Here is a 44,160-nt window from a genome sequence, read left to right as displayed (position 1 = left end):
GTGAAACGCAGCTGCGCCGATGGTAGTGTGGCTCAAGCCATGCGAGAGTAGGTCATCGCCAGGGTTTATACCCAAAACCCCGCTGCTCACGCAGCGGGGTTTTTCTTTATGCGTTTCAGCAGCCGATGTTTCAGCCGGCGCTGCCGTGTCCCAGGAACGGCTGGATCAGTGCCGCGATCTGGGCGGGCGCTTCCATATGCAGGTGATGGTTGCCCGGAAACACGGCCAGGCGCCCGTCGCGCAGGTGCTGCAGTCGCTCGCTGCGCATCGGCTCGGGATAGTACGACTGCGCGGGAGTCGCGTAGATCACCTGCGTAGGGCAGGCGATGGCCTGCAGCAGGTTGTCGATCTGGCCCTCGCTGAGCCGGATGGCGGTGGGCAGCATCAAGCGCGGATCGCTGCACCAGCGATAGCCGCCCTCCACAGGCTCGACCCCGCGCTCGACCAGCAGGCGCGCGCAGCCTTCGCTGAGCTGGTTGGTCATCATCCGCGCGCGGATTGGCGCGGCAAGATCGGGGAAGACCCTAAGCTGCTTGCGCGATAGCGCGCGCGTGGCAGTCACATGCTCACGCAGCCGATCCGCGGTGTCCTCTTCCGGTCCCCGCAGGCCGCCCAGCGCTTCGATGGCGACCAGGCGTTCAATGCGGTCACTGACCGCCGCCGTCAGGCTGGCGATGCCCGCACCCATCGAATGGCCGAGCAGGCTGAAGTGCTCCCAGCCCAGCGCGTCGGCCACGTCAAGGACGTGGCAGATCGCGGCAGCGGTGGTGTAGCTGGCGCCGGCCGGGAGATGGGCGCTGTGGCCATGGCCAGGCAGGTCGATGGCCACCAGATCCAGATGGGGCAGATGCGGCGCGAGTGGCACGAAGCTGGCGGCGTTATCCAACCACCCATGCAGGGCCAGCACACGCGGGCCCTCCCCGTGATTGCGCAGGCCGGCCACGCGCGCGCCGCCGACCTCGAGTTCGAACCCCTGCAGGCTCATGCCAGCGAGGCCACGGCCAGCCGTGCCAAGGCACGCGCGTGCTCGGATCCATCGTTGAGGCAGGGGATGTAACGCATCCGTGCGCCGCGTTCGGCGAGGGTTTCAGTGAATCCCATCTCGACTTCTTCCAGCGTTTCCAGGCAGTCGGTGGCAAAGCCGGGACAGACCACGTCGATCTGCTTCACGCCGGCCTCGGCCAGCGCCCACAGGCTGGGTTCGGCATACGGCTGCAACCAGCGCTCGCGCCCGAAACGCGACTGGTAGCCGAGCTGCCACTCGCTCCGTTCCAGGCCCAGCGCATTGGCGATCGCCTGCGCACTGGCCTCGCAGCGCTGCGGATAGGGATCACCGCCATCGGCCAGGCGCTGTGGAATGCCGTGGAAGGAGAACATCAACATCTGGCCACGGCCATGCGCCTGCCAGTAGCGCTGGATGGAGGCTGCCACGGCTGCGACCCAGTCCGGGTCGACCGAGTAGTCCTGTACCAGGCTGACCGTGATGCCCGGATTCCTGCGCTGCCAGGCATCGACACGATCCTCCACCGATGCGGTGGTGGTGGTCGAATACTGGGGATAGAGCGGCAGCACGACGATGCGCCGCACGCCTTCCGCCGCCAGCCGGTCCAGTTCCGCGGTCAATGCGGGTTCGCCATAGCGCATCGCATGGCGCACGCGCAGGGTCGGCAGCAGAGCTTGCATCGCCTGCGCCAGCCGCCGGGTATGGACCATCAGCGGCGAGCCCTCGGGCAGCCAGACCTGGGCGTACTTGGCGGCCGAGCGGCCGCTGCGCAATGGCAGGATCAGGCCGCGCAGCAGCGGCTGCCACAGCAGCGCCGGAATCGACACCACGCGCGGGTCGGACAGGAACTCAGCCAGGTAACGGCGTACGGCGGGGGCCGTCGGCGTCTCGGGCGTGCCTAGGTTGACCGCCAGCACGGCGGTATCGGGTGCGTCGAGCATGGGTCTCATTGTCGCCGATCTGCCGCTGTATCGGGATGCAGGATCTGCATCGCAGGCATAGTCATCTCCGATGCGGGACCGATGACGCTCATTGCCGATTCATCACAACACTACTAATTTCAGTCACTTGCTATATCTTCCTATGGACTGACTTCTGGAGCCTGCCATGCGTCGCCCGATCCAAGCCCTGCTGATCGCCGCCAGCCTGCTGTCCAGCCAGGCCATGGCCGGGCCGCAGGAAGACCAGCGCGCCCGCAACGCGGTGCGTGTGCTGGCTGAAATCCAGGAAATCCCTGAACAGGGGATTCCGGACAAACTGCTCGACGAAGGCCGCGCGGTCATCGTCATTCCCGACACGATCAAGGCAGGCCTGGTCATTGGTGGCCGCCGTGGCCATGGCCTGATGTCGGTCCGCATGCCGAACGGCGCTTGGTCCAACCCGGTCTTCGTCAAGCTCACCGGCGGCAGCATTGGCTTCCAGGCCGGCGTGCAGTCGTCGGACGTGGTGCTGGTGTTCCGCAACGACCGCAGCCTGGACAACCTGGTCAACGGCAAGTTCACCCTGGGCGCCGATGCCGGTGTGGCGGCCGGTCCGGTCGGCCGCAATGCGGCCGCGGCCACCGACGGCCAGCTCAAGGCCGAAATCTGGTCGTGGTCGCGTGCGCGTGGCCTGTTCGCCGGCGTCGCCCTGGACGGTGCGGTGCTGCAGATCGACGATGCCGCCAACCTTGACGCCTATGGCAGCAACACCACGCCGCGGATGATCTTCGAGGGCCGGGCAGCAGGTGCGCCGTCGATGGATGTGGTCGCCTTCCGTGATCGCCTGGAGGAGGCGACCTATGCCGCGCGCAACAACCGCGGTGGCAATGGTGGCACGGCCTCGCGCCCGGCTCCGGCGCCGACGGTCGCACCGCCGCCTGTTCAGGCAGCCCCGGCGGTCCCGGCGGAAGCCACCACCGCGCCCCTGCAGAACGTGCCGCAGAACCCGCCGCCACAGCAGCAGGGCTTCCAGCCGGTCAATGAAGGCGAAATCCGCACGGAGACGCTGGGCGGGAACTGACTTTCGTCACGCGCGCCGGCTAACGGCCGGTGCGCTATGCTCGACAGCCTGATCACTAACGTAACGAGCGTCTTTATGGGCAGTTTCAGCATCTGGCATTGGTTGGTCGTGCTGGCCATCGTCCTGCTGGTGTTCGGCACCAAGCGTCTGACCAGCGGCGCCAAGGACCTCGGTTCGGCGGTCAAGGAATTCAAGAAGGGCATGCGCGACGAGGACAAGCCGAACGCGCAGCTGGGCGATGAGACGCGCAGCCAGGACGCCTCGCGCACCGCGCAGGACGAGCACGACCGCAACGCACGCTGATCCGGAGCGGTCGCGGTGTTTGATATCGGCTTCAGCGAACTGCTGGTCATTGCGGTGGTCGCCCTGGTGGTGCTCGGTCCCGAGCGTCTGCCCAAGGCGGCCCGTTTTGCCGGCCTGTGGGTCCGTCGTGCCCGCAATCAGTGGGACTCGGTGAAACAGGAACTGGAGCGCGAACTGCAGGCCGAAGAGATCAAGCGGCAGATGCAGGACGTGCGGCAGGGCATGCAGGACACCGAGAACCAGTTGCGTGCCAGCGGCGAGGCGATCCGTCGCGAAGCCGCGCAGGCACAGCAGCAGGGTGATGCGCTGGCGCAGGAGACGCGGGCACCGGCGCCGGCGGACCTGCCGCCGCATGTCAGCCAGGCACAGCAGGCTGCACCTCCCGCGTCCATGGGCGACGGCACTGCGGCCGATGCCGGCGGGGCGTCCGCTGCATCCGCAGCGGATGTAGACGACACCCGTCCGGTGCCAGCGTCGCAGAGCGAGGAGCGCGGCCGATGAGCGAACAGGATTTCGGCGAGAGCTCGCTGGTTGAGCATCTGGTGGAGCTTCGCGGCCGCCTGGTGCGTGCGCTGCTGGGCCTGGGCGTGGTGCTGCTGGCACTGCTGCCCTTTACCCAGAAGTTGTACAACGCGCTGGCCGAACCGCTGGTCTCGCAGCTGCCGAACGGCCAGACGATGATCGCCACCAACCCGGCCGGCGCCTTCTTCGCTCCGTTGAAGCTGACCTTCTTCGTCGCGCTGTTCGTGGCGGTGCCGTGGCTGCTGTACCAGTTGTGGGCCTTCGTCGCGCCGGGACTGTATGCCCGCGAAAAACGCCTGGCGGTGCCCCTGCTGGTGTCGTCGGTGCTGCTTTTCTACACCGGTTGCGCCTTCGCGTATTTCCTGGTGTTGCCGGCGGTGTTCCACTTCCTCACCACCTTCAGCCCCGATGTGATCGCGATCACTCCGGATGCCAACGCCTACCTGGATTTCGTGCTGGCGATCTTCTTCGCCTTCGGTGGCAGCTTCGAGCTGCCGGTGGCGATGGTGATCCTGGTACTGCTGGGATGGGTGACGCCGCAGCAGTTCAAGGAGGGCCGTGGCTACGCGATCGTGGGCATCTTCGTGGTGGCGGCCGTGCTGACGCCGCCTGACGTGGTCTCGCAGCTGATGCTGGCGATCCCGATGTGCCTGCTGTACGAACTGGGCATCCATGCCGCGCGATGGCTGGTGCCGTCCTCGGTGGTGAAGAAGCCCGCCGCGTGATGCGGCAGCGCCGGGCATGGCCCGGCGCTACCGTTGGGCGTGCTCAGGCGTGGAAGACGTCGTTCGCCGGCGGCGTGGCCGGAACCGGCGGAGCGCCACGGCTGCCACGGTGCACGAACATCTGCTTCCAGGCGGCATACACCGCGCCGACGTACAGCGGCATCACCACGGTGGTCAGCAGCAGCTGTGCGATGAACACAGCCACCATCTGCCCCCCCAGCAGCATCGCGATCTGGATCACGATCACGAACAGGATGTAGCCGCAGAAGGCGGCGATCACGCCGAGCACAGCGAACACCGCCATCGCCGCGATGTTCTCGATGCAGCCCTGCAGGCTCAGGCGCAGCGCGTGCATGCCGCTCTGCTTGTCGAACACCACCAGCGCTGGCTGGGTGAACATCGCCAGGGTCAGGGCGATGGCGGTCACGAACACCAGCAGCATCCACAGTGCGATGCGCGTGGCCGGCAGCTGGGCGACCAGTTCGGCGGCGGCTTCGGGGCTGACCTGCTGGTTGCTGCGGGCGATCTCTTCCATCCGTGCCATGACGTCGCTGAAGGCGGCGAAGCCTTCGCGACCGATCATCAGGTACAGCAGCACGCCCAGCAGCAGGACCACCAGCACCTGGATCGCCAGCGGCACCAGCAGGTGGCTGACGCGGTGGTCACGGATCGGCTGCAGCAGGTGGGTGACCAGGCCGGGCCGGCCATCGTCGATCTCGCCCATGGCGTACAGCATGCCGCCGAACATGATCGGCGAGACGGCCAGGGTCATCAGCTGCACGGCCAGGCCCAGCGCGCCGGGCACCAGGGTGGACAGCAGGGTGACCACCCAGCTGACCAGCATCCAGGTCAGGCCGATCCGCGCCAGCTGCAGCGGTGCACGCCGGTACAGGGAGAACGTATCCAGCAACCACTGGGCGCCCGCCGAGGCCGGCAGCTTGCGAATCTCTTTCATGGACATCCGGAGAGGACAGAAGGGGAGCGGGCAGTACCCGCGCCGCCGATTATCCCTGTTTTGCCGCCGGCTGGGCTGAAGACTGCCGCGCCTGGCGGACGAAACGGCGCAGCAGCTGCCGGGCCAGGGGGGCGGCGCTGACCGCGCGCTCGATGCTGCGGGCGCAGCCACCGTGGCGGCCGATGCAGTCAGCCCGCGCACGCACGTAGCCGCGCATGTGGTGGGTGGCGAACTCGGGATGGAACTGCACGCCCCACGCCTGCCGGCCCCAGCGGAAGGCATGGCAGCCATCCTGCGGCGAGCGTGCCAGCACGGCGGCCCCCTCGGGGGCACGCAGTACGGTCTGCAGATGGGTCGCGTGTGCCGCGAAATGCTGCGGCAGCCCCTGGAACAGGGGGTCCTGTGCTGCCTGCGGCTGCAGCTCCAGTTCAATGGTGCCCGACTCGCGTCCGGCCGGGTTGTAGGCCACTTCGCCGCCCAGCGCATGCGCCAGCAGCTGGTGCCCGTAGCAGATGCCGAACACCGGCACGTCATCGTGGGCGGCCTGCCGCAGCCACGCCGCGCTGCGCTCGCTCCAGTCGGCGTGGTCGGTGACGAAAGCGGCCGAGCCGGTCACCATCACCCCGGCGAACGCGCGCGGGTCGGGCAGGACGCCGCCGTGCTCGACATCGACCACCACCGTCTCGTGTTCTTCCAGGCCGGCGGCGACGCGGATCCAGTGCGGGAAACGCCCATAACGACGCAGCGAGGGCACTGGACGGCCGGTTTCAAGAATCAGGAAGGGCGCTGGGTTCATCCGGGGGCGGCAGGACAGACAGGACTTCCTCGATTGTAGTCAGCCCCTGCGCCACCTTTTCAAGCCCCGCCTGGCGCAGGGTCCGCAGGCCCTCGGCACGGGCGGCACGGCTGAAACCGGCCAGATCCATGTCGGCGCGGATCTGCGCGCGAAGCCGCGAACCCAATGGCAGCAACTCATACAGGCCGATGCGGCCGAGGAAACCGGTGCGCCGGCACTCCAGGCAACCGACCGGCCGACAGGGCGTGGCGGCATCTGGATATGCGGCATGGCTATCAGCCAGTACCGCCCAATCGGCGGCACCGAGCGTATGCGGCTGCTTGCAGTGCGGGCACAGGGTGCGCACCAGGCGCTGGGCGAGGATGCCGTTGACGGTGGAGGCCAGCAGGTAATGCGGCACGCCCAGGTCGAGCAGGCGGGTGATGGCCGAGGGGGCGTCGTTGGTGTGCAGGGTGGACAGCACCAGATGGCCCGTCAGCGACGCCTGTACCGCCATCTGCGCGGTTTCCAGGTCGCGGATCTCGCCAATCATGATGATGTCCGGATCCTGCCGCAGCAGGGTGCGTACGCCGCTGGCGAAGTCCAGGTCGATGTTGGTCTGCACCTGCATCTGGTTGAACTCCGGCGCGATCATCTCGATCGGATCCTCCACCGTGCACACGTTCACGTCCGGGGTGGCCAGGCGCTTGAGCGTGGAGTACAGGGTGGTGGTCTTGCCGGAGCCGGTCGGGCCGGTCACCAGCACGATGCCGTGCGGACGCTCGACCAGGGCGTTCCAGCCGGCAGCCTCCTGCGGGCTGAAACCCAGCTGGTCGATGCTCTTGAACGCCGCATCCGGGTCGAAGATGCGCATCACGCACTTCTCGCCGAACGCTGTGGGCATGGTCGACAGGCGCATTTCCACCTCGCGCCCACCCGGTGACCGGGTCTTGATGCGGCCATCCTGCGGCCGGCGACGCTCGGCCAGGTCCATGCGGCCCAGCACCTTGATGCGGCTGACCACGGCGGTCATCACCGCCGGTGGCACCTCGAACACCTTGTGCAGCACGCCATCGATGCGGAACCGCATGCGGCCCATGTCGCGGCGCGGTTCCAGGTGGATGTCCGACGCACGCTGCTCATAGGCGTACTGCAGCAGCCAGTCGACGATGTGCACGATGTGCTGGTCGTCGGCATTGACGTCGCCGGTGCGGCCGAGCTCGACCAGCTGCTCGAAGCTGGGCAGGGCGGTGTTCACCTCGCCGCGCACGTCGCCGCGCGCGCCACGCACCGAGCGCGTGACGCCGTAGAACTCCATGGTGTAGCGGTGCAGGTCCAGCGGATTGACCACGGCCAGCTCGATGCGGCGGCGGGTCAGGTGCTGCAGGTCGCGGCGCCATTCCTGTACCAGCGGTTCGCTGGTGGCCACCAGCACGCGTTCGGCGTCCACCGCCAGTGGCAGGAAGCGATGGCGGCGCGCATAGGCGTGCGAAACCAGGGCCGTGACCGCCGCCACATCGACGCGGGTCGGGTCGATGCGCAGGTAGCGGGTGCCGGTGCGCCGCGCCAGCCACTCGGTGAGGCGTTCCAGGGTCAGTTCGCCGCCATCGCTGGCGGCAAGCTTGAGGTTGGACAGCAGTACCAGCGGATGGACTTCACTGGCGTTGCGGGCGCCCTGCGCGGAAAACCGCACGCGCTCGCGGTCCTGCCCGGCCACCAGGCCATCGGCCAGCAGTGCGGCCGAGACCTGTTCAAACAGCAGGCGGCCCCACGGCAGCGGTACCGCGCCGGGCTCGCCGGGCGTGCCCGCCGGCAGCCGATGTTCCATCTGCCTGCTCCTCCCGGGTACGGAATGCCCCGCAGGTCGGCCGTTATACTAGCGCACCCCCTTGCCGGCCAAGAATCGTCCGCATGTCCGCGACCCCGACCGTTCCGATCACCTTCCAGGGCCTGATCCAGACCCTGAACCAGTTCTGGGCCCAGCAGGGCTGCGTGCTCATCCAGCCGCTCGACCTGGAGGTGGGCGCCGGTACGTTCCACCCGGCGACCTTCCTGCGTGCGATCGGTCCGGAAGGCTGGAACGCGGCCTACGTGCAGCCCTCGCGCCGTCCCACCGACGGCCGTTACGGCGAGAACCCGAACCGCCTGCAGCGCTATTACCAGTACCAGGTGGCGATGAAGCCGGCGCCGGACAACATCCAGCAGCTGTACCTGGATTCGCTGCAGGCGCTGGGCATCGACCCGCTGGTGCACGACCTGCGCTTCGTCGAGGACAACTGGGAGTCGCCGACCCTGGGTGCCTGGGGCCTGGGCTGGGAGGTCTGGCTCAACGGCATGGAAGTGACCCAGTTCACCTACTTCCAGCAGGCCGGTGGCCTGGAGTGCCGCCCGGTGCTGGGCGAGATCACCTACGGTCTCGAGCGCCTGTGCATGTACCTGCAGAACTGCGACAACGTCTACGACCTGGTGTGGACCTACGGGCCGGACGGGCAGCCGGTGACCTACGGTGACGTCTATCACCAGAACGAGGTGGAGCAGAGCACCTACAACTTCGAGCATGCCGACGTGGAAGAAATGTTCCACCGCTTCGACGCCTGCGAGCGCGAGGCGCAGAAGCTGGTCGAAGTGGGCCTGCCGCTGCCGGCCTACGAGCAGGTGATGAAGGCCAGCCACACGTTCAACCTGCTGGATGCCCGCCGCGCCATCAGCGTGACCGAACGCCAACGCTACATCCTGCGCGTGCGTGCGCTGGCCCAGGCGGTGGCCCGGGCCTACTACGAGCAGCGCGAGAAGCTGGGCTTCCCGGGCGCGAAGAAAACCTGACGGCCGCTCTCCCACCCTGCTTTTCATCACACCCCGGGGCGCCGGACGCGTTGCGCGCTGCGCCCCCCACCACAGGATCGAACCGATGAGCCAATTGTCCCCCCTGCTGATCGAACTGGGCACCGAGGAGTTGCCGGTCAAGGCGCTGCCGGGCCTGGCCCAGGCGTTTTTCGACGGTGTTGTCGAAGGCCTGCGCAAGCGCGGCATTGCGCTGGACACGGGCGATGCACGTCCGCTGTCCACCCCGCGCCGGTTGGCCGTGCTGCTGCCGGGCGTCGGCCTGGAGCAGCCGGAGCAGCACAGCGAAGTGCTGGGCCCGTACCTGAACATCGCGCTGGATGCCGAAGGCCAGCCGACCAAGGCATTGCAGGGCTTCGCCGCCAAGGCCGGCATCGACTGGACCGCGCTGGAGAAGACCACCGACAACAAGGGTGAGCGTTTCGTGCATCGCGCGGTGACGCCGGGCGCGAGCACCGCCGATCTGCTGCCCGAGATCCTGCGCGAGGCCATCGCCGCCATGCCGATCCCCAAGCCGATGCGCTGGGGCGACCACCCGTGGGGCTTCGCGCGGCCGGTGCATTGGCTGGTGCTGCTGCACGGCAAGGACGTGGTCGCGGCCGAGTTGTTCGGCCTCAAGGCCGACCGCATGAGCCGTGGCCATCGCTTCCACCATGACAAGACCGTGTGGCTGACCCAGCCGCAGGACTACGTCGAATCGCTGCGCGCGGCCCATGTGCTGGTCGACCCGGCCGAGCGCCGCGCACGCATCGTCGCCGAGGTCGAAGCCGCCGCCGGCAAGGCTGGCGGCAGTGCGCGTATCACTGAGGACAACCTTGAGCAGGTGGTGAACCTGGTCGAGTGGCCCTCGGCAGTGCTGTGCAGCTTCGAGCGCGCCTTCCTGGCCGTGCCGCAGGAAGCGTTGATCGAAACGATGGAGATCAACCAGAAGTTCTTCCCGGTGCTGGATGACGCGGGCACGCTGACCGAGCAGTTCATCGGCATCGCCAACATCGAGTCGAAGGATGTGGCCGAAGTGGCCAAGGGCTACGAACGCGTGATCCGCCCGCGCTTCGCCGATGCCAAGTTCTTCTTCGATGAAGACCTGAAGCAGGGGCTGGCCGCGATGGGCGAGGGCCTGAAGACCGTGACCTACCAGGCCAAGCTGGGCAGCGTGGCGGACAAGGTCGCGCGCGTGGCGGCGCTGGCCGAAGCGGTTGCCGTGCAGGTGGGTGCCGATCCGGTGCAGGCCCGCCGCAGCGCGGAGCTGGCCAAGAACGACCTGCAGTCGCGCATGGTCAACGAGTTCCCGGAACTGCAGGGCATCGCCGGCCGCCATTACGCGGTGGCGGGCGGAGAATCGCCGGACGTGGCGCTGGCCCTCGACGAGGCGTACCAGCCGCGCTTCGGTGGCGATGACATCGCGCTGTCGCCGTTGGGCAAGGTGCTGGCCATCGCCGAGCGTGTGGACACACTGGCCGGCGGGTTCGCGGCGGGCCTGAAGCCGACCGGCAACAAGGATCCCTTTGCCCTGCGCCGCAACGCACTGGGCCTGGCCCGTACGATCATCGAGAGTGGCTTCGAGCTGGACCTGCGCGCGCTGCTGGCCAGCGCCAACCAGGGCCTGGCGGCGCGTGGCGTGCAGGCCGATGTGGGTGAGCTGTACGACTTCATCCTGGATCGCCTGAAGGGCTATTACGCCGACAAGGGCGTGCCGGCCACCCACTTCAACGCGGTTGCCGAACTGAAGCCGGCGTCGCTGTACGACTTCGATCGCCGCCTCGACGCGATCGGCACGTTTGCAGCGCTGCCCGAGGCCGAGGCCCTGGCCGCCGCGAACAAGCGCATCCGCAACATCCTCCGTAAGGCTGAAGGCGACATTCCGGGCCAGATCGACCCGTCGCTGCTGCAGGAGGAGGCCGAGCGTGCGCTGGCCGAAGCCGTCACCGCCGCCATCGACGACACGGGCGCCAGCCTGCATCAGAAGGACTACGTGGCCGTGCTGGCCCGCCTGGCCCGCCTGCGCCCGCAGGTCGATGCATTCTTCGATGGTGTGATGGTCAATGCCGAAGACCCCGCACTTCGCGGCAATCGCCTGGCGCTGCTGACCCTGCTGGGCGAGCGACTGGGCAAGGTCGCCGCGATCGAGCATCTGTCGAGCTGAGTGGTTGCGCCGGGGCGCGCCCGGCGAGTGCGCGGTGTGGTACCGGAAGGAGCCACCGGGCATGGCCCGGCGTTACCGACATCATGCGGATGATGTCGGTAACGCGTATTTTGACCGCCACTTAACAACCGATGCCTGAAGGCGTGATGCATTTCGCATCGTCACGTTGGGTCGGTATGCTGTGCCGCATGCAGCCAAAGAAATACGCCCTGCCGCTGATGGTCCTGTCGCTGGTCGCCACCCCCGTGGCCCACGCGCGCGGCACCATCGACAAGGTGGACATCAAGGGATTGGACAAGGGCGACGACGCCGCGATCATCGAGAACATCCAGGAATCGCTCACGCTGTACGACACGATCGGCAAGGAGCAGGGTGAATCGCGGCTGGAGTACCTGCTGTCACAGGCCGAGCGGCAGACCCGGCAGGCGTTGGAGCCGTTCGGGTACTACAACCCGGTGATCACGGTGGAGGCGCCGCGCCAGGACGAGCATGTGCAGGTGCTGATCCACGTCGACAAGGGCACGCCGGTGACGGTGCGGCGCGAGCACATCGACATCACCGGCCCGGCCATGTACGACCAGTACCTGCAGGATGACCTGACCGCCTTCAAGCCGCGCAAGGGCCAGCGTTTCGAACATACCCAGTACGAAGCCAGCAAGATCACCATCACCCGCCGCCTGGCCGAGCGTGGCTACTTCGATGCCGATTACACCCAGCGCCAGGTACAGATCACCCGCGCCGACAACGCCGCGGACATCGACCTGACCTGGGACAGCGGCCGCCGCTACAACATGGGCCCGGTCCGGTTCGAGCAGGATTACTTCGTCGACAAGCTGTTCGATCCGCTGGTGTACTGGGAACAGGGCAGCTACTACCACGAAGGCAAGCTGGACCGGCTGCGCGAGTCGCTGACCAAGCTCGACTACTTCAGCGTGATCGACATCCAGCCGCGGCCGGACCAGGCCGACGACAATGGTGAGGTGCCGGTCGACGTCAAGCTGACCCGTGCCAAGCGCACGATCTACACCGCGGGCCTGAGCTACGGCAGCGAGAGTGGTCCCGGTGTACGCGGCGGTGTCGAGCGGCGGTTCCTCAACAACCGCGGCCACAAGATGAACACCCAGCTGGACTATGCGCAGAAGCGCAAGAGCCTGGTGACCAGCTACCGGATTCCCGCGTTCGCCTGGCTTGATGGCTGGTATACCTTCGCCGCCAGCGCCTACGACGAGCAGACCGACTACATCGACCTGCGCAACTTCAAGCTGATCGCCAGCCGCAGCGGCGAGATCAACGAATACTGGACCGCGATCGCGTCGGTCAACGCGCTGCGCGAGCGCTGGCGCTATGCATCGGGTACCGAGTTCACCGACGCGGTCTACAACACCTCCACGCTGGTCTATCCGCAGCTGGTGGCCGACTACGTCAATGTCGATGACGAGATGTTCCCGCGCAAAGGCATCAGCGGCACGGCCACCGTGCGCGCGGGCGTTGAAGGCGCCGGTTCCGATACCAGCTTCGTGCAGGCCAATGCCGTGCTTCGCTGGTACGTTCCGGTGGGCGAAAGCAACCGCCTGATCCTGCGTGGCGAGGGGGGCACCACCTGGACCAGCGATCTGGTGGCGATGCCACCCAGCCTGCGCTACTTCGCTGGCGGTGACCGCAGCATCCGTGGCTATGCCTACCGCGAGGTGGGCCCGCGCACGCCCGCGCCGGACAAGTACGCGCTGGGTGCCAAGAACCTGGTGATCGGCTCGGCCGAGTACGAGCACTACTTCAACGGTGGCCCCTGGGGTGCGGCGGTATTCGTCGATACCGGCAGTGCCTTCGACAACACCATCGACCTGCATACCGGTGTGGGCTTCGGCGTGCGCTGGAAGTCGCCGGTGGGCCCGGTGCGCATCGACGTGGCCCACGGCCTGAACAACCCGGATTCGCAGTTCCAGCTGTATCTGAATATCGGAGCGGACCTGTGAGCACGCCCGCACAGACCCCGGGAACACCGCCGCCGCGCGTGCGCTTCTATCGCCGCCGCCGCTTCTGGGCATGGTCCGGCGTGGGCGTGCTGGGTCTGGTCCTGCTCGGCCTGCTGCTGCTGTACTGGCTGCTGCAGACCGTGGCCGGCCGTGACGTGCTGCTGGCGCAGGTGGTCGCGCGCCTGCCGGTGGGTGCCAGCTTCACCTGGGACAAGGTGGAAGGACCGGTGGCCGGCCCGCTGACGCTCCACAACGTCGACTTCCGCTATGACGACATCCACTTCCATGCCGAGCGCGCGTACCTGGAGCCGGACCTGCGCCCGCTGCTGGGCCGCAAACTGCTGCTCGACAGGCTGGAACTGACCAATGCCTCGCTGAACCTGGCCAAGAGCGAGGAGCCGTTCAAGCTGCCGTCGTGGCCGGACTCGCTGCCGCAGATCGAGATGCCGCTGGCCATCCAGGCCGACGCCATCGCCATCGACGGTTTCCGGGTGACCCAGGCCGGTGAACCGGTGATCGACATCAGCCGCGTGCGCGGCGGCGTGGAAATCGCCAACGGCGAATTCCAGGCGCGCGCGCTGGTCGTGGACAGCGATATGGGCAACTTCACCGCCCAGGGCCGCTACATCCCGGCCAAGGACTACGACACCGACGTGACCGTCACCGCGGTGCTGCCGGCGCCGCGTGGGCGCACGGCCGCCACGCTCGGCCTGGTTGCACGGGGCAATCTGGCGCACATGGAAGTGGCCGTGGCCGGGCGCGCGCCCAAACCGCTGCATGCGATGCTGGTGTTTGACGGGCGGACCGATCCGAGCTGGAGCGCGACCGTGCGCAGCGACGAACTGGACCCGGCTCTGCTGTCGCCAGCGCTCGCGGGTTCGGCCATCGCGCCACTCGCGCTGGATTTCAGCGCCACCGGCAAGGGCGGCAACGCCCAGCTGCGCGGCACGGTGAAGCAGGGCGAGCAGGCGCTGGAGCTGGCGCCCTCGGTCATCTCGCTGCAGGACCAGGTGCTGAAGGTCTCGCCGCTGGTGGTGAAGGGACTGGGGGGCGAGGCACGCCTGGAAGGTACCGCTGATTTCAGCCAGGAAGACCAGCAGAAACTCGATTTCTCGGTCATCGCCCATGATCTGACCTGGGTGCCGGCGGAGGATCCGAACACCGTCGGTGGTCCGCCCGTACCGGTGACACTGAAGGAAGCCCGCTTCGGCCTGGCAGGGACGCTGAAGGCATGGGCTGCGATCGGTCGTGCCGACGTGGAGCGTGAGCAGCAGAAGGCGCAGCTGCGTTTCGACGTGCGCGGCAACGACCAGGCGGCCTCGATCCGCGAGCTGCAGGCGCAGACGCCCGGCGGGCAGTTGCAGGTGGAGGGCCAGGTGGCATGGGCCCCGCAGCTGGACTGGGATGCCAAGGCCACATTGAAGGACTTCGATCCGGGCTATTTCGTGCCTGGATGGAATGGCCGGCTGTCGGGCAATTTGGCGTCCAAGGGCCGCCAGCTGCCGCCGCCGGCAAATGCCCCGCCGGGTACTGCCGGCACGCTGGAAGCCACGGTCGATCTGCCGTCGCTGAAGGGCGTGCTGCGTCAGCGCAACCTTGATGCGCAGGGCAAGTTCGCGCTGCAGGGCGAACAGGGCCAGGGCGAGCTGAAGCTGGCCGTCGGCAGCAGCCGGGTCACCGCCTCGGGCAAGGTGGGCGACCGCCTGGACATCGACGCACGTTTCGAACCGCTGCAGCTGAGCGACCTGCTGCCTGGCGCCGATGGCGGCCTGCGCGGGCAGGTACAGGTGACCGGCCCGCGTGACGCACCGGACATCACCGCGGACCTGGTCGGCAACAACCTCAACTGGGACGGCTATGGCGCCGAGAGCCTGAGCATCAAGGGGCGACTGCCGTGGCGTGGCGACAGCGGCACGCTGGCCGTGCAGGGACAGCAGGTCAACGCCGGCATGCTGCTGGAACGGTTGAACATCGATGCGCAGGGCAGCGTGTCGAACCTGCGCCTGGCGGCACAGACCCGCAACGAACTGGGCGCGATCGACCTGCAGGGCAGCCTGCGCCAGCAGGGCCAGCAATGGCGGGGCGAACTGGCTTCGCTGCGTATCGCACCGGTGAAGGGCGATGCCTGGGCGCTGCGCGCGCCGGCCGCCTTCGCCATCAACAATGGCAGCTACACGCTGGCCGAGGCCTGCCTGGCTGCCGCCAGCAGCGGGGCGCTCTGTGCGCAGGCGAACTGGCCGCGCGAGGGCCTGGTGGTGCGCGGCGATGCGTTGCCGCTGGCACTGGTGCAGCCGTGGCTGCCGCCGCAGTCCGGACGTCGCATCTACCTGCGCGGCGAGCTCGGTCTGGATGCGCAGATCCGGCCGCGCGGCAATGCGTGGGAAGGACACGTCGAAGTGCGTTCGCTGGAGGGCGGGGTGCGCCTGGGCGAGAACCGCAACGTCGGTGGCGACAGCACCCGGGGCGAACTGGTGCGTTATGACCAGTTCTCGCTGAAGCTGGACATGACCCCGGCCAGCATCAAGGGCTATCTGGGCATGGGCTTCCAGGGCAACGGCTTCGTCGATGCCAGGATGCAGACCGGCTGGGAAGCCAGCGCGCCGTTGAACGGTGAGCTCTACCTCAACATGTCGCGGCTGTACTGGCTGGAGCTGTTCTCGCCGGACATCGTGCGCCCGACCGGCCTGATCGAGGGCCACGTGAGCCTGCGCGGTACCCGTGGCCAGCCGTCGCTGGGCGGCGACGCGCAGCTGAGCAATTTCAAGGGCGAATTCCCCGCGCTGGGGCTGACGTTCGACCAGGGCAAGGGCAGCTTCGTCGCCCAGCCCGACGGCTCGGCCAAGATCACCGCGCAGGCCAACTCGGGCCAGGGCACGCTGTATGTCGATGGCGGCCTGTCCTGGTTCGGTGATGCGCAGCCGCTGCAGCTGAAGATCCACGGCGAGAACGTGCTGGTGTCCAATACCAGCGAACTGCGCATCGTCGCCAACCCCAATCTAGACTTCACCCTGGCCAAGGCCGCGATGGAGCTGCGTGGCACCGTGCATGTGCCGGAGGCGGACATCGATCTTGAGCGGCTGGATCGCGGGACGTCGGTTTCCGAGGACGTGGTGGTGCTGGACCCGGCCGATCCGGAGGAATCGCGCACCTCGCCGCTGGACATGGACCTGACCGTCAGCCTGGGCGACAAGGTGAAGATGACCGGCTTCGGCCTGAAGGGCGCGCTGACCGGCAAGATGCAGGTCTGGGCCAAGCCCGGTCGCGAGATGACCGCCAATGGCGGGCTGGAGGTTAGTGGCCGCTACAAGGCCTATGGCCAGGACCTGACCATCACCCGCGGCAACCTCAACTGGAACTACAACGCCGTATCCGACCCGCGCATCAACATCCGCGCCGAGCGCCGGATCGGTGATGTCACTGCTGGCATCGACGTGACCGGCCGTGCACAGCAGCCGCGTGCGGACGTGTGGTCCGACCCGGCGATGTCGCAGTCCGAAGCGCTGGCCTATCTGGTGCTGGGCCGCAGCCTCACCGGTGCCAGCAGCGACCAGGCCCAGCAGGTCAATGCAGCCTCGGCCGCACTGTCGGCCGGCAGCGGCCTGCTGGCATCGCAGCTGGGGGCCAAGCTGGGCCTGGACGATGCGGGCGTGAGCCAGTCGCGCGCGCTGGGCGGATCGGTGATCGGCGTGGGCAAGTACATCTCGCCCAAGCTGTATGTGGGCTATGGCGTATCGCTGGTCGGCGCCGGTTCGGTGATCACCCTGAAGTATCTGCTGCGCCGCGGTTTCGACGTGGAAGTGGAGTCGAGCACGGTGGAAAACCGCGGCTCGATCAACTGGCGGCGGGAGAAGTAACCCGCCGCCATCGACCGGTAGCGCCGGGCCGCGCCCGGCCCCCAACCATCGGCCGTTGCCCCTGCCGGCCCCAGCGGCTATGGTCCCGGGCTGTTCTGTCGTACCGGATCGCCTCATGTCGCCACGCAAAACCCTTCCTGCCGCCCTGGCCCTGGGCCTCACCCTCGCTGCGGGCGCCCATGCCGATGAAGGCATGTGGATGCCGACCCAGCTGCCGGAGCTGGCCAAGCCGCTGCGCGCAGCGGGCTTCAAGGGCGATCCGGCCGACCTTGCCAACGTCACCGCACCGCCGCTGAGCGCCGTGGTGCGGGCCGGCGGCGGCACCGGTTCGTTCGTTTCCGCCGACGGACTGCTGCTGACCAACCACCATGTGGCGATGGGCGTGATCCAGTACAACAGTTCGCCCGAGCACAACCTGATCGACAACGGCTTCATCGCCCAGGGGCGCGCCGACGAGCGGCCGGCCAATCCGGACTTCCGCGTGCTGGTCACCGTTGGTTTCGACAAGGTGACCGATCAGGTGCTGGCCAATGCCCGCGGCAAGACCGGCCGTGCGTACTTCGATGCGGTCGATGCGGCCAGCAAGCAGATCGTGGCGGAGTGCGAGAAGGACGGCAGCGTGCGCTGCTCGGTGGCCAACATGTACTACGGCACCGATTTCTACCGCATCGCCCAGCTGGAACTGAGCGATGTGCGCCTGGTCTACGCGCCGCCGCGTGCGATCGGCAACTATGGCGACGAGATCGACAATTTCATGTGGCCGCGCCATACCGGCGATTTCACTCTGCTGCGTGCCTATGTCGGCAAGGATGGCAAGCCGGCCGCGTACAGCAAGGACAACGTGCCCTATCAGCCACCGGCGCACCTGAAGATGTCCGTTGAAGGTCCGAAGGAGGGTGATTACGCGATGCTGGCCGGTTACCCGGGCATCACCTACCGCCACCGAACCGCGGCCGAGTTCGCCAGCCAGGTCGATGCGGTGTTGCCGCGCCGGGTATCGGTGTTCCAGCAGATGATCGACACCATCGAGGTGGCAACTGCCAAGGACGCGCAGGCGCGTACCCGTTACGCTTCGCAGCTGCAGTCGCTGAAGAACAACCGCAAGCGCGCCGCCGGTGAGCTGGAAGGCCTGCTGCGCAGCGATGCCAAGGCGCAGCGCGCTGCCGACGAGTCGGCCATGCTGGCGGCCACCGACCGCCGGTACCGGAGTGACATCCAGGCGTTGCTGGCCAATCTCTCGCAGGGTGCGGCGGTGGGTGAGCGCGACCTGCTGCTGGAGCAGATGGCCAACCAGAGCCAGCTGCTGCGCTCGGCGCTGCTGCTGGAACGCCTGCGCATCGAGTCGGCCAAGCCGGATGCACAGCGCGAAAGCGGTTACCAGCAGCGCGACCAGGCGATGATCGAGGGCGTACTCAAGCAGGTGCAGCGTCGGTATGCAGCGGAGGTCGAAAAGGCGCTGCTGACCACCCTGCTTACGCGATACCAGCAGTTGCCGGACGCGCAGCGCGTGGCCGAGTTCGATGCCGCCTTCGGCCGCACCCCGGCGCAACTGGCGCAGGCGCTGGACACGCTTTACGCCAGCACCCGGCTGGGCGACGAGGCGCAGCGTCTCTCGCGCTTCGCCGCTGCGCGCGAAGGCAAGGCCCTGGCACCCGATCCGCTGATCGCAGTGGCCGCGCCGCTGGTGGCGGCGCAGCTGCGCATCGAGAACGAGAGCAAGACCCGCGAAGGCGAGCAGCTGCGCCTGCGCCCGGCCTACATGCAGGCGCTGTTCGCCTGGCGTGCCAAGCAGGGCCGCGCGGTGTACCCGGATGCCAACCGTACCCTGCGCATCAGCTACGGCAAGGTCGAGGCACTTCACCCGCGTGACGGCGTGACCTACTCGCCGGTGACCACGGTGGCCGGTATCGTCGAGAAGAACAACAACGCCTATCCCTTCGATGCGCCGGCTCCGCTGCTGGCCGCCATCGCCAAGGGTGATTTCGGCAGCACGGCCGATCCGGCCCTGAAGACACAGACCGTCAACTTCCTGACCAACCTCGATACCACCGGCGGCAACTCGGGATCGCCCGTGCTCAATGCCAAGGGTGAACTGATTGGCCTGAACTTCGACAGCAACTGGGAATCGGTCAGTGCCAGCTGGTGGTTCGATCCGCGCTACAAGCGCGCCGTTCACGTGGACATGCGCTATCTGCGCTGGCTGTTGGCCAAGGTCTACCCGGCGCCGGAACTGTTGAAGGAAATGGGCGTTCCGGCCCAGTAAGTCGCCGGCCACGACCCCGGTCGTGGCCCGCACCGCGTAGGCCCCCCACGCCGGTGGGGGGGTGTTGCCCCCAACGAGCCCGTACGTCTGGCCGCCTCTGGCCTACACTGCGGGTTCCTCTGACGGAAACGCGCGCGTGGTCTCCAGCTGGATCCTGCTGCTGGTCTCGGTTGCCTATGCCGCACTGCTGTTCGGCGTGGCATGGTGGGGCGACCGTCGGCCGATGTACCCGGACCGGCCCTGGCTGCGGCCGGTGGTCTACAGCCTGGCGCTGGCCGTGTACTGCTCGTCCTGGACCTTCTATGGCGCGGTGGGCACCGCCGTGCGCAACGGGATCGGCTACCTGCCGATCTACATCGGGCCGCTGCTGCTGCTGCTGTTCGGCTGGCGCATCATCGAGCGCCTGGCCCTGATCGCCCGCAGCCAGAACGTGGTGTCCATCGCCGATTTCATCTCCTCGCGCTTCGGCCGCTCGCGGCGCCTGGCCGCGCTGGTGGCGATCATCGCCCTGATCGGCATCGTTCCCTACCTGGCCCTGCAGTACAAAGCGGTGGCGATGAGCCTGCAGGTGCTGACCGGCAACACCGGCCCGACCGGCTTCTTCAGCGATCCCGCACTGTATGTCGCCCTGCTGATGGCCCTGTTCGCCACGCTGTTCGGCACGCGCCAGGTGGATGCCACCGAGCATCACCACGGCATGATGCTGGCGATCGCGCTGGAATCGGTGATCAAGCTGCTGGCGATGCTCGCCGTTGGCGTATTCGCCTATGTGTGGCTGACCGACCGCACCGATGCGGTGGTCGAGTCGGTGCATACGCTGTTCACCGGATTGCCGCCGGTGGGATTCATTTCGCAGACCCTGCTCAGTTTCCTCGCCATCGTCTGCCTGCCGCGCCAGTTCCATGTCGCGGTGGTGGAATGTGGCGATGTACGCGACGTGCGCCGTGCACGCTGGATGTTCGGTGGTTACCTGGTGCTGATCTCGGCGATGGTGCTGCCCATCGCCACCGCGGGCGTCACATTGTTCGGCACCGGCGGCAGCGTCGCCGACGATGCGATGGTGCTGGCGCTGCCGCTGGCCGAGGGCCGCAACGCGCTGGCGCTGGTCGCCTATGTGGGTGGCTTCTCTGCCGCCACCGGCATGGTCATCGTCTCGTCCATCGCGCTGGCCACCATGGTCAGCAATGATCTGGTGATGCCGGTGCTGCTGCGCCGCAGTGGCGATCACCAGGAAGCAGCCGACGTGGCTTCACGCGTGCTGTGGATCCGCCGCCTGGCGATCCTGCTGCTCGCGTTGATGGCGTACAGCTACTACCGCAGCAGCAGCAACGACAGCACCCTGGCGTCCTACGGCCTGATGGCGTTCGCCGCAGTAGCGCAGTTCGCACCGGGCCTGATCGGCGGCCTGTACTGGCGTGGCGCCAGCCGCCGCGGCGTGGAAACCGGCATGCTGCTCGGCTTCGCCACCTGGCTCTATACCCTGTTGCTGCCGGCGATGACCATGGCGGGATGGGTCGACGCCGGCTGGGTCCAGCAGGGCCCGTTCGGCATCGAATGGCTGCGCCCGCAGCAGCTGTTCGGCATGACCGGCTGGGATCCGCTGACCCACGGTACCTTCTGGTCGTTGCTGGTCAATGCAGCAACGATGATGCTGGTGTCCGCACGCTGGCGGCCGGGGGTGGACGAGCGACTGCGTGCTGCGCCCTTCCTCGATCCGTACGCCGAGCGCCCCTCGGTCGCCGGCGGTTGGCCCGGCCACGTGCATGTGGGCGACCTGCTGGCGCTGGCCTCGCGCGTGGTGGGCGAGCGTCATGCGCGGCGTTCGTTCTTCGAGCAGGCGCAGTCGCTGGGCCGCGAACTGCAGTCTTCCGCGCCGGCCGACCGGCCCTGGGTGCAGTTCACCGAGCGCCTGCTGGCCGCGTCGATCGGTGCCGCCTCCGCGCGCCTGCTCCTGACCAGCCTGCTGCGCGGTTCCGGCATGGACCTGGGTGAGGTGGTGGCGGTGCTGGACGAAGCCGGGCAGGAACTGCGCTTCAACCGCGAGATCCTGTCCACCACGCTGGAGAACATCAGTGCAGGTGTCAGCGTGGTCGATCCGGACATGCGCCTGACGGCGTGGAACCGCCGCTACCAGGACATGTTCGGCTACCCCGACGGCATGCTGTACGTGGGCCGCCCGGTGGCCGACCTGATCCGCTACAACGCCGAACGGGGCGAGCTGGGCGAGGGCGACATCGAGGTGCAGATCAACCGCCGCATCGGCTACATGCGCGCCGGTTCACCGCACGTGTTCGAGCGCACGCGCAGCGACGGCAAGGTGATCGAGATGCGTGGCCAGGCCTTGCCTGGCGGCGGCTATGTGACCAGCTACAACGACATCACCGATTACAAGCACGCCGAGAAGGCGCTGCTGGAAGCCAACGAAACGCTGGAACAGCGCGTCGCCGAGCGCTCCCACGAAGCTGAAGCCGCCCAGCAGTCGAAGACCCGCTTCCTGGCCGCGATCAGCCATGACGTGCTGCAGCCGCTCAATGCCGCGCGCCTGTTCGCTTCGGCGCTGCGTGACAGCGTTCATGTGAGCGACGAGCAGAAGCATCTGGCCGAGCGCGTGGATGCCTCGCTTCGCGCGGCCGAGGAGCTGCTGGATGGCCTGCTGGACGTATCGCGGCTGGATGCAGGTGGGTTGCATCCGGTCATCGGCGAGTTCGACGTCAGCGCGCTGATGCGCGAGCTGGCCGCACAGTACACGCCGGTTGCCGCCGGCCGTGGCCTGCGCCTGGATCTGTTCGCGCGCCCGGCATGGGTGCGCAGCGACCGGCGCCTGCTGCGGCGCGTGCTGCAGAACTTCCTGGCCAACGCGCTGCGCTATACACGGCAGGGCCGCATCGTGCTGGCCGTGCGCCACCGGGGCGAGGAAGTGGAACTGCAGGTGTGGGATACCGGCCCCGGCATCCCGGAGCATCACATGCGGCAGATCTTCGATGAGTTCCATCGCTACCAGCAGCCCTTCGACTGGGGCGAGCAGGGCCTGGGCCTGGGCCTGTCGATCTGCCAGCGCATCTCGCGCCTGCTGGACCATCGGCTCAACGCACGCAGCCGCGTCGGCAGCGGGTCGATGTTCTCGATCATCCTGCCTCGCGTGGCGCCTCTGCCGGGCTACACCGAGCCTGCCACGGCGGTCCAGGTGGCCGCCACGCCGGTGCGCAGCGATTCGCTGGCCGGCCTGCGCGTGCTGTGCGTGGACAATGACGAGGAAATCCTCGACGGCATGCGTGCGCTGCTGGGTCGCTGGCAGGTGCAGGTGATCACCGCCGCCACCGTCGATCAGGCGCTGGAAAAGATTGCCGAGCGCCCGCAGGTGATGCTGGTGGATTACCACCTGCATGACCGCATGGATGGCCTGGACGCGCTGGTGGCACTGCGCGAGGCGGCGGGATATCCGCTGCCCGGTGCCCTGCTCACTGCCGATGGTCGTGATGAGCTGAAGCGGATGGCGCGCGAGCGGGGTTATCGGGTGCTGACCAAGCCGATCAAGCCGGCCTCGCTGCGCGCCTTCCTCGGCGCGCTGCGCGACGCCGGCAGCAACGAAGCCTGATGGCAACTGTAGAGCCGAGCCCATGCTCGGCTCCGCGCGCAGTGCGGTGCTGATATAGCCATCGCTATACAAACCAGCCCTGCCTGCGCGTTTCACCAGAAATGTGCCAGGCGCGAATCGCGATGCTAAGCTTCGCGTCCCCTTGGGGAGTAGCCGGATTCCTACGCAGGAATCGTCCACGTCAACATACTCGGCCAGTGCGCCGTGGCGTGGACAACCATGATGGTTGGCGAGACCAGCGGCCCGCGCGCGCAACGTCAGGTTGGGCGCGAGCGCAGGCCGTGCGTCCGTCCAAGCCCGACCTCAGCAAGCACACATGTCCCCCATTTCGATCCTCCTGATCGGCTTTGCCATGTCCACCGATGCCTTCGCCGCGGCGATCGGCAAGGGCGCGGCGATGCGCAAGCCGGTGTTCCGCGATGCACTGCGTGCCGGCATCATCTTCGGCGTCATCGAGGCGATCACGCCCATCATCGGCTGGTTGCTCGGCCGCGCCGCCCTGCAGTACGTCGAAGCCTTCGATCATTGGATCGCCTTCGGCCTGCTTGGCGCTCTGGGCATCCACATGATCTACAACGGTCTGCGTCCGGATGAGGGTGAAGAAGATGAAGACCCGTCGCAGCACCACGGCTTCTGGAAGCTGGCGCTGACGGGATTCGCCACCAGCATCGATGCGATGGCGGTGGGTATCGGCTTGGCGTTCATGGATGTCCATATCGGCGTGATGGCGGCGGTCATCGGCCTGTGCACGCTCACAATGGTCACCGTCGGCATCATGCTCGGCCGCGTGCTGGGCAGCATGGTTGGCAAGCGTGCCGAGATCATTGGCGGCGCGATCCTGGTGATCATCGGCGCGACGATCCTGTACGAACACCTGCGCGGCGTGGGCTGAGCAGGGGCTACCTGTAGAGCCGAGCCCATGCTCGGCTGGCGTATGAAGCAGCCGAGCATGGGCTCGGCTCTACGTCAGGGTGTTGGCTGACAGGCATTGCGGTGTTGCACTGATGGAGAGGCTGTCATGCGTGCCATAGCCTCTTCGCATGGCCAGTCCCGCACTTCGTTATGGTCGTTGGTCGCATACCGGCAATGTCTATGCGCTTACCACGGTAACGCACGCGCGTCGTCCCTGGTTCATAGACAAGGCCAACGTTGAGCTGCTGATCGAAGCCCTGCGCACGGTAGAGCGGACCGGTCGTACCTTCTCCCTGGGCTGGGTGATCATGCCCGACCACCTGCATTGGTTGATGGAGTTGCGTACCGGCACGCTGGCCGGCTGCATGCAGATCCTGAAGTCCAGGAGTGGAAGATCCATCGCCACGCGCGTTGATGCGAATGTGCCGATCTGGCAGCCGGGGTACTACGACCATGCGTTGCGCAGTGATGAATGCCTGCACACGCAGGCGAGATACATTGCGGCCAATCCCGTGCGTGCAGGGTTGGCTACCCGTATCGCGGAGTACCCCTATGCCTGGAGTCGATGGCCGCTTGAGGCATGATTGGCATTGAGGCGAAGAGCAGCCGAGCACGGGCTCGGCTCTACGAGGGCATCACAAGACCCCGTGCACGGCTCCGCAGCCCGGCACGATCAGTCTTCTTCCGGCGGCAGCACGATCGCGTCGTCGTCGATGGCCAGCTTGCCGGCCATCAGCACCGCCTGGGTGCGGTTGGTCACGCCCAGCTTGCGCAGGATCGCGGTCACATGTGCCTTGATCGTCGCTTCGGAGACGTTGAGGTCGTAGGCGATCTGCTTGTTCAGACGGCCGGCGCCCAGCATCTGCAGCACGCGGAACTGCTGCGGCGTCAGCTCGCGCAGGCGCTGGCCGACCTCGCGTTCCTCGCGCTCGGTGGGTGGCACGTTGTGTGCCTCCGGCGGGGCCCACGTCTCGCCGTCGAGGATGGTGCCCAGCGCATGACCGATGGTGTCCGAGTCGGCGGACTTGGGAATGAAGCCCAGCGCACCGTGATCGAGCGCACGGCGCATCACCGTGGGCTCCTCCCGCGCGGAGACGACCACCACCGGCAGGTGAGGATGCAGCGAGCGCATGTGCACCAGTGCGTTGAAACCCTGTGCACCCGGCATGTTGAGGTCCATCAGGACCAGGTCGGCATCGTTGTGCTGGTCGGCCAGCGCATACAGCGCTTCCACGCTGTCAGCCTCGAACAGCTGCACGCCGGGGATGACCCGCTGTACGGCCCCACGCAGGGCTTCGCGGAACAGCGGGTGGTCATCTGCAATCAGGAGGGTGGTCATGGTCGGGGGGAACCGTGGGGAAACTGTTCGGGGGCCAGGCCCCTGGGGTCAGAGCCCTTTCCCTGCGGAAAGGGGTCCGACCCCGGGTCGTACGTCAGCGTACCTTGCGTTCGTCCACCAGTGACGCCACCACCGACGGATCGGCCAGGGTCGAGGTGTCGCCGAGCTGGTCCGGCGCGTTTTCAGCAATCTTGCGCAGGATGCGGCGCATGATCTTGCCCGAGCGGGTCTTGGGCAGGCCCGGTGCCCACTGCAGGTGGTCCGGGGTGGCGATCGGCCCGATTTCCTTGCGCACCCATGCGATCAGCTCCTTGTGCAGCTCTTCGCTCGGCGCTTCCTCGGCCACCAGGGTGACGTAGGCATAGATGCCTTGGCCCTTGACGTCGTGCGGGAAGCCGACGACGGCGGCTTCTGCCACCTTCGGGTGCGAGACCAGCGCGCTTTCGACCTCGGCGGTGCCGATGCGGTGGCCGGACACGTTGATCACATCGTCCACGCGGCCGGTGATCCAGTAGTAGCCGTCTTCGTCGCGGCGGCAACCGTCGCCGGTGAAGTAGCTGCCCGGATACGTGCGGAAATAGGTGTCGATGAAGCGCTGGTGGTCGCCGTACACCGTGCGCATCTGGCCCGGCCAGGAATCACGGATGATCAGATTGCCTTCGGTCGGGCCGTCCTGGATCTCGCCATCGGCATTCACCAGCGCCGGCTGTACGCCGAAGAAGGGCAGGGTGGCCGACCCCGGCTTGAGGTCCATCGCACCGGCCAGCGGCGAAATCAGGATGCCGCCGGTCTCGGTCTGCCACCAGGTATCGACGATCGGGCAGCGGCTGTCGCCGACCACCTCGTAGTACCAGCGCCAGGCCTCGGGATTGATCGGCTCGCCGACGCTGCCGAGCAGGCGCAGCGAGGCGCGCGAGGTCTTCTTCACCGGCTCCTCGCCTTCGCGCATCAGTGCACGGATGGCGGTCGGGGCGGTGTAGAAGATCGACACCTTGTGCTTGTCGATGACGTTCCAGAAACGCGAGGTGTCCGGGTAGTTCGGCACGCCCTCGAACATCAGCGAGGTCGCGCCGTTGGCCAGCGGGCCGTACACGATGTAGCTGTGGCCGGTGACCCAGCCGACGTCGGCGGTGCACCAGTAGATGTCGTCCTCGCGCAGGTCGAACACCGCTTCGTGGGTGTATGCCGCGTACAGCAGATAACCGCCGGTGGTGTGGAGCACGCCCTTCGGCTTGCCGGTGGAACCGGACGTGTAGAGGATGAACAGCGGATCCTCGGCGTTCATGCGCTCCGGCTCGCAGGTGGAGGGCTGGCTGTCCACGACGTCATGGAACCAGCGGTCGCGCGGGGCTTGCATGTCCACCGCGCCGCCGGTGTGGCGCACCACCAGCACGGTCTCCACGGTGTTGGTGCCCGGCAGTTTCAGCGCTGCATCGACGTTGGCCTTCAGCGGAACCTTGCGGCCACCGCGCAGGCCCTCGTCGGCGGTGATGATGAGCTTGCTCTGGCAGTCGCTGACACGATCGGCGATCGAGTTCGGCGCGAAGCCACCGAACACCACCGAGTGGATCGCACCGATGCGCGCGCAGGCCAGCATGGCCACGGCAGCATCGACGATCATCGGCAGGTAGATGGTGACCCGGTCACCCTTGCCGACGCCCAGGTTGCGCAGCGCATTGCCGAGCCGGCAGGTGCGCTCGTACAGCTCGCGATAGGTCACGTGCTGGGCCGGTGCGTCCGGGCTGTCCGGCTCGAACAGCAGGGCGGTCTTGTCGCCACGGCTGTCCAGCTGGCGGTCAAGGCAGTTGACGCTGGCGTTGAGCTCGCCGTCCTCGAACCACTTGATGTGGAAGTCGGCCAGGTCGTAGCTGACGTTCTTGATCTTCGTCGGCGTGCGCATCCATTGCAGGCGCTCGGCGGCCTTGCCCCAGAAACCCTCCGGGTCGGTCACAGAAGCCTGGTACTGCTGTTGGTAGGACGTCTTGTCGATGCGTGCCTTGGCGGCGAACTGCGGATCGACGGGGTAGATATCAGCCATGGCACCCTCACTTGCACGTTGACTTTGTATGTGCGGTCGCAGCATCGCAACGACCGATCCCCCTCAGTTTGCCCCATCCACCCCCGGCCGCGTCACCACTGTGCTTAGACCATGGTCGAAAGTGAGCGCCCTGCGGGCCCGGCTTCGACCAATGGCGAATAGCCGGTGCGCGCATGTGCCCCGCAGTCTCGGCTCGACCGTGCCCCACGCGCGGCATCACCTTGCCACTTGGGAGAGAGGGCAACATGAGCCACCGTACGTTGAAAGCCGTGCGCACACCTTTGGCGGCCTGCCTGCTGGTCGCCCTGGTCGCACCGGGCATGGCGTTCGCAGAGACCGCCAAAGAGAAAGCACTCGAATCACGCATCGCCGAACTGGAGCGCCAGGTCCAGCTGCTGCTGTCTTCGCAGCAACAGCAGCAGACCCAGATCGCCCAGACCCAGCAGGCGGTGACCGAAGTCCGCACCGTGCAGTCCGAGCAGAAGCCGGCGGTGCCGGCCGGCAAGCAGCCGATCCAGGTCACCACCATCACTCCGGGTGCCGCACCGGGTACCACGGTCAAGATCGGTGGCTTCATCAAGGCTGACTTCCTGGCGACCCAGACCAGCGACGGCCAGCTGGCCGACGATGCCACCGGCCGTTCGCTGTACCTGCCGGGCCAGACCCCGGTGGAAGGCGCCGGCGGAAACGGCAGGCGTTCGGGCACCGACTACAACGCCCACGCAAAGTTCTCGCGCTTCAACCTGGGCATCGACAACGTGAGCGAGTCCGGCAACAAGGCCGGCGCGTTCTTCGAGATGGACTTCTTCGGCAACTCGCTCGGCAACCAGACCGCCACCAACACCTACGGCGTCACCCTGCGCCATGCCTACATGTACTGGAACAACTGGCTCGCCGGCCAGACCTGGTCCAACTTCATGGACGCGGCCGCATTGCCGGAAGCGGTCGACTTCGTCGGCCCGACCGACGGTGTGATCTTCGTACGCCAGGCACAGGTGCGTTACACCAGCGGCGGCTTCAGCGTTGCCCTGGAAAACCCGGAAACCACCACGCTTACCGGTACCCGCAATCCGGTCACCGGCGCCTGGACCAACGCCAGCGCCAACTCCGATCGCGGCAGCCTGCCTGATCTGACGATGCGTTACGGCTGGAAGGGCGACTGGGGCACCTTCGGCGTCGGCGGCATCGTCCGCCAGCTGAAGGTCGACAACCAGACCACCGGCGCCAAGGCCGACAAGGTTGCCGGCGGCCTGACCCTGGGCGGCAAGTGGGTGATGGGCGACAGCGATTCGCTGCATTACCAGTTCACCGGAGGCGAGGGCATCGCGCGTTACATCGGCCTGGGCATCACCGCCGACTCGGCCTATGACATCGCCCGCGACGAGCTCAATCCGACCGGCGTTCTGGCCGGCTACGTGGGCTGGCGCCATGCGTTCTCGCCGAAGCTGCGCACCAACCTGATCTATGCGCGCAGCGACTACGACAACGACAGCGTGCTGGGCCCGCTGGTCACCAAGAGCGTGCAGAGCATCCGCGGCAACATCTTCTATTCACCGTTGCCCAAGGTCGATGTCGGCGCCGAGCTGATGTATGGCCGCCGCGAGATCGAGAACGGCAACAAGGGTGACATCACCCGGCTGCAGTTCACCACGAAGTACAGCTTCTGACGGCGCGCCGACCCAGGTCGGCCGCTACCGATACTGAGTGCCGACCCACGGTCGGCACCTACCAACAACGATTGCTTCGGAGGGGAAGCGTCTCATGTCCAGCACACCCAGCACCGCGCACAATCCCGCGGGCACCCTAACCAAGGGCCACAAGAAAGTCATCTTCGCTTCGAGCCTGGGTACGGTCTTCGAGTGGTATGACTTCTTCCTGTACGGCTCGCTCGCCGCCATCATCGCCAAGCAGTTCTTCAGCGGTGTCAATGAAACCACGGGCATGATCTTCGCCCTGCTGGCGTTCGCCGCCGGCTTCTTCGTGCGACCGTTCGGCGCGGCCTTCTTCGGCAGCCTCGGCGACCGCATCGGCCGCAAGTACACCTTCCTGGTCACCATCCTGATCATGGGCATCTCGACCTTCCTGGTCGGTGTGCTGCCCAACTACGCTTCGATCGGCTTTGCCGCGCCGGTGATCCTGATCATCCTGCGTCTGGCCCAGGGCCTGGCGATGGGTGGCGAATACGGCGGCGCGGCGACCTACGTGGCCGAGCATGCCCCGGACGACAAGCGTGGCCTGTACACCAGCTTCATCCAGTGCACCGCCACGCTGGGCCTGTTCATGTCGCTGCTGATCATCCTGGCCTGCCGCTACTTCCTGGGCAATGAAGCATTTGAAGCCTGGGGCTGGCGCATTCCGTTCCTGGTGTCCATCGTGCTGCTGGGCATCTCGGTGTGGATCCGCCTGCAGCTGAGTGAGTCGCCGCTGTTCCAGCAGATGAAGTCGGAAGGCAAGGGCTCCAAGACGCCGTTCCGTGACAGCCTGAAGGGCGGCAACCTGAAGCTGATGCTGCTGGTCCTGCTCGGCGCAGCGGCCGGCCAGGCCGTGGTCTGGTACGGCGGCCAGTTCTATGCGCTGTTCTTCCTCAGCAGCATGCTGAAGGTCGACGCCACCACCTCCTACCTGCTGATCGCAGCCGCACTGGCGCTGGGTGTGCCGTTCTTCATCTTCTTCGGCTGGCTGTCCGACCGTATTGGCCGCAAGAAGATCATCCTCGCCGGCTGCCTGCTGGCTGCCGTGACCTACATCCCGATCTTCAAGGGCCTGACCCACTTCGCCAACCCGGCCATCGAAGAGGCCCGCAGCAGCTCGCCGGCCCTGGTCGTGGCCGATCCGTCCACCTGCTCGTTCCAGTTCGATCCGGTCGGCCTGCGCAAGTTCACCAGCTCCTGTGACGTGGCCACCGCCGCGTTGACCAAGGCGGGCGTGCCGTACGACGTGCAGCCGGCAGCGGCGGGTTCGCTGGCGATCGTCAACGTCGGCAGCGCTAGCGTCACCTCGTATGAAGCGGCGGGACTGAGCAAGGACGAAGGCAAGGCCAAGGCCGACGCGTTCGGTGCCGAACTGAAGACCGCCCTGACCACCGCCGGCTATCCGGCCAAGGCGGACAGCGCGCGCATCAACATTGCGGGCACGATCTTCATGCTGTGGCTGCTGGTGCTGTACGTGACCATGGTCTACGGCCCGATCGCCGCCTACCTGGTCGAGCTGTTCCCGACCCGCATCCGCTACACCTCGATGTCGCTGCCGTATCACATCGGCAACGGCTGGTTCGGTGGCTTCCTGCCGGCGATCTCCTTCGCGCTGGTGGCCGGTACCGGCAACCTGTACTACGGCCTGTGGTATCCGATCGCGATCGCGCTGATGTCGGTGGTGATCGGTGGCCTGTTCCTGCGTGAAACCAAGGACGTGGATATCACCAAGTAGGAATGATGTTCACCGGATGAAGGAGAGGCCGTGGTGCAGACCACGGCCTTTTCGTTTCCTGGCGTCCGGGGTCAGATCCCTTTCGCGCGCGAAAGGGATCTGACCCCGTCGGACAGTGCCGCACGCCGTATAGTCGGCCCATGACCACCACCCCAGCCGACCTTCCCGCCCTCCTGCACACCCTTCGCAGCGCCTGGCAGTCGCAGCGGCCCACGCTGGACCAGCGCGAAGCCGACCTGCGCCGCCTGCGCGAGGCGCTGAAGCCGCGTCTGGATGAAATGGCCCAGGCCATCGCCGAGGACTTCGGCCACCGCGCCCACGTTGAATCGAAGCTGGCCGACGGCATGAGCGTGCTGTCGGCCATTGACCACCTGCGCCGCCACCTGCGGCGCTGGTCGAAGCCGCAGCGGGCATCGGCGGGATGGAAGTTGTGGCCGGCGCGCGCGCAGCTGCGGCCGACGCCGCTGGGCGTGGTCGGGGTGATCTCGCCGTGGAACTACCCGGTTACGCTGGCCCTGGTGCCGCTGGCGACCGCTATCGCCGCTGGCAACCACGTGCTGCTGAAGCCGTCCGAACACACGCCGCGCACCAGCGCGTTCCTGGCCGATCTGCTGGCCAGTGTGTTCCCACCCGATCGGGTGGCGGTGGTGCAGGGCGGGGCCGACGTAGCCGCAGCGGTCTCCTCTTTGCCACTGGACCATCTGCTGTTCACCGGTTCCACCGCCGTGGGCCGCAAGGTGATGGCAGCGGCAGCCGAGCATCTGGTACCGGTTACCTTGGAACTGGGCGGCAAGTCGCCGGCCATCGTCTGCCGCGATTTCCCGCTGGACAAAGCCGCCGCACGGCTGGCCACCGGCAAGTGGTTCAACGCGGGCCAGACCTGCATCGCGCCGGATTACGTGCTGATCGATAGCGCGCGTCAGCGCGAGTTCGTGCAGGCGCTGCAGCAGCAGGTACGCGAGCGCTATGGTGACTTCAGCGAGGCCGGCGACTACACGCGCATCATCAACGAAGGCCAGTACCAGCGCCTGCAGGGCTATCTGGCACAGGCGCGGCAACGCGGGGTGCCGGTGATCCCGCTGGCGCACGTGGATGAGGCTCGCGCCGACCGCGAGCGCCTGCTGGTGCCGACCGTGGTGCTGGACCCGCCGGACGATCTGGACCTGATGCGCGAGGAGATCTTCGGGCCGATCCTGCCGGTGCGCGCCTACCCGGATCTGGATGCGGCGCTGGTCGACGTTCTCTCCCGCGACCGGCCGCTGGCGCTGTATCCCTTCAGCCACGACCGCGCCACCGTGGAGCGCATTCTCGCCAACGTGGTGGCCGGGGGAGTGACGGTCAACGACACGCTGCTGCACTTCGCCGCCGATGGCCTACCGTTCGGCGGGGTGGGCGCCAGCGGCATGGGCGCGTACCACGGCCGCGCCGGGTTCGATGCGATGAGCAAGCGGTTGCCGGTGCTGTGGCAGTCGCGCTGGGCGGCCAGCGACAGGCTGCGGCCGCCGTATTCGAAGATTGCGGGGATGTTGAAGCTGCTGCTGCGGTGAAGCCACACATGGCGTGGCTCTACTGGTAGGCGCCAACCAAGGTTGGCGCCTACCAAAGCAGGCCCGGGTAGAATGCCCCCATGAAGATCGCCTCGTGGAACGTCAATTCGCTCAACGTCCGCCTGCCGCACCTGGAGCAGTGGCTCAAGGAGTTCGGCCCGGACATCGTCGGCATCCAGGAAACCAAGCTGGAGGACCACAAGTTCCCGGATGCGGCGCTGATCGGCGCCGGCTACCGCAGCGTATTCGCCGGCCAGAAGACCTACAACGGCGTGGCCCTGCTGTCACGCGAGCCGGCGCAGGACGTGCAGATCGGCATTCCGGGTTTCGAGGACGAGCAGAAGCGCGTCATCGCCGGCACCTTTGGCGACCTGCGGGTGATCAACCTGTATGTGGTCAACGGCCAGGACGTCGGCACCGACAAGTATGCGTACAAGCTGCGCTGGCTGGAGGCCGTGCACGCCTGGATCGGCGAGGAACTGCAGCGGCACCCGAAGCTGGTCGTGCTGGGTGACTTCAACATCGCCCCGGACGCCCGCGACGTGCATGATCCGGAGGTGTGGAACGAGAACCACATCCTCACCTCCACCGCCGAGCGCGGCGCGCTGAACAAGCTGCTGCAGCTGGGCCTGCACGACGGTTTCCGGCTGCACAACGAGGAAGCCGGCACGTTCAGCTGGTGGGATTACCGCGCGGCGGGCTTCCGCCGCAATCTGGGCCTGCGCATCGACCTCACCCTGGTCTCCGATGCGCTCAAGGGCGGCGCCGTGGCGTCCGGCATTGACCGCGAGCCACGTACCTGGGAGCGCCCCAGCGACCACGCGCCGGCATGGGTGCAGTTGGGGTGAGGTAGCGCCGGGCCGTGCCCGGCGCTGCCCGTCGGATCAACGTATGCTCTTGCGGGTGAACAGGTTGACGATCGCCAGCAGGATCACCGCACCGATCAGCGAGAACAGGAAGGTGCGGATGGTGATCGCTTCGTTGATGCCGCCGCCGAACAGCCAGCCGGAAATCAGCGCGCCGACGATGCCGACCACGATGTTGAGAATGATGCCCTGCTGCGCATCGCGCTTCATGATGATGCTTGCCAGCCAGCCCACGATGCCGCCGACGATCAGCCAGATGATGATGCCCATGATCGAACCTCCGGTGGAAAACCGTGACCAGTTGACGCGCATGGCTGTGAACCCGTCGTGCAATCGCGTGACGGTTGCGTGCGGATGAGCTTGCCAGCCACCCTGGATGGCCCCTGGCGCTTCGGGCCCGTGACGGTCTGGCGGCGGCCACATGTGCCGGGCCAGCGCGGTGAGCCGCAGGCCCGGCAGGTGCTGGCACAGGCGCTGGATCTCGCGCCGGAGGCACTGCCGCTGCTCCGCGACGACAAGGGCCGACCCGAGCTGACCGGTGCGCTGGCCGACCACGGCACGGGCTGGAGCCACAGTGGCGACGTGCTGCTGGTGGCGCTGGGTGAAGGTGTACGGCTCGGCGTGGACCTGGAACTGCTGCGCCCGCGCCCGCGCCTGCTGGAGATCGTGCAGCGCTTCTTCCATCCGCAAGAGGTGGCCTGGCTGCAGGGCCTGGACGCCGCGGAACGCGAACACTGGTTCTTCCGTGTCTGGTGCGCCAAGGAGGCGCTGCTGAAGGCACACGGGCAGGGCATTTCGTTCGGCCTGCATCGCCTGCAGCTGGCGCCAGGTGTCGACGGCGCCCTGCACCTGCGCTGGTGCGACCCTGCGCTGGGTGATGCCCGGCAGTGGCATCTGCACGAATGGCAGGCCAGCGGCCAGTTCCGTGCCGCATTGGCCTGGTATCCGCAATGAAGCGGCGAATCAGCCCGGGAAACGGGCGATAATGGCGGCATGAGCGAACACGAACTTCCCGCCGGCGTGACCGCCACGCTGGAGCAGGGCCTGGCCGGCATGGGCCTGGACGCCGCACTGGCGCCGCCGCTGCTGCGCTACCTGGGCCTGCTGCACCGCTGGAACGGCACCTACAACCTCACCGCCATCCGCGACCCGCAGGAGATGGTCACCCGTCACCTGCTCGATTCGCTGGCCATGCAGCCGTTCGTGGCCGATGGCCGCCTGGCCGACCTGGGTACCGGTCCTGGGCTGCCCGGTATCCCGCTGGCGATCGCCTGCCCGGGTCTGCAGGTCACCCTGGTCGAGAGCAACGGCAAGAAGGCCCGCTTCATGCGCGAGGCCGTGCGCCAGCTCGGCCTGGGCAATGCCCGCGTGGCCGAGTCGCGCGCCGAAGCGCTGGACGAGGCCGGCCACTACGACCAGTTGACCGCCCGCGCGATGGACACGCTGGCCGGCATCATCCGCGTCGGTGGCCACCTGCTGCGTCCTGGCGGCGTGCTGCTGGCGATGAAGGGCGTCTACCCGCATGAAGAGATCGCCGCACTGCCGGCAGGCTGGCAGGTGCGCGACGTGGCCCCGTTGAGCGTGCCCGGCCTGGCGGGCGAGCGCCACCTGGTCACCGTTACAGGCCCCTGATCCCGGCGCCAACCCTTTGCGCGACAAGGTGTTGGCGATCCACGATTTCCGCCCGGGCCCGGTTGTACGCATAATGACCGGTCCCAGCATCCGTCGACGAGGCACACCCGCATGGCCCGCATCATCGCCATCGCCAACCAGAAGGGTGGCGTCGGCAAGACCACGACCGCCGTCAACCTGGCCGCTTCCCTGGCCAACGCACCCAAGCGCGTGCTGTTGGTCGACCTGGATTCGCAGGGCAACGCGACCATGGGCAGTGGTGTGGACAAGCGTGAGCTGGCGGCGTCCACCTGCGACCTGCTGCTGGGCGAGAACACCGCCGCCGACGTGCGTGTGCAGACCGCGGAAGGCTACGACCTGCTGCCCGGCAACATCGACCTGACCGCAGCCGAAATCCAGCTGATGGCGCAGGGCGAGCGCGAGCAGCGCCTGAAGCGCGCGCTGGCGCCGATCCGCGACGAGTACGACTACATCCTGATCGACTGCCCGCCGGCGCTTTCACTGCTGACGCTCAACGCACTGGCCGCCGCCGATTCGGTGATCGTGCCGATGCAGTGCGAGTACTACGCGCTGGAAGGTCTGAGTGCTCTGGTGGAAACCATCGAGGCGCTGCGCGCCAGCCTGAACCCGGCGCTGGAGATCGAGGGCGTGCTGCGTACCATGTTCGATGTGCGCAACAACCTGGCCAACGCCGTATCGGCCGAACTGACCGAACACTTCGGCGACCGCGTGTTCCGTACCATCGTGCCGCGCAACGTGCGCCTGGCTGAAGCGCCCAGCCACGGCCAGAGCATCGTCGGCTACGACCGCGCCTCGCGCGGCGGCGTGGCTTACCTGGGCCTGGCCGGCGAGATCATCCGTCGCAACAACGAACGCAACAAGGCCACCAAGGCCGTGGAGACCGTCTGATGACCAGCAGCAAGCCGGCAGCCAAGAAGCGAGGCCTCGGCCGTGGCCTGGATGCGCTGCTCGGTCCGAAGGGAGCGGTCAGCCAGGTGCAGGCCACCACCGCGGTGATCGAACCGTTGCCGGGTGAGGTGCTGCGCAAGCTGCCGGTGGGCCAGCTGCAGCCGGGCAAGTACCAGCCGCGTCGCGAAATGGACGAGGGCAAGCTGTCCGAACTGGCGGACTCGATCCGGTCGCAGGGCGTGATCCAGCCGATCCTGGTGCGTCAGCTGCCGGCGGGCAACTTCGAGATCGTCGCCGGCGAACGCCGCTGGCGCGCCTCGCAGCTGGCCGGTCTGGACGAAGTGCCGGTGGTGGTGCGCGAACTGGAAGACCGCACTGTCATCGCGATGGCGCTGATCGAGAACATCCAGCGCGAAGACCTCAACCCGCTGGAAGAAGCCGAGGCGCTGCAGCGCCTGATCAGCGAGTTCACCCTGACCCATGCCGAGGCGGCCGAGGCCGTCGGCCGCTCGCGCGCGGCGGTGTCCAACCTGCTGCGCCTGCTGGAACTGCCGCTGGCCATCCGCCTGCTGCTGGAAACCCGCCGCCTGGAAATGGGCCACGCCCGCGCGCTGCTGACCCTGGCCCCGGAACTGGCCGGCAAGCTGGCGCAGGAAGCGGCCGATGAAGGCTGGTCGGTGCGTGAAGTGGAGCGCCGCGCGCAGGCCTTCGCCGCCGGCAAGGTGCCGAGCAACCGCCCGGCGGCCGCGCCGAAGGTGCAGCAGGCCGACATCGCCTCGCTGGAAACCGAACTGTCCGAGTCGCTGGGGACCAAGGTGGCGATCAGCCACGGCCGCGGCGGCAAGGGCAAGCTGATCATCCACTACACCGATCTGGATACCCTCGACGGCGTGCTGGAAAAGCTGCGGACCCGCCAGGGTTGAGCCCGGCGCAGCGCCAGGGGATGCGGCCTGTTCCTGCCGCGTCCTGTAGATGACAGGGAACGCACCGCCGCGCGCGCCGGGGGATACACTGCTCTCCGGTCCGTGGCCTCATCCAGGGAGCAGGACATGAGCAACACATTCGACGACGTCAGCCCGGGCGGCAGCCCGATCATGGTGCACAGCCGCCAGAAGGACTTCACCCCGCCGCAGGGCGAAGAACACATCGAGGCGATCAGCGCGCACATCGAGCGCCACCTGGGGCCGATCTCGGGCGTATTCCACGAAATCATCTCCGACCTCGTGCATATCGACGTGCACGTGGTGCCGGCCAACGAGCAGTTCCCATATCTGCGCCTGGTGACTTCAGGCATGAGCGACCTGCCGATGACCCTGCCCGAAGGTGCGCCTGGCTCGGCATACATGGAGCTGATGGTGACCCTGCCGGCCGACTGGCCGATCAGCGATGATGCCTTCGAAGACGAGCGCAACTACTGGCCGGTGCGGCTGCTGAAGACGCTGGCACGGCTGCCGCACGAGTACGACACCTGGCTCGGCTTCGGCCACACCATTCCCAACGGCCACCCGGCCGAGCCCTACGCCTCGGGCGTGGGTTTTGATGGCGCCATCGTGCTGCCGCCGGTCACCGCCCCCGAGGGCTTCGGCACGCTGCAGCTGGACGACGGCAGGCGTATCACGTTCATGACCATCGTCCCGCTTTACCCGGAAGAAATGGATCTGAAGCTGAAGAAGGACGCCGAGGCCCTGCTGGATCGCTTCGATGCGAAGAACATCCAGGACGTGATCGTGCCGGGCCGGGTCAACGTTGCCAGGAAGCGCTTCGGTTTTTTCTGAGAGCGGTAACATCCACCGTCTGAACTTCGTTGCAGAGCCTTTGCCATGACCATCCTGCTCACCGGCGCTGCCGGCTTCATCGGTGCCTACACCGCCCGCGCGCTGCTGGAGGCGGGCCAGCCGGTGGTGGGCCTGGACAACTTCAACGACTACTACGACCCGCAGATCAAGCGGGACCGCGTGGCCGCGCTGTGCCCCACGCTGGATCTGCGCACGCTTGACCTGACCGACCGTGAAGGCCTGGCCGCGCTGTTCGACGAACTGCAGCCGAGCGCGGTGATCCATCTGGCCGCGCAGGCCGGGGTGCGCTACTCGCTGGAGAATCCGCAGGCCTACGTCGACAGCAACCTGGTCGGCTTCGTCAATATCCTGGAACTGTGCCGCCACCGCGGCGTGCAGCATCTGGTCTACGCCTCCAGCAGTTCGGTGTACGGCGATTCGGCCACGCCGCCGTTCTCCGAGGACCAGCGCGTGGACCAGCCGCGCTCGCTGTACGCGGCCACCAAGGCTGCCAACGAGCTGATGGCGCACACCTACGCGCAGCTGTATGGCCTGCATGCCACCGGCCTGCGCTTCTTCACCGTGTACGGCGCGTGGGGACGGCCGGACATGGCGCCGCTGCTGTTTTCGCGTGCCGTCCTGGCCGGGCGCCCGATCGAGGTGTTCAACCAGGGGCGCATGCAGCGCGATTTCACACATGTCTCCGACATCGTGTCGGGTATCCTCGGCGCGCTCGCGCACCCGGCCGATGGTCCGGTACCGCATCGGGTATTCAACCTCGGCAACCATACGCCGGTCGAGCTGGAGCGCTTCATCAGCGTCATCGAGCAGGCCGCCGGCCGCCCTGCGCAGAAGGTCTACAAGCCGATGCAGCCGGGCGACATGGTGCGCACGATGGCCGACACCCGCCGCGCACATGACGCATTCGGCTTCGATGCGGTGACCCCGATCGAGCAGGGGCTGCCGCCCGTCGTCCAGTGGTGCCGCGAGTATTTCGGCGATCGCGCCTGAGGAGCAATCCTCACACAGCCGGATTCATCTTCGGATAACCTCGGCTTCGGAGAATGCGCGGTCTTTGTCCCCTCTTGGCCGAGTGACCCATGAGCCAACCCGAGCTTTCCGTTGTCGTCCCCGTATTCAACGAGCGCGACAATGTCGCGCCCCTGATCGCCGAAATCGTCGCGGCACTGCGGGGCCGGTTGCCGTTCGAGATCGTCTATGTCGACGATCACTCCCGCGATGACAGCCTGGCGGTGCTGCAGGGCCTGAAAGCCACCACGCCGGAGCTGCGTGTGCTGCACCACGTCGAGCAGAGCGGGCAGAGCACAGCGGTGCGCACCGGTGTCAAGCATGCCCGTGCGCCGTGGATCGCCACCCTGGATGGTGATGGCCAGAACGATCCGGCCGACATCCCCAAGCTGCTGGCGGCCCGCGATGCTGCCGACGGGCAGGTGAAGCTGTTTGCCGGCTGGCGCGTCAACCGCCAGGACAGCGGCAGCAAGCGCTGGGCCAGTCGCTGGGCCAACCGCATCCGGGCGCGCATGCTGCGCGACGATACGCCCGACACCGGCTGCGGCATCAAGCTGTTCGAGCGCGAAGCCTTCCTCGACCTGCCGTATTTCGACCACATGCACCGCTATCTGCCGGCGCTGATGCAGCGTGCCGGTTGGAAGACCACCAGCGTGCCGGTCAACCATCGCCACCGTACCGCTGGCGTCTCCAAGTACAACAACCTCGGCCGTGCGCTGGTCGGCATCCGCGACCTGCGGGGCGTTGCCTGGCTGATCACCCGCAGCAGGCGTACCGCGGTGGAAGAACGATGATGGCGCTGCACTGGCTCGACCAGCCGCTGACCTGGTTGTTCTGGACCGGCCTGCATGTGACGGGCTGGAAGCTGATCGGCTATACCGGCGCACTGATGTTCGGCGGCCGCTGGCTGGTCCAGTTCATCGCCTCCCGGCGTGCCGGCAAGCCGGTCATCCCGCGCCTGTTCTGGTACATGAGCGTGATCGGCAGCCTGATGACGCTGAGCTACTTCCTGTTCTCGGCCAAGCAGGATTCGGTGGGCGTGCTGCAGAACCTGTTCCCGGCGTTCACCGCGCTGTACAGCCTGCACCTGGACATCCGGCACCGCGGCTGGAAGCGGGACAAAGCCAGCCATTGAGGTAGCGCCGGAGAGGTGTCCGTTCTCCGCGCTACCGATCCAACCGTTGAGGCGGCACCTGGGCGGGATCGAACGCCCGTAGCGCCGGGCCATGCCCGGCGAAGGTGTGCGGTCCCCGCGCTACCGGTCCTGCAGCGCAGGCAGGACTTTTGAACCATGCCCCGGCTGTCCGGCGGTGCCATGATCGGCGTCTGCCTTCCCGGGAACCTGTGCTCGTGAAAACCCGTCTTGCCGTTGCCCTGCTCATCGCCCTGTCCGCTCCGGCTGCCGTCGTGGCGGCTCCGCCCGCGCTCGCGGCGTCCGCCCCTGCGACCACCGAATCGGCGGCCGATGCCGCCTTCCGCGCGCTGTACGAAAAGGAATGGAAGTGGCGCCAGGCCGGGGGCGGTGAAGCCAGCGAGGATGGCGACGCGCCGGCCAACGCCACGCGGCTGCCCGATGTGGGCGCGGCCGCGCAGCAGGCGCGCCTGAAGGTCTGGGACCAGACCCTGGCCGAGCTGAAGAAGATCGACCCGAAGACACTCAGCGCCGACAACCAGGTGAACTACGCGATCTACCGCGACCAGGTGTTCAACCTCGCCGAGGAGGTGCGTCTGCGGGCCTACGAGATGCCGTTCAACTCCGATTCCTCGTTCTGGTCCAATCTCTCGTTCATGGCCCGGCGCGAGATGAAGACCGCGCAGGACTTCCGCAACTACATCGCACGCCTGGACGATGTGCCGCGCTATTTCGGCCAGCAGACCGAGAACATGCGCGCCGGACTCAAGCGGGGTTTCAGCGTGCCCCGCGCGGTGCTTGACGGGCGCGAGGTCTCCATTGCCACCGTCGCCGAGCTGAAGGACCCCACCGAGTCGCCGCTGTACGCGCCGTTCAAGAAGCTGCCGGCCAGCATTCCGGCGGCCGAGCAGGCGCAGCTGCAGGCGCAGGCCCGTGCGGCGATCAGCGGCAAGGTGGTGCCGGCCTTCCAGCAGCTGCGTACCTTCTTCGTCAATGAGTACGTGCCGCAGGCGCGTACCACCCTGGCGGCCGAAGCGATGCCGGAGGGCAAGGCGTTCTACAGGCAGCAGATCCACGAATACACCACGCTGGACCTGTCGCCGGATGAGATCCATCGCATCGGCCTGGGCGAAGTCGCGCGCATCCAGAAGGAGATGAACGACATCATCCAGCAGGTCGGCTTCAAGGGCAGCTTCGGCGAATTCCTGACCTTCCTGCGCACCGATCCGCAGTTCTACGCCAAGACCCCGAACGAGCTGCTGTATCGGGCGGCGTGGATCTCCAAGCGCATCGATGGTGTCATCGGCAAGTACATGACGCTGCCGCGCGCGCGCTTCACCATCGTGCCGGTGCCGCCGGACATCGCGCCGTTCTGGACCGCAGGCCGCGGTGGCATGGGCACCTATTGGCTCAACACCTACAACCTGCCGGCGCGGCCGCTGTACAACCTGCCAGCGCTGACCCTGCACGAGTCCGATCCCGGTCATGCCCTGCAGGGCGCGCTCGCTGCCGAACAGGGCGAACAGCCCGAGTTCCGCCGCAACGCCTACATCTCCGCCTACGGCGAAGGCTGGGGCCTGTACAGCGAGAAGCTGGGCGTGGAGATGGGCATCTATGAAACCCCCTACGAGGATTTCGGTCGCCTCACCTACGAGATGTGGCGCGCGGCACGCCTGGTGATCGATACCGGGGTGCACAGCAAGGGCTGGACCCGGGAACAGGCCATCGCCTACCTGCGTGACCATACCGCGCTGAGCGAGCACGAAGTGACCACCGAAGTGGATCGCTACATCTCCTGGCCGGGCCAGGCGTTGAGCTACAAGCTCGGCGAGATCGCCATCGTGCGCCTGCGCGCGCAGGCCGAGAAGGAGCTGGGCGACAAGTTCGACGTCAAGGGTTTCCATGACGCCGTGCTCAAGCAGGGGTCGGTGCCGCTGCCGGTACTGGAACAGCAGATCCAGGCCTATATCGCGCAGCGCAAGCAGGCCTGATCCGAAATGCCGCCGGGCATGGCCCGGCGCTACCGGAATGCGCGGTGGTAGCGCCGGGCCACGCCCGGCGAGCGCGAAGCGCGGCAGACGGGGCCGGATCACATGATCCTGCCCCGTCGTCTTTCAGCGCACCGGCCGAGGCCTGGCCACGCGCGCAGCGAAGGTCGGCAGCACCAGCAGGGTCAGCGCGGTCGCCGTGATCAGGCCACCGATCACCACCGTCGCCAGCGGTTTCTGCACCTCCGCACCGGAGCCACTGGCGATCGCCATCGGAATGAAGCCGACGATCGCCACCAGTGCCGTGGTCAGCACCGCGCGGATCCGGCTGGCGGCACCGTTGATTGCCGCCTGCAGGGGCAGGTCACCGGCATCGAGCCGCTCGCGGATGGCCTGCATCAACACCAGGCCGTTCAGCGTGGCCACGCCGGACACGGCGATGAAGCCGACCGCAGCCGATACCGAGAAGGGCATGCCACGCAGCAGCAGGGCGAGAATGCCGCCGACCAGCGCCAGCGGCACGCAGCTGAACACCAGCACGGCTTCCTTGCCACTGCGCAGGGCCATGAACAGCAGGCTGCCGATCAGCAGGAACACGACCGGTACCACCGTTGCCAGGCGCTTTTCCGCGCGCTGCAGGTTCTCGAACTGGCCACCCCAGGTGAGATAGGCGCCCGGCGGCAGCGCCACGTCGGCCACCGCTGCCTGCGCTTCGCCGACGAAGCCGCCCAGGTCGCGGCCGCGCACGTTGGCCTGCACCACCACCCGGCGGCTGCCATTGTTGCGGCTGATCTGGTTCGGCCCCTCGCTGACCGTGATGCGGGCCACCGAGGACAGCGGAATGACCAGCCCGGCCGGTGTGGCGATCGGCAGCGATGACAGCTGGTCCGGATCGTTGCGCGCGGCATCGTCCAGCCGCACCACCACGTCGAAGCGTCGGTCGCCCTCGAAGATCTTGCCGGCCGCCGTGCCACCGATGCCGGTGGCCAGTGCATCGCTTACGTCCGCAGCGGTCAGCCCGTACTGCGCGGCGGCGACATGGTCGATCTTCACGTTCAGGGTCGGCAGGCCGGAAATCTGCTCCACCCGCACGTCAGCCGCACCGTCCACCGCACGCAGCTTCAACGCGACCTGGTCGGCCACCTTCTGCAGCTGGCTGAAGTCATCGCCGAAGATCATCACCGCCAGGTCGGTGCGCACGCCGGAGATCAGCTCGTTGAAGCGCAGCTCGATCGGCTGGCTGAACTCGAAGCTGTTGCCCAGCTGCTGCCCGGCCAGCGCCTCGAAGCGCGCCACCAGCGCCTCCTTGTCCAGCGTCGGATCGGGCCACTCCTTGCGCGGCTTCAGCACGATCACGCTGTCGGAGATGTTGGTCGGCATCGGGTCGATCGCGGCTTCAGCGGTACCGGTGCGCGAAAACACGGTTTCCACTTCCGGTTGCCCGGCAATCGCCTTTTCCAGCGCCAGCTGCATCGCCAGCGACTGCTCCAGCGAGGTCGACGGTACGCGCAACGCCTGCATCGCCACATTGCCCTCATCCAGCGTCGGCATGAATTCGCGGCCCAGCAGCGAGAACGAACCGATGCCCACCACCACCATCATCACCGCGCCGGCCAGCACCGAGCGCGGGTGGTCCACCGCCTTGCGGATCACCGGTTCGATGCGTGCGCGCAGCACGCGGATCAGGCGTGTTTCGTGTTCGCCGTCATCGGCGTGCGCCCCGCTTTCCTTCAGCTTCGGCTCGCGCACCAGCAGCGCAGCCATGGCCGGCACGAAGGTGAAGGAGAACAGGAAGGCACCCACCAGAGCCAGCATGAACGTGGCGGCCATCGGATGAAACGTTTTTCCTTCCACGCCTTCCAGGGTCAGGATCGGCGCAAACACCAGCAGGATGATCAACTGGCCGAACGCCGCTGGACGCGCCATCTTCCGCGCCGACTCCGCCGCCACGCGCAGACGTTCCATCGCGGTCAGCGCACGGCCCAGTTCGGCGCGGCGCTGGCCCAGCATCAGCAGCGTCGACTCGATCACGATCACTGCACCGTCCACCAGGATGCCGAAATCCAGCGCACCCAGGCTCATCAGATTGCCGCTGATGCCGAAGCGGTTCATGCCGATCACGGCGAACAGGAACGACAGCGGAATCACCAGCGCAGTGATGGTTGCCGCGCGCAGGTTGCCCAGCAGCAGGAACAGCACCACCACCACCAGCAGCGCACCTTCGGTGAGGTTCTTTGCCACGGTTCTGATGGTGGAGTTCACCAGCACGCTGCGGTCCAGCACCGGCACGGCCACGATGTCGGCCGGCAACGACCTGTTGACCTGCTCCAGGCGCGCCGCTGCCGCCTGCGCGACGGTGCGGCTGTTGCCGCCGGCGATCATCAGGGCGGTACCGAGCACGGCCTCGTGACCATTGCGGCTGGCCGCGCCCAGGCGCGGTGCACGGCTGAGATCGACATCGGCCACGTCGGCCACGCGCACCACCACGCCGTTGCGGGTCGCAACGGGGGCCTGCGCCAGATCATCAGTGGTCAGTGCCAGGCCGTCCGCACGTACCACCAGGCCTTCGCCGGCACGCTGCACGAAACCGGCACCCGCCTGCACGTTGGCGCGC

General features: G+C 67.2%; 34 protein-coding genes and 1 riboswitch (1 of these 35 running past the window's edge). Of the genes, 25 read left to right on the top strand and 9 right to left on the bottom strand.

Annotated features, from left to right (window positions below):
• Positions 1-130: 130 nt before the first annotated feature.
• Both ACX9OW_RS15075 and hemH read right to left on the bottom strand, forming a co-directional pair.
• Positions 131-985, bottom strand: coding sequence for an alpha/beta fold hydrolase (locus ACX9OW_RS15075; RefSeq protein ID WP_459062446.1), 855 nt, complete (start codon positions 983-985; stop codon positions 131-133).
• Positions 982-1,944: a ferrochelatase gene (gene hemH, locus ACX9OW_RS15070; protein WP_164150559.1), complete on the bottom strand. Its 963-nt coding sequence runs from the start codon at positions 1,942-1,944 to the stop codon at positions 982-984. Before hemH ends, ACX9OW_RS15075 begins: the two co-directional genes overlap by 4 nt.
• Before the next feature lie 166 nt (positions 1,945-2,110).
• On the opposite strand from hemH, the gene ACX9OW_RS15065 reads away from it, so the two are divergent.
• The 4 genes from ACX9OW_RS15065 (at position 2,111) to tatC (ending at position 4,554) form a co-directional block, all read left to right on the top strand.
• Entirely contained in the window at positions 2,111-3,004 is an 894-nt protein-coding gene (locus ACX9OW_RS15065; protein WP_053517681.1) for a lipid-binding SYLF domain-containing protein, read from the top strand.
• 75 nt (positions 3,005-3,079) lie between these two features.
• Positions 3,080-3,307, top strand: a complete 228-nt coding sequence (gene tatA, locus ACX9OW_RS15060; RefSeq protein WP_053517682.1) for a Sec-independent protein translocase subunit TatA — start codon at positions 3,080-3,082, stop codon at positions 3,305-3,307.
• 15 nt (positions 3,308-3,322) lie between these two features.
• Complete coding sequence (gene tatB, locus ACX9OW_RS15055) at positions 3,323-3,808, top strand: Sec-independent protein translocase protein TatB (protein WP_065181400.1); 486 nt, start codon at positions 3,323-3,325, stop codon at positions 3,806-3,808.
• Complete coding sequence (gene tatC, locus ACX9OW_RS15050; protein WP_010482410.1) at positions 3,805-4,554, top strand: twin-arginine translocase subunit TatC; 750 nt, start codon at positions 3,805-3,807, stop codon at positions 4,552-4,554. Before tatB ends, tatC begins: the two co-directional genes overlap by 4 nt.
• Before the next feature lie 43 nt (positions 4,555-4,597).
• On the opposite strand, the gene ACX9OW_RS15045 is transcribed toward tatC, so the two are convergent.
• Genes ACX9OW_RS15045 through ACX9OW_RS15035 form a run of 3 tightly spaced genes read right to left on the bottom strand, consistent with a single transcriptional unit; the run spans position 4,598 to position 8,112 of the window.
• Entirely contained in the window at positions 4,598-5,509 is a 912-nt protein-coding gene (locus tag ACX9OW_RS15045; protein ID WP_053517685.1) for a BPSS1780 family membrane protein, read from the bottom strand.
• A 49-nt stretch (positions 5,510-5,558) separates the two neighbouring features.
• Complete coding sequence (locus ACX9OW_RS15040) at positions 5,559-6,305, bottom strand: glutamine amidotransferase (RefSeq protein WP_053517686.1); 747 nt, start codon at positions 6,303-6,305, stop codon at positions 5,559-5,561.
• Entirely contained in the window at positions 6,277-8,112 is a 1,836-nt protein-coding gene (locus ACX9OW_RS15035; protein ID WP_111187173.1) for a GspE/PulE family protein, read from the bottom strand. Before ACX9OW_RS15035 ends, ACX9OW_RS15040 begins: the two co-directional genes overlap by 29 nt.
• An 83-nt stretch (positions 8,113-8,195) precedes the next feature.
• On the opposite strand from ACX9OW_RS15035, the gene glyQ reads away from it, so the two are divergent.
• The 8 genes from glyQ (at position 8,196) to ACX9OW_RS14995 (ending at position 24,449) form a co-directional block, all read left to right on the top strand.
• Entirely contained in the window at positions 8,196-9,107 is a 912-nt protein-coding gene (glyQ, locus tag ACX9OW_RS15030; RefSeq protein ID WP_459062445.1) for a glycine--tRNA ligase subunit alpha, read from the top strand.
• Between the two features lie 85 nt (positions 9,108-9,192).
• Positions 9,193-11,268, top strand: a complete 2,076-nt coding sequence (glyS, locus tag ACX9OW_RS15025; RefSeq protein WP_111187174.1) for a glycine--tRNA ligase subunit beta — start codon at positions 9,193-9,195, stop codon at positions 11,266-11,268.
• Between the two features lie 176 nt (positions 11,269-11,444).
• Positions 11,445-13,241, top strand: coding sequence for an autotransporter assembly complex protein TamA (locus tag ACX9OW_RS15020; RefSeq protein WP_053517726.1), 1,797 nt, complete (start codon positions 11,445-11,447; stop codon positions 13,239-13,241).
• The gene (locus ACX9OW_RS15015; protein ID WP_346475345.1) at positions 13,238-17,095 is read left to right on the top strand and encodes a translocation/assembly module TamB domain-containing protein; all 3,858 of its coding nucleotides are present in this window, start codon (positions 13,238-13,240) and stop codon (positions 17,093-17,095) included. Before ACX9OW_RS15020 ends, ACX9OW_RS15015 begins: the two co-directional genes overlap by 4 nt.
• A 115-nt stretch (positions 17,096-17,210) precedes the next feature.
• Positions 17,211-19,358 (top strand): S46 family peptidase, encoded by a 2,148-nt coding sequence (locus ACX9OW_RS15010; RefSeq protein ID WP_459062444.1) that lies wholly within the window; start codon positions 17,211-17,213, stop codon positions 19,356-19,358.
• Between the two features lie 136 nt (positions 19,359-19,494).
• The gene (locus ACX9OW_RS15005) at positions 19,495-22,953 is read left to right on the top strand and encodes a hybrid sensor histidine kinase/response regulator (protein ID WP_053517694.1); all 3,459 of its coding nucleotides are present in this window, start codon (positions 19,495-19,497) and stop codon (positions 22,951-22,953) included.
• Between the two features lie 138 nt (positions 22,954-23,091).
• A riboswitch (yybP-ykoY riboswitch) is annotated at positions 23,092-23,181 on the top strand.
• Between the two features lie 88 nt (positions 23,182-23,269).
• Positions 23,270-23,845, top strand: a complete 576-nt coding sequence (locus ACX9OW_RS15000) for a manganese efflux pump MntP (protein ID WP_053517695.1) — start codon at positions 23,270-23,272, stop codon at positions 23,843-23,845.
• Between the two features lie 148 nt (positions 23,846-23,993).
• Positions 23,994-24,449 (top strand): REP-associated tyrosine transposase, encoded by a 456-nt coding sequence (locus ACX9OW_RS14995; RefSeq protein WP_053517696.1) that lies wholly within the window; start codon positions 23,994-23,996, stop codon positions 24,447-24,449.
• Positions 24,450-24,538: 89 nt separating this feature from the next.
• Here ACX9OW_RS14995 and ACX9OW_RS14990 read toward each other — a convergent pair whose 3' ends face one another.
• Positions 24,539-25,204, bottom strand: a complete 666-nt coding sequence (locus ACX9OW_RS14990; protein WP_459062443.1) for a response regulator transcription factor — start codon at positions 25,202-25,204, stop codon at positions 24,539-24,541.
• 94 nt (positions 25,205-25,298) lie between these two features.
• The gene (gene acs / locus ACX9OW_RS14985; protein WP_065181408.1) at positions 25,299-27,242 is read right to left on the bottom strand and encodes an acetate--CoA ligase; all 1,944 of its coding nucleotides are present in this window, start codon (positions 27,240-27,242) and stop codon (positions 25,299-25,301) included.
• A gap of 245 nt (positions 27,243-27,487) precedes the next feature.
• On the opposite strand from acs, the gene ACX9OW_RS14980 reads away from it, so the two are divergent.
• From ACX9OW_RS14980 to xth, 4 genes are all read left to right on the top strand, one after another.
• Entirely contained in the window at positions 27,488-28,909 is a 1,422-nt protein-coding gene (locus ACX9OW_RS14980) for a DcaP family trimeric outer membrane transporter (protein WP_197571679.1), read from the top strand.
• 94 nt (positions 28,910-29,003) lie between these two features.
• Positions 29,004-30,668 (top strand): MFS transporter, encoded by a 1,665-nt coding sequence (locus tag ACX9OW_RS14975; protein ID WP_053517700.1) that lies wholly within the window; start codon positions 29,004-29,006, stop codon positions 30,666-30,668.
• 140 nt (positions 30,669-30,808) lie between these two features.
• Entirely contained in the window at positions 30,809-32,215 is a 1,407-nt protein-coding gene (locus ACX9OW_RS14970) for a coniferyl aldehyde dehydrogenase (RefSeq protein WP_253119091.1), read from the top strand.
• 80 nt (positions 32,216-32,295) lie between these two features.
• Positions 32,296-33,063: an exodeoxyribonuclease III gene (xth, locus tag ACX9OW_RS14965; RefSeq protein ID WP_065174252.1), complete on the top strand. Its 768-nt coding sequence runs from the start codon at positions 32,296-32,298 to the stop codon at positions 33,061-33,063.
• 36 nt (positions 33,064-33,099) lie between these two features.
• Here xth and ACX9OW_RS14960 read toward each other — a convergent pair whose 3' ends face one another.
• Complete coding sequence (locus ACX9OW_RS14960) at positions 33,100-33,351, bottom strand: GlsB/YeaQ/YmgE family stress response membrane protein (protein WP_005411656.1); 252 nt, start codon at positions 33,349-33,351, stop codon at positions 33,100-33,102.
• Positions 33,352-33,435: 84 nt separating this feature from the next.
• On the opposite strand from ACX9OW_RS14960, the gene ACX9OW_RS14955 reads away from it, so the two are divergent.
• The 9 genes from ACX9OW_RS14955 (at position 33,436) to ACX9OW_RS14915 (ending at position 41,549) form a co-directional block, all read left to right on the top strand.
• Positions 33,436-34,035 carry a 4'-phosphopantetheinyl transferase family protein gene (locus ACX9OW_RS14955; protein WP_459062442.1) on the top strand — a complete coding sequence of 200 codons (600 nt, stop codon included), beginning with the start codon at positions 33,436-33,438 and terminating at the stop codon, positions 34,033-34,035.
• A 39-nt stretch (positions 34,036-34,074) separates the two neighbouring features.
• The gene (gene rsmG, locus ACX9OW_RS14950; protein ID WP_053517711.1) at positions 34,075-34,713 is read left to right on the top strand and encodes a 16S rRNA (guanine(527)-N(7))-methyltransferase RsmG; all 639 of its coding nucleotides are present in this window, start codon (positions 34,075-34,077) and stop codon (positions 34,711-34,713) included.
• Between the two features lie 111 nt (positions 34,714-34,824).
• Positions 34,825-35,622, top strand: a complete 798-nt coding sequence (locus ACX9OW_RS14945) for a ParA family protein (RefSeq protein ID WP_053517712.1) — start codon at positions 34,825-34,827, stop codon at positions 35,620-35,622.
• Positions 35,622-36,545 (top strand): ParB/RepB/Spo0J family partition protein, encoded by a 924-nt coding sequence (locus ACX9OW_RS14940; RefSeq protein WP_459062441.1) that lies wholly within the window; start codon positions 35,622-35,624, stop codon positions 36,543-36,545. The genes ACX9OW_RS14945 and ACX9OW_RS14940 overlap by 1 nt, the downstream gene beginning before the upstream one ends.
• A gap of 126 nt (positions 36,546-36,671) precedes the next feature.
• Complete coding sequence (locus ACX9OW_RS14935) at positions 36,672-37,397, top strand: suppressor of fused domain protein (protein WP_368865433.1); 726 nt, start codon at positions 36,672-36,674, stop codon at positions 37,395-37,397.
• Positions 37,398-37,442: 45 nt separating this feature from the next.
• Positions 37,443-38,408 carry an NAD-dependent epimerase/dehydratase family protein gene (locus tag ACX9OW_RS14930; protein WP_065181412.1) on the top strand — a complete coding sequence of 322 codons (966 nt, stop codon included), beginning with the start codon at positions 37,443-37,445 and terminating at the stop codon, positions 38,406-38,408.
• A gap of 89 nt (positions 38,409-38,497) precedes the next feature.
• Positions 38,498-39,220 (top strand): glycosyltransferase family 2 protein, encoded by a 723-nt coding sequence (locus tag ACX9OW_RS14925; RefSeq protein WP_065174256.1) that lies wholly within the window; start codon positions 38,498-38,500, stop codon positions 39,218-39,220.
• Positions 39,220-39,561 (top strand): lipid-A-disaccharide synthase N-terminal domain-containing protein, encoded by a 342-nt coding sequence (locus ACX9OW_RS14920; protein WP_053517717.1) that lies wholly within the window; start codon positions 39,220-39,222, stop codon positions 39,559-39,561. The genes ACX9OW_RS14925 and ACX9OW_RS14920 overlap by 1 nt, the downstream gene beginning before the upstream one ends.
• 215 nt (positions 39,562-39,776) lie before the next feature.
• Positions 39,777-41,549 carry a DUF885 domain-containing protein gene (locus tag ACX9OW_RS14915; protein WP_065174509.1) on the top strand — a complete coding sequence of 591 codons (1,773 nt, stop codon included), beginning with the start codon at positions 39,777-39,779 and terminating at the stop codon, positions 41,547-41,549.
• A gap of 123 nt (positions 41,550-41,672) precedes the next feature.
• Here ACX9OW_RS14915 and ACX9OW_RS14910 read toward each other — a convergent pair whose 3' ends face one another.
• Positions 41,673-44,160 carry the 3' portion of an efflux RND transporter permease subunit gene (locus tag ACX9OW_RS14910; protein ID WP_193396715.1) on the bottom strand. It continues 722 nt past the right edge of the window, so 2,488 of the gene's 3,210 nt are visible here — the last part of the coding sequence; its start codon lies off the right edge, out of view; its stop codon occupies positions 41,673-41,675.

The sequence above is a fragment of the Stenotrophomonas genospecies 5 genome (assembly GCF_054473825.1).
The sequence above is the reverse complement of the archived record's forward strand: the minus strand, read 5'-3'. Positions and strand labels throughout refer to the sequence as shown.

What these genes read in the sequence shown, in the direction of transcription:
- ACX9OW_RS14925 (WP_065174256.1), top strand. Translation starts at nt 38,498, where the DNA reads ATGAGCCAACCCGAGCTTTCCGTTGTCGTCCCCGTATTCAACGAGCGC.
- ACX9OW_RS14980 (WP_197571679.1), top strand. Translation starts at nt 27,488, where the DNA reads ATGAGCCACCGTACGTTGAAAGCCGTGCGCACACCTTTGGCGGCCTGC.
- acs (WP_065181408.1), bottom strand. Translation starts at nt 27,242, where the DNA reads ATGGCTGATATCTACCCCGTCGATCCGCAGTTCGCCGCCAAGGCACGC.
- hemH (WP_164150559.1), bottom strand. Translation starts at nt 1,944, where the DNA reads ATGCTCGACGCACCCGATACCGCCGTGCTGGCGGTCAACCTAGGCACG.
- rsmG (WP_053517711.1), top strand. Translation starts at nt 34,075, where the DNA reads ATGAGCGAACACGAACTTCCCGCCGGCGTGACCGCCACGCTGGAGCAG.
- ACX9OW_RS14940 (WP_459062441.1), top strand. Translation starts at nt 35,622, where the DNA reads ATGACCAGCAGCAAGCCGGCAGCCAAGAAGCGAGGCCTCGGCCGTGGC.
- ACX9OW_RS15040 (WP_053517686.1), bottom strand. Translation starts at nt 6,305, where the DNA reads ATGAACCCAGCGCCCTTCCTGATTCTTGAAACCGGCCGTCCAGTGCCC.
- ACX9OW_RS14970 (WP_253119091.1), top strand. Translation starts at nt 30,809, where the DNA reads ATGACCACCACCCCAGCCGACCTTCCCGCCCTCCTGCACACCCTTCGC.
- glyS (WP_111187174.1), top strand. Translation starts at nt 9,193, where the DNA reads ATGAGCCAATTGTCCCCCCTGCTGATCGAACTGGGCACCGAGGAGTTG.
- ACX9OW_RS14930 (WP_065181412.1), top strand. Translation starts at nt 37,443, where the DNA reads ATGACCATCCTGCTCACCGGCGCTGCCGGCTTCATCGGTGCCTACACC.
- ACX9OW_RS15075 (WP_459062446.1), bottom strand. Translation starts at nt 985, where the DNA reads ATGAGCCTGCAGGGGTTCGAACTCGAGGTCGGCGGCGCGCGCGTGGCC.
- ACX9OW_RS14945 (WP_053517712.1), top strand. Translation starts at nt 34,825, where the DNA reads ATGGCCCGCATCATCGCCATCGCCAACCAGAAGGGTGGCGTCGGCAAG.
- ACX9OW_RS15065 (WP_053517681.1), top strand. Translation starts at nt 2,111, where the DNA reads ATGCGTCGCCCGATCCAAGCCCTGCTGATCGCCGCCAGCCTGCTGTCC.
- ACX9OW_RS15035 (WP_111187173.1), bottom strand. Translation starts at nt 8,112, where the DNA reads ATGGAACATCGGCTGCCGGCGGGCACGCCCGGCGAGCCCGGCGCGGTA.
- ACX9OW_RS14995 (WP_053517696.1), top strand. Translation starts at nt 23,994, where the DNA reads ATGGCCAGTCCCGCACTTCGTTATGGTCGTTGGTCGCATACCGGCAAT.
- ACX9OW_RS14975 (WP_053517700.1), top strand. Translation starts at nt 29,004, where the DNA reads ATGTCCAGCACACCCAGCACCGCGCACAATCCCGCGGGCACCCTAACC.
- ACX9OW_RS14920 (WP_053517717.1), top strand. Translation starts at nt 39,220, where the DNA reads ATGGCGCTGCACTGGCTCGACCAGCCGCTGACCTGGTTGTTCTGGACC.
- tatA (WP_053517682.1), top strand. Translation starts at nt 3,080, where the DNA reads ATGGGCAGTTTCAGCATCTGGCATTGGTTGGTCGTGCTGGCCATCGTC.
- ACX9OW_RS14990 (WP_459062443.1), bottom strand. Translation starts at nt 25,204, where the DNA reads ATGACCACCCTCCTGATTGCAGATGACCACCCGCTGTTCCGCGAAGCC.
- ACX9OW_RS14935 (WP_368865433.1), top strand. Translation starts at nt 36,672, where the DNA reads ATGAGCAACACATTCGACGACGTCAGCCCGGGCGGCAGCCCGATCATG.
- ACX9OW_RS15045 (WP_053517685.1), bottom strand. Translation starts at nt 5,509, where the DNA reads ATGAAAGAGATTCGCAAGCTGCCGGCCTCGGCGGGCGCCCAGTGGTTG.
- ACX9OW_RS15010 (WP_459062444.1), top strand. Translation starts at nt 17,211, where the DNA reads ATGTCGCCACGCAAAACCCTTCCTGCCGCCCTGGCCCTGGGCCTCACC.
- tatC (WP_010482410.1), top strand. Translation starts at nt 3,805, where the DNA reads ATGAGCGAACAGGATTTCGGCGAGAGCTCGCTGGTTGAGCATCTGGTG.
- ACX9OW_RS14960 (WP_005411656.1), bottom strand. Translation starts at nt 33,351, where the DNA reads ATGGGCATCATCATCTGGCTGATCGTCGGCGGCATCGTGGGCTGGCTG.
- ACX9OW_RS15020 (WP_053517726.1), top strand. Translation starts at nt 11,445, where the DNA reads ATGCTGTGCCGCATGCAGCCAAAGAAATACGCCCTGCCGCTGATGGTC.
- ACX9OW_RS14955 (WP_459062442.1), top strand. Translation starts at nt 33,436, where the DNA reads ATGAGCTTGCCAGCCACCCTGGATGGCCCCTGGCGCTTCGGGCCCGTG.
- glyQ (WP_459062445.1), top strand. Translation starts at nt 8,196, where the DNA reads ATGTCCGCGACCCCGACCGTTCCGATCACCTTCCAGGGCCTGATCCAG.
- xth (WP_065174252.1), top strand. Translation starts at nt 32,296, where the DNA reads ATGAAGATCGCCTCGTGGAACGTCAATTCGCTCAACGTCCGCCTGCCG.
- ACX9OW_RS15000 (WP_053517695.1), top strand. Translation starts at nt 23,270, where the DNA reads ATGTCCCCCATTTCGATCCTCCTGATCGGCTTTGCCATGTCCACCGAT.